The 57,671-nt window shown below is 72.1% G+C and carries 46 protein-coding genes, 3 pseudogenes and 1 riboswitch; of the genes and pseudogenes, 19 read left to right on the forward strand and 30 right to left on the reverse strand.

Features of this window, described 5'->3' with window-relative positions; genetic code table 11:
- Positions 1-219 precede the first annotated feature (219 nt).
- The 4 genes from ABZ117_RS09135 to ABZ117_RS09150 are packed head-to-tail and all read right to left on the reverse strand — an operon-like array spanning position 220 to position 6,443.
- A complete protein-coding gene (locus tag ABZ117_RS09135; RefSeq protein ID WP_356818850.1) occupies positions 220-615 on the reverse strand; it encodes an immunity 7 family protein in 396 nt (131 codons plus the stop codon).
- Positions 616-622: 7 nt separating this feature from the next.
- Positions 623-5,329 (reverse strand): putative T7SS-secreted protein, encoded by a 4,707-nt coding sequence (locus ABZ117_RS09140; protein ID WP_356818852.1) that lies wholly within the window; start codon positions 5,327-5,329, stop codon positions 623-625.
- Positions 5,330-5,331: 2 nt separating this feature from the next.
- On the reverse strand, positions 5,332-5,985 hold the full coding sequence (locus ABZ117_RS09145; RefSeq protein WP_356819363.1) for a hypothetical protein: 654 nt from the start codon (positions 5,983-5,985) through the stop codon (positions 5,332-5,334).
- Positions 5,982-6,443 carry a hypothetical protein gene (locus ABZ117_RS09150; RefSeq protein WP_356819364.1) on the reverse strand — a complete coding sequence of 154 codons (462 nt, stop codon included), beginning with the start codon at positions 6,441-6,443 and terminating at the stop codon, positions 5,982-5,984. Before ABZ117_RS09150 ends, ABZ117_RS09145 begins: the two co-directional genes overlap by 4 nt.
- Positions 6,444-7,815: 1,372 nt before the next feature.
- Between ABZ117_RS09150 and ABZ117_RS09155 the strand changes: the two genes are divergently transcribed.
- Positions 7,816-8,067, forward strand: a complete 252-nt coding sequence (locus ABZ117_RS09155) for a hypothetical protein (protein WP_356818854.1) — start codon at positions 7,816-7,818, stop codon at positions 8,065-8,067.
- Positions 8,068-8,475: 408 nt separating this feature from the next.
- Here the strand turns inward: ABZ117_RS09155 and ABZ117_RS09160 are convergent, their stop codons facing one another.
- The 3 genes from ABZ117_RS09160 to ABZ117_RS09170 form a co-directional block, all read right to left on the reverse strand.
- A complete protein-coding gene (locus ABZ117_RS09160) occupies positions 8,476-9,672 on the reverse strand; it encodes a serine hydrolase domain-containing protein (RefSeq protein WP_356818856.1) in 1,197 nt (398 codons plus the stop codon).
- A gap of 694 nt (positions 9,673-10,366) precedes the next feature.
- On the reverse strand, positions 10,367-11,107 hold the full coding sequence (locus tag ABZ117_RS09165; RefSeq protein ID WP_356818858.1) for a hypothetical protein: 741 nt from the start codon (positions 11,105-11,107) through the stop codon (positions 10,367-10,369).
- On the reverse strand, positions 11,097-11,633 hold the full coding sequence (locus ABZ117_RS09170) for a SigE family RNA polymerase sigma factor (RefSeq protein ID WP_356818861.1): 537 nt from the start codon (positions 11,631-11,633) through the stop codon (positions 11,097-11,099). The genes ABZ117_RS09165 and ABZ117_RS09170 overlap by 11 nt, the downstream gene beginning before the upstream one ends.
- A 258-nt stretch (positions 11,634-11,891) precedes the next feature.
- Here ABZ117_RS09170 and ABZ117_RS09175 point away from each other — a divergent pair, with 258 nt between their 5' ends.
- Together ABZ117_RS09175 and ABZ117_RS09180 are read left to right on the forward strand one after the other, a co-directional pair.
- Entirely contained in the window at positions 11,892-12,947 is a 1,056-nt protein-coding gene (locus ABZ117_RS09175) for a sigma factor-like helix-turn-helix DNA-binding protein (RefSeq protein ID WP_356818862.1), read from the forward strand.
- A 5-nt stretch (positions 12,948-12,952) separates the two neighbouring features.
- A complete protein-coding gene (locus ABZ117_RS09180) occupies positions 12,953-14,659 on the forward strand; it encodes a transglycosylase domain-containing protein (RefSeq protein ID WP_356818864.1) in 1,707 nt (568 codons plus the stop codon).
- A 599-nt stretch (positions 14,660-15,258) separates the two neighbouring features.
- Here the strand turns inward: ABZ117_RS09180 and ABZ117_RS09185 are convergent.
- The 4 genes and pseudogenes from ABZ117_RS09185 to ABZ117_RS09200 form a co-directional block, all read right to left on the reverse strand.
- On the reverse strand, positions 15,259-17,937 hold the full coding sequence (locus ABZ117_RS09185; RefSeq protein WP_356818866.1) for an ABC transporter substrate-binding protein: 2,679 nt from the start codon (positions 17,935-17,937) through the stop codon (positions 15,259-15,261).
- A 427-nt stretch (positions 17,938-18,364) separates the two neighbouring features.
- Positions 18,365-18,502 (reverse strand): annotated as a pseudogene (locus tag ABZ117_RS09190) (nuclear transport factor 2 family protein); the annotation flags it as partial.
- A gap of 159 nt (positions 18,503-18,661) precedes the next feature.
- A complete protein-coding gene (locus ABZ117_RS09195) occupies positions 18,662-19,423 on the reverse strand; it encodes an alpha/beta hydrolase (protein ID WP_356818868.1) in 762 nt (253 codons plus the stop codon).
- 108 nt (positions 19,424-19,531) lie between these two features.
- Positions 19,532-21,259, reverse strand: coding sequence for an MFS transporter (locus tag ABZ117_RS09200; protein WP_356818870.1), 1,728 nt, complete (start codon positions 21,257-21,259; stop codon positions 19,532-19,534).
- A gap of 182 nt (positions 21,260-21,441) precedes the next feature.
- On the opposite strand from ABZ117_RS09200, the gene ABZ117_RS09205 reads away from it, so the two are divergent.
- Entirely contained in the window at positions 21,442-22,461 is a 1,020-nt protein-coding gene (locus tag ABZ117_RS09205; protein ID WP_356818872.1) for an AsnC family transcriptional regulator, read from the forward strand.
- Positions 22,462-22,724: 263 nt separating this feature from the next.
- Here ABZ117_RS09205 and ABZ117_RS09210 read toward each other — a convergent pair whose 3' ends face one another.
- From ABZ117_RS09210 to ABZ117_RS09225, 4 genes and pseudogenes are all read right to left on the reverse strand, one after another.
- Positions 22,725-23,099, reverse strand: coding sequence for a hypothetical protein (locus ABZ117_RS09210; RefSeq protein ID WP_356818873.1), 375 nt, complete (start codon positions 23,097-23,099; stop codon positions 22,725-22,727).
- A gap of 260 nt (positions 23,100-23,359) precedes the next feature.
- Positions 23,360-24,141 (reverse strand): annotated as a pseudogene (locus ABZ117_RS09215) (IS5 family transposase).
- A gap of 92 nt (positions 24,142-24,233) precedes the next feature.
- Positions 24,234-25,694, reverse strand: a complete 1,461-nt coding sequence (locus ABZ117_RS09220) for an ornithine decarboxylase (protein WP_356818875.1) — start codon at positions 25,692-25,694, stop codon at positions 24,234-24,236.
- Positions 25,695-25,971: 277 nt separating this feature from the next.
- Positions 25,972-26,148 (reverse strand): hypothetical protein, encoded by a 177-nt coding sequence (locus tag ABZ117_RS09225; protein WP_356818877.1) that lies wholly within the window; start codon positions 26,146-26,148, stop codon positions 25,972-25,974.
- A 517-nt stretch (positions 26,149-26,665) separates the two neighbouring features.
- Here ABZ117_RS09225 and ABZ117_RS09230 point away from each other — a divergent pair.
- The 7 genes from ABZ117_RS09230 (at position 26,666) to ABZ117_RS09260 (ending at position 32,501) form a co-directional block, all read left to right on the forward strand.
- A complete protein-coding gene (locus ABZ117_RS09230) occupies positions 26,666-27,859 on the forward strand; it encodes a PP2C family protein-serine/threonine phosphatase (protein WP_356819366.1) in 1,194 nt (397 codons plus the stop codon).
- 541 nt (positions 27,860-28,400) lie between these two features.
- Positions 28,401-28,745: a MerR family transcriptional regulator gene (locus ABZ117_RS09235; protein WP_356818879.1), complete on the forward strand. Its 345-nt coding sequence runs from the start codon at positions 28,401-28,403 to the stop codon at positions 28,743-28,745.
- Between the two features lie 299 nt (positions 28,746-29,044).
- The gene (locus tag ABZ117_RS09240; protein WP_007383480.1) at positions 29,045-29,248 is read left to right on the forward strand and encodes a cold-shock protein; all 204 of its coding nucleotides are present in this window, start codon (positions 29,045-29,047) and stop codon (positions 29,246-29,248) included.
- A 184-nt stretch (positions 29,249-29,432) separates the two neighbouring features.
- On the forward strand, positions 29,433-30,866 hold the full coding sequence (locus tag ABZ117_RS09245) for a DEAD/DEAH box helicase (RefSeq protein WP_356818881.1): 1,434 nt from the start codon (positions 29,433-29,435) through the stop codon (positions 30,864-30,866).
- Between the two features lie 53 nt (positions 30,867-30,919).
- Positions 30,920-31,348 carry a CBS domain-containing protein gene (locus tag ABZ117_RS09250; protein ID WP_356818883.1) on the forward strand — a complete coding sequence of 143 codons (429 nt, stop codon included), beginning with the start codon at positions 30,920-30,922 and terminating at the stop codon, positions 31,346-31,348.
- Between the two features lie 22 nt (positions 31,349-31,370).
- Positions 31,371-31,670: an SCO5918 family protein gene (locus tag ABZ117_RS09255; RefSeq protein WP_356818884.1), complete on the forward strand. Its 300-nt coding sequence runs from the start codon at positions 31,371-31,373 to the stop codon at positions 31,668-31,670.
- 333 nt (positions 31,671-32,003) lie between these two features.
- Entirely contained in the window at positions 32,004-32,501 is a 498-nt protein-coding gene (locus ABZ117_RS09260) for a DUF5994 family protein (RefSeq protein ID WP_356818886.1), read from the forward strand.
- A 62-nt stretch (positions 32,502-32,563) separates the two neighbouring features.
- Here the strand turns inward: ABZ117_RS09260 and ABZ117_RS09265 are convergent, their stop codons facing one another.
- A complete protein-coding gene (locus ABZ117_RS09265) occupies positions 32,564-32,968 on the reverse strand; it encodes a hypothetical protein (RefSeq protein WP_356818888.1) in 405 nt (134 codons plus the stop codon).
- A gap of 240 nt (positions 32,969-33,208) precedes the next feature.
- On the opposite strand from ABZ117_RS09265, the pseudogene ctaD reads away from it, so the two are divergent.
- A pseudogene (gene ctaD, locus ABZ117_RS09270) lies at positions 33,209-34,873 on the forward strand (cytochrome c oxidase subunit I); the annotation flags it as partial.
- A gap of 56 nt (positions 34,874-34,929) precedes the next feature.
- Positions 34,930-35,280 (forward strand): cytochrome C oxidase subunit I, encoded by a 351-nt coding sequence (locus ABZ117_RS09275; protein WP_356818890.1) that lies wholly within the window; start codon positions 34,930-34,932, stop codon positions 35,278-35,280.
- 731 nt (positions 35,281-36,011) lie between these two features.
- Here the strand turns inward: ABZ117_RS09275 and ABZ117_RS09280 are convergent.
- The 3 genes from ABZ117_RS09280 to ABZ117_RS09290 form a co-directional block, all read right to left on the reverse strand.
- On the reverse strand, positions 36,012-36,758 hold the full coding sequence (locus tag ABZ117_RS09280; RefSeq protein WP_356818892.1) for a 4'-phosphopantetheinyl transferase superfamily protein: 747 nt from the start codon (positions 36,756-36,758) through the stop codon (positions 36,012-36,014).
- Positions 36,759-36,911: 153 nt separating this feature from the next.
- The gene (locus ABZ117_RS09285; RefSeq protein ID WP_356818894.1) at positions 36,912-37,106 is read right to left on the reverse strand and encodes a DUF3073 domain-containing protein; all 195 of its coding nucleotides are present in this window, start codon (positions 37,104-37,106) and stop codon (positions 36,912-36,914) included.
- 163 nt (positions 37,107-37,269) lie between these two features.
- Positions 37,270-37,650 (reverse strand): S-adenosylmethionine decarboxylase, encoded by a 381-nt coding sequence (locus ABZ117_RS09290; protein ID WP_121791121.1) that lies wholly within the window; start codon positions 37,648-37,650, stop codon positions 37,270-37,272.
- A 609-nt stretch (positions 37,651-38,259) separates the two neighbouring features.
- Here ABZ117_RS09290 and ABZ117_RS09295 point away from each other — a divergent pair.
- Genes ABZ117_RS09295 through ABZ117_RS09305 form a run of 3 tightly spaced genes read left to right on the forward strand, consistent with a single transcriptional unit; the run spans position 38,260 to position 41,541 of the window.
- Positions 38,260-40,191 (forward strand): GNAT family N-acetyltransferase, encoded by a 1,932-nt coding sequence (locus ABZ117_RS09295; RefSeq protein WP_356818896.1) that lies wholly within the window; start codon positions 38,260-38,262, stop codon positions 40,189-40,191.
- Positions 40,178-41,242 (forward strand): HAD-IIIC family phosphatase, encoded by a 1,065-nt coding sequence (locus ABZ117_RS09300; protein ID WP_356818898.1) that lies wholly within the window; start codon positions 40,178-40,180, stop codon positions 41,240-41,242. The genes ABZ117_RS09295 and ABZ117_RS09300 overlap by 14 nt, the downstream gene beginning before the upstream one ends.
- Entirely contained in the window at positions 41,239-41,541 is a 303-nt protein-coding gene (locus ABZ117_RS09305) for a phosphopantetheine-binding protein (RefSeq protein ID WP_356818900.1), read from the forward strand. The genes ABZ117_RS09300 and ABZ117_RS09305 overlap by 4 nt, the downstream gene beginning before the upstream one ends.
- A gap of 63 nt (positions 41,542-41,604) precedes the next feature.
- On the opposite strand, the gene ABZ117_RS09310 is transcribed toward ABZ117_RS09305, so the two are convergent.
- Positions 41,605-42,471 carry an alpha/beta hydrolase gene (locus ABZ117_RS09310; protein ID WP_356818901.1) on the reverse strand — a complete coding sequence of 289 codons (867 nt, stop codon included), beginning with the start codon at positions 42,469-42,471 and terminating at the stop codon, positions 41,605-41,607.
- 217 nt (positions 42,472-42,688) lie between these two features.
- Between ABZ117_RS09310 and ABZ117_RS09315 the strand changes: the two genes are divergently transcribed.
- Entirely contained in the window at positions 42,689-43,294 is a 606-nt protein-coding gene (locus ABZ117_RS09315; protein ID WP_356818903.1) for a hypothetical protein, read from the forward strand.
- Between the two features lie 24 nt (positions 43,295-43,318).
- Here the strand turns inward: ABZ117_RS09315 and ABZ117_RS09320 are convergent, their stop codons facing one another.
- From ABZ117_RS09320 to ABZ117_RS09350, 7 genes are all read right to left on the reverse strand, one after another.
- Positions 43,319-43,966 (reverse strand): hypothetical protein, encoded by a 648-nt coding sequence (locus tag ABZ117_RS09320; RefSeq protein ID WP_356818904.1) that lies wholly within the window; start codon positions 43,964-43,966, stop codon positions 43,319-43,321.
- A complete protein-coding gene (locus ABZ117_RS09325) occupies positions 43,963-44,280 on the reverse strand; it encodes a hypothetical protein (protein ID WP_356818906.1) in 318 nt (105 codons plus the stop codon). The genes ABZ117_RS09320 and ABZ117_RS09325 overlap by 4 nt, the downstream gene beginning before the upstream one ends.
- A gap of 1 nt (position 44,281) precedes the next feature.
- Positions 44,282-49,459 carry a caspase family protein gene (locus ABZ117_RS09330; protein ID WP_356818908.1) on the reverse strand — a complete coding sequence of 1,726 codons (5,178 nt, stop codon included), beginning with the start codon at positions 49,457-49,459 and terminating at the stop codon, positions 44,282-44,284.
- A gap of 171 nt (positions 49,460-49,630) precedes the next feature.
- Complete coding sequence (locus ABZ117_RS09335; protein ID WP_356818910.1) at positions 49,631-50,578, reverse strand: MIP/aquaporin family protein; 948 nt, start codon at positions 50,576-50,578, stop codon at positions 49,631-49,633.
- A gap of 180 nt (positions 50,579-50,758) precedes the next feature.
- The gene (locus ABZ117_RS09340) at positions 50,759-50,926 is read right to left on the reverse strand and encodes a hypothetical protein (protein WP_356818911.1); all 168 of its coding nucleotides are present in this window, start codon (positions 50,924-50,926) and stop codon (positions 50,759-50,761) included.
- 17 nt (positions 50,927-50,943) lie between these two features.
- The gene (locus ABZ117_RS09345) at positions 50,944-51,318 is read right to left on the reverse strand and encodes a DUF4328 domain-containing protein (protein ID WP_356818913.1); all 375 of its coding nucleotides are present in this window, start codon (positions 51,316-51,318) and stop codon (positions 50,944-50,946) included.
- 137 nt (positions 51,319-51,455) lie between these two features.
- Positions 51,456-52,139, reverse strand: a complete 684-nt coding sequence (locus tag ABZ117_RS09350; protein WP_356818914.1) for a DUF6445 family protein — start codon at positions 52,137-52,139, stop codon at positions 51,456-51,458.
- A 264-nt stretch (positions 52,140-52,403) separates the two neighbouring features.
- Between ABZ117_RS09350 and ABZ117_RS09355 the strand changes: the two genes are divergently transcribed.
- Positions 52,404-53,150 (forward strand): DUF4142 domain-containing protein, encoded by a 747-nt coding sequence (locus ABZ117_RS09355; RefSeq protein WP_356819368.1) that lies wholly within the window; start codon positions 52,404-52,406, stop codon positions 53,148-53,150.
- Here ABZ117_RS09355 and ABZ117_RS09360 read toward each other — a convergent pair.
- Both ABZ117_RS09360 and ABZ117_RS09365 read right to left on the reverse strand, forming a co-directional pair.
- The gene (locus ABZ117_RS09360; RefSeq protein ID WP_356818916.1) at positions 53,147-54,793 is read right to left on the reverse strand and encodes a glycoside hydrolase family 13 protein; all 1,647 of its coding nucleotides are present in this window, start codon (positions 54,791-54,793) and stop codon (positions 53,147-53,149) included. The genes ABZ117_RS09355 and ABZ117_RS09360 overlap by 4 nt on opposite strands.
- Positions 54,794-54,873: 80 nt before the next feature.
- A complete protein-coding gene (locus ABZ117_RS09365; RefSeq protein ID WP_356818918.1) occupies positions 54,874-55,224 on the reverse strand; it encodes a metalloregulator ArsR/SmtB family transcription factor in 351 nt (116 codons plus the stop codon).
- A 78-nt stretch (positions 55,225-55,302) separates the two neighbouring features.
- Positions 55,303-55,488: riboswitch (cobalamin riboswitch) on the forward strand.
- Positions 55,489-55,515: 27 nt separating this feature from the next.
- On the opposite strand from ABZ117_RS09365, the gene ABZ117_RS09370 reads away from it, so the two are divergent.
- A complete protein-coding gene (locus ABZ117_RS09370; RefSeq protein WP_356819370.1) occupies positions 55,516-56,601 on the forward strand; it encodes a HoxN/HupN/NixA family nickel/cobalt transporter in 1,086 nt (361 codons plus the stop codon).
- 23 nt (positions 56,602-56,624) lie between these two features.
- Here ABZ117_RS09370 and ABZ117_RS09375 read toward each other — a convergent pair whose 3' ends face one another.
- Positions 56,625-57,590, reverse strand: coding sequence for a nucleoside hydrolase (locus tag ABZ117_RS09375; protein WP_356818920.1), 966 nt, complete (start codon positions 57,588-57,590; stop codon positions 56,625-56,627).
- Positions 57,591-57,671: the final 81 nt, after the last annotated feature.

Consider the following 57,671-nt stretch of genomic DNA (forward strand, 5'->3'; position numbering starts at 1 on the left):
CAACGGGGAGCGACGGGGAACACCGGGGACTAATACGGCGAGCCGTCAGGAGCCTCTGCTCTATCGCCGCAGGTCAGCAAGGCAACGAGTCCTTGAGCACCCAAGCTTCCCAAGCTGAGAGCGCGAGTTCGATTCTCGTCACCCGCTCTTCCTGAAGTCCCAGGCCAGTGGCTTGGGGCTTCTTTGTGGACAGTGCCGACGCCACGCAGCGGCCGCCGATCAGTCCTCGATGATCGGACGGCACGGTGACAGGAACGGGTCCAGCCGGTCCTGTACCTCTCCCCTGGCCATGACGCGAACCCGGAAGGCTCCCGGGCCCGGCGGATGGTCCATGTCGGCGGAGCGCTCGTAAAGCAGCCCCCAGGAACCGGGGAAGCGGCGCGCAATGAAGCGGATAAGAGCGTCCAGTTCCTCAGCCTCGTCACGGCGCCGGTTAACCAGACCGTCGGTCCGTACGAAGTACTCCCCGTTGTGGACCTTCAGCGTCACCTCGCCGGTTGCCCAGTCAATGCGATCGATGGCCGCCCTCAGTTCGGCCACGCCCTCCTCGAGCGATCCCGCGTCCGCCTCTTCAGGGGACTCGGCAATGCCGAACCAACCATGGAACTCGTACATATGCCTCTCACAGCGGTTTCGTGTCGATCACCGGCTGGATACCGTACCGCCTGCCGTACTCCTGGAGCTTGGCGATCACTCCGGGGCCTGGTTCGCCGTCGAAGTGGAAGTAAGGAGTGCGGCCGGACTGGATCGCGTATTCGAATGTGGCTTTTGCCTGGTTTCTGAGAGCGCTCCCCATCTGCATTCCACCGGGCTTTGACTGCGCCACGTAGTCATCGCTGATCGCATCGATCTCCCTCCCCTTGGGATCGTGCTCGAACTTCACGCGGGACTCGCCACCGAGCCGCTCGGCGAGAGCATCGGCAGCGGGGTCGGGCTTGTTGACCTTGACGAGCCCGCCGAGGCCACCATTGTTCTCGTACGGCGCGAGGCCGAGCGGGTCGCTGGTCGTGTGCGGGTTGTGTACGTAACCGGCCGGGTCGGGGGCCGGCGCCAGCCCGAGGGGGTCGGGGGTGACGTAGCGGGCGGTGTGGGGGTCGTAGTAGCGGTGGTGGTTGTAGTGGAGGCCCGTCTCGGGGTCGAAGTACTGGCCTGGGAAGCGCAGGGGTGTGTACGCGGTCGCGGTCGCGTTCCACGTGGTGATGCCCCACAGCGTGGTGCGACTGTGCCAGGCGATGCGGCCCTGCTCGTCGATAAGTTCGGTGGGTGTGCCGATCAGGTCGGTGGCGACGGCGAAGAAGCGCGCGTCGATCTCTTCCTGCGTGACCGCGTCGACGAGCCGCTCGGTCTGAGCGACCGGCGCGAGCCCGTCGTAATCCCAGGTGAGGGTGGTGTGGTGGGGCACCTGCCCGGTCAGGGCCGTGGATTGCTCGGCGAGGACCGGGCCGTCCCAGACGAACTCCGTGCGCTCGACGACCCGGTCGCCCTCGACCGACAGCCGTTCCTTCGCGGTGCGGCGGCCCAGCGGATCGTAGCGGTACCGCCAGACGGTGCCGTCGGGCGTGGTGACGGACGTGAGCCGGTCCTCGGCGTCGTAGGTGTAGTGCCAGGTGTCGGGCTTGCGGGACAGCCTGGTCCGCGTGCGCCGGACCAGCCGCCCGGCTCCGTCGTAGACGTACCGGTTGGCACCGGCTCCCAGCACCCGGGTGCCCTCGTACTCCCGCTCCCCCTGGGCGTCGGCGCCCGCGTGCGCGTCGGGCCAGCGCGCCGCCGTCGTACCGCCGCCCGCGCGGTCGTAGGCGTACGTCTCGTTCCACCGGTCGGCGACGACGGCGGTGACCCGGCCGACCGGGTCGAGCGCGAAGCGACGTGGGCCGCGCAGGGTGTCGTCCATGCCGGCCAAGTGGCCGTTGCCGTCGTAGGTGTAACTGCGGCGGCTGACGGTCCGGTCACCGAATGCGAACTCCTGCCCGGTGATCCTTCCCGCCTCGTCCCAGCTCGAGGTGAGGGTGAGCGTCTCGCCGAAGTTCCTGGACATTTCGTGTCCGGTCACGTCGCGGATGTAGGCGATCTCGTGTCCGCCGGCCGTCAGCCGGACGGCTCGTCCGGCGGCGTCGTACGCGTACTCGGTCACCTGCCCACCGGGGGTTACCCGCCGGGTGCGGCGGCCTGCCGCGTCGTACGCGAACGTGAGGGGACGGCCGTCGGACAGCTCGGTCTTGACCCGACCTGAGCGGTCGTACTGGTATATGAGTTCGCCGTCGGGGCCGACGGCCTGCAGGAGACGTCCGGCCGGGTCGTAGGTGTAGGAGGTGACGGCGCCCGCCGCATCCTTGGCGACCACCCTGCCCATCACGTCCCGCTCGTAGCGGATGGTCGCCCCCAGCGGCGTGGTCCGCGAGGAGACGTTGCCGAGCGGGTCGACCCCGTAGCGGGTGGTACGTCCGTCGAAGTCGGTCTCCTCGACCAGGCGGCCCGCCACGTCGTAGCGGTATCCCCACTGCAGGCCCCGGGGGTTGATTACCGAGGTGAGACGCAGCTCGGTGTCGTGGACGAACTCGTGGCGGCTGCCGTCGGGGTCGGTGCGGGCGGCGATCAGGTCGAAGTGCGTGTACTCGAAGCGGGTCGTGGCGCCCAGAGCGTCGGTGTGGGAGAGACAGTTGCCCTCACCGTCGTACGTCCAGTGCTCGGCGCTGCCGTCGGGGTGGGTGACGCGGGTCGGGTGGCCCTCGGGCGTCCAGTCGTAGTACGTGGAGTCGCCGCCCGGGCCGACGCGTTCGACGATGCGGCCCAGGGCGTCACGGCGGTAGGCCGTCACGCCACCGACCGGATCCCTGCGCTCCACCAGGAGCCCCACCGCGTCGTGGCACAGTTGGGTGACCGCCCCCAGGGGATCGGTCACCGAGGTGAGGTGGCCTCGCTCGTCGTACGTGTACCGAGTGGTGCGGCCCGCCGGGTCGGTGACCGAGGTACGCCGGCCGAGCTCGTCGAACTCCTGCCGCCAGCGGGCGCCACCTGGCAGGGAGTGCTCGACGGACATGCCCAGTTCGTCGTAGGACGCCCGCTGCACGCTGCCGTCGGGGTGGGTGACGCCCACGAGCCGGCCGGCGTCGTCGTAGGCGAACTCCGTGCTCGACCCCAGGGGGTCGGTGCGCGACAGCACACGGTTGTAGCGGTCCTGAGTGGTGTGCGTCGTCGCGCCCGTGGGGTCGGTCTCGGCCACCACCTGGAAGCGGTGATTGACGGTGTACCGCCAGGTGTGGCCGAGTGAGTCGGTGACGGTGGTGGTGCGCAGGCCGCTGTCGGGATGCGGCTCGCTGTAGTGGAACTCGGAGGCCAGGTGCCCTTCGACGCCGGTCTGGCTGACGCACCGGTCCTGGTCGTCGTAGACGAACGTGTAGCGGGAGCCGTTGGTGTCGGTCCAGGCGAGGACCCGGCCCTCGGTGTCGTACTCGAACCGGGTGGGTACGCCGGAGGACTTGATCACCTCGGTGAGGTGGCCATCTTGGTAGCGATAGCGGACCAGGTCCGTGCCGGCGACGCGGAGGCCCGTGATCCGGTCGTTCTCCACCGTGAACTCGACGCGATGGCCTCCGGCCCGGGTGAGGGCGAGCGGGTTGCCGTGTTCGTCGTACTCGGCCGTGACGGTACGGCCGCAACGGTCGGTGATCTCGGCGAGCGGAGCCGTGCCGTCGCCGCCCGGTTCGGCGCCGGGCGGGGCGAGGAAGTGGCGGACCAGACCTGCTTCGGGGTCGGTGAGGGTGTAGCCGCCGTCCGCGTGACGCTCCAGCGGGAAGCGCGGGCCCGCCTCGGGCAGGACCGGAACGCCGGGTGCCGGATGCGGGTAGGACAGCAGCAGGTTGTCCTCACCGTGGAAGACGATGCCGATCGCGTCCACCGTCAGCCGCTGGTCGATCGTCGAGGACCAGGTGGGCCCAAACCAGTGGCCGGCCCGGTAGGAGGACTCGAAGTCACGTCGGAAGTCCAGGGGGAGTGAGCCGGGCAGGGAAACGTCCACCTGCGGCAGGAACATGCGGCCCGTGGCGAAGTCGACGGGCTCGCGGCCGGAGCACTTGGCCTTCGGCGGGCGGCTCGGATCGGCGACATCGTCCGCGCGGCGCGCCCCGGACCCGGCGTCCCCCAATTCCTCAGCGCGTCGAGCCGCGTTGGCCGCGTCGGCCAGCTCCTCGGCGGCCCGCGCGCCCTTTACACCGGCGCCCGCGCCTCCGGTGGCCACGGTGAGGGCCACGTCGGGCGCCAGTCGGCCGAATCCCTCGGCGGGGTCCTTCATGAAGTCGCTCAGCATCTGCTTGCCGGCACCCCAGGGGTCGTTGGCCACCTGGACGAAGCCGGCCGCCGTGCTGTTGAGTGACATCGCGTACTCGGCCGGGTGCGTGAGGTTGTACGGGTCCATGGGATTGAGGCCACGGACGAAGTTCACGAGACCTGCGGTGCCTTTGATGATGCCGCCACCGAAGTGGGTCTTCATGATCTCCAGCTCGTCCAGGCCGTCGCCTGCCTGTTCGGCGTACGACGGTTTGGGCGGAGCTGCGTCGCGGGCCTTCGTGATGGCGGAGCGGGCGGTCTCGGCGGCGGCGTTGCGTTGCCGGCGCGCCTCGGTGAGGATGTCCTGCGCTTCCTTGCGCAGGCTCTCACCGGGATCCGGGAACGTCTCGCCCGGTTTCGGAGGCAGCTGCGACCGGTCGCGCTTGTCAGCGGGCTGCGCGTTGAATCGGTCGACGGCCTGGTTGTAGTCCTCGACCTTCTTCTTGTGGGCGCCGGCGGCGTCCTCCGACGCCTTGTCGCCCTCCTTCCACTTGTCGATGGCGTGCTGCGCCTGTCCTTGCGCCCAGGTGACGGTGTCGGCGAACGCCTCCAGCGCCTTGGCGGCGTCCTCAAAAGCGTCGGCGCCCTTGTACCACTTGGGCGGCTGGACCTTCACCGCCCCTCGGAAGGCGTCCGCCGCCTGGCCCTTCAGCGAGTCCGAGTCCAGGCCCTCCAGCCCGAGGCCGACGTTGTTGAACGCCTGCTGGAAAGCCCGCAGATGCGTGGCGGTGGAGCGGAGTTTGCCCGGGCTGCCGTAGATCAGCTTTGTCTTGTCCTCGGTCTGCCCGAGGTCCATCTCGTCGACCTGGGCGCCCATGCGGTTGGCGACCGAGCGGGACTTCTCCCGCACCCAGTCCGAGCCGGACTCCCAGCCGACGTCGTCCAGTCGGTCGGCCGTCCAGTTGCCGGCATCCTCAACGCGGTTGCCGACCCATTCGGTGGCGCCCTCGACCGCGTCCTCCACGGAGTCGGGCGTGATGTCGCTGATGAAGTCGCCTATACCCACGGCTAGTTACCCCCGTCGTGCTCCTGCTGCTGTGCCGCGCGCTCCTCGGGCGAGGGCCCGAAGGTGTCGTCCACCGCCTGGTCGAAGTCCTTCTGGTCGACACCAAGCAAGCCGTTGAGCATCCGGGCCTGTTGCCCGCCGCGGCCCTCGGTCACCAGGGAGCGCCCGGTGTCCTTCCACGTCTGCTCGATGTCGTCACCGGCCCGCTGGAAGGACTCCGGGCTGTAGTCTGGGTGGATCCAGTCGGGGGTGAACACATCGCCCCAGCTCTGCTGTCCGATCTCCTCCTCGGAGGCGTGCGGATTGCCGCCGACCAGGGCGTTCACGCCGACCTTCAGGGTGGTCCCGACGTACTGGTCTTCCTCCCAGAGCACGCCCGCCGCCAGTCCGAGCCTCGCGGCGATGGCATTGGCGTCCTGGATGAGCGCCCGCACGCCCCACTCCCACCGCTCGCAGTAGTCCTCGAAGTCGACGGCCAGGCCGTGGTGGCCGGCCTCCATGCCGGTCATCGCCAAGTCGGAGAACCCCTTGCCGAGGACGGCGCCCGTGGCTGAGCCGACGTCCTTGAGTTCTTCGACGGCGTCCCGCAGCCCCTGAGTGAGCCGGCGCACGCTGAATTCGTCGACATGCAGGTCTTTGGCGCCGTCGCCCATCAGTGCACCGCTCCTCCTGAGTGCGCGGTCTCCGGGCCCGCCGACTGCGCAGCACCCGCCTCCGGCCATTCGGCCTCGGCGTCCACCGCGACGGCTTCGGGCACGATGCCCACGACGGGCGGGAAGAACATCGCTGCGCCCTCATCGGCGACATCGACCACGATGCCGGCCGGCTCCGCCATCGCCGGCACGATCTCGTCGAGCAACCTGGCCCCCAGCAGTCGGGCGTATTCCCGCTGCCGGTCGCCGGGGCCGTGGCGGCTCACGAACCGGGCGAGCGAATTCTCGTCGGTGAAGGCACAGATCCAGCGGACCCCACGGAACCGCGCCGTCCATAGGCCGCCACTGTCGAGCGGAACGAGTAGCAGCGCCCGCCGCAACTCGCCTATAAGTGCCCGAGGATCTCCCCTCCCCGCCCGCGTCTCGGCTATACGTTCCACAAGGGTGGCCCCGTGCCCCACCAGAATCTCCGCCCCGTCGATGCCGTGGTGCTCTGTAGCACCGTAGGACAACACGCGTTCAAGAGACAGGGGGTTCCCAGCCCACCGTCGCGCTACTGCGGCAGAAGAACGGCAAGAACGGGCTGATCGCAAGTGCCGCCAAGGGTGAAGTGCTGCTGCTTGGGCCCCGTCGTGGGCCGGGTTGGCAGTGAGAGCGACCTCGTCCTGACTCGGTGATGGGCGCGCCCGACGAGACCACGTCCCATGGAGGCTTCCAGGCGCACCGTCCGGTGGCCAGGCACCTGCGCGGCAGGAAACAACTGCACAGTGAACCGCATGTGTACACCTGCAACCAAGCCTCCCGCCACATGGTGAAGTGATGATCCACCGGGAATACCGCCGACGCGCTCGTCCGGCGCCACTCGCTGGCATTGCGTCGTGCCCACCGCGTGCCCTTAAGAGCGGCCAACCACGGTCGACAACCGCTCATACACACGCCCCCCAGGGCTTCGGACCCCCCGTGATCGCGCAGTCCAGAAAGCCTGGTCACCTGCAAGCGTCGTCGCTTCCCAAGCTGAGGGCGCCGCAGTGCAGTCCCACGCTGTGCTGTACAGCAGCCTCCGTGCACCCGAACCATGGCCGAGGGCAATCTGGAGCTCCCGGGGGGAGCCCATGGCGGGACAGCGAGGCGGCAATCCGCGCAGTGGCGCGCCGCGCCGACCACGTGTACTGGGTACGGGAGTGGCCCGACAAACCGATCTGGCGGGACCGGCTTCGCCGATGGACGGACCCCGCGTCGTACCACTTCGTCCAGACCGCCACCCCGCGGGAAACCTGGGTCGACCGGCCCGCCGGCTACTACGAGCGAACAGGTTGGCGCATCCGTGCGGCCTACGTTAGATCCGATTTGGCTTTCGAGGTCGAGTACGTGGTCTGCAATTCGTGCGAGATCGGCTGGGTGGAAGCGCCTCACTCCTACGAGGGCTATAGACGCTGCGGCCTCGCCTCGGCCGCTCTCCGGTCCCTACGCCATATCTACCCAGCAGTCCAGTGGCGCACGGGCGGCGGCCATCTCCGCGAGGCCGAGCCTTTCTGGAGACCGGTCAGCGTCGGCGTGCCCGGCGGCTACACCCAGCGGGGAAGATGCCGTCATGTGGAACCGCGGTGAGCCTGAAGACATCCCCAGGTCCGTGACCAGGGAACTCGTGATGGCCGCCCGTCTCAGTTTCCTTCTCATTCAGCCCCGTTCACGACCGTTCAGGCGAGACCAGAAGCCGGGTGCAGCCCATAGGCGGGCCGCCCATGAACCTAGGTGAACACCCCTGCGCAAATCCCGTCACGCCACCACCACAGTTGAAAAGCGTGCACTTGCGCCCGGGATACCGTGCTGGTGATGTCAGCCAAACGTGTCTGTCCGCGCTGTGAGCAGGACTGGGTCCAGCCGTACCGCTTCAAGGCCGATGGGCCGTACTTCCTGCTCTGCACCGAATGCGACTCTCTGTGGTGGCCTCACGAGACGGTCGGCGTCACCCAGGCGCACTTCCTCGACGATGTCGTCGCGGCACGCCTCGGTGTGGAGGGCAACCCATGGGCCGACCGTGTCTGGGCTGACGTCATCGAGCCGACATGCGGACCCCAGCGCTGAAATCCGCCGCACCACAAGCGCACCAGTTGGAGCGGGGAACAGCGGGGAATCACGGTGAAGGCGGCCGAGCCCAACAACGCCCTGCCTCGCCGTTCGCCGAGGTCAGCGGACGATCCAGCCTCAAACGATCGCAGCTTCCACAGCTCGGAGCGCGAGTTCGATTCTCGTCACCCGCTCTTCTTGAAGTCCCAGGTCGACAGCCTGGGGCTTCTTTTGTTGGCTGCACGTGCTTCTTCGCGGGCGGTGCACGAGTCCCGTATGGGAGCGAGCGCTTGACCGCCGCCGGGAACCCACGCGCGCCTGATCGGCCGGCGCTCCCGGCGTGGTGTGGGTCAGGGTGTAGCCACCGGCTTTGCCCGGTCACCCTCGGAACCCGCCATGGTCACCATCGTGGGAACTGCCGAGGGATCAGTTCGTGGCCGGGACCACGGTGCCGAAGGAGGCGGCGGCGATCTGCTGGATGTAGCGCATCTCGGTGCCGTTGAGATTGGTCGGGTTGACGGAGTAGACGACCTTGCGGGAGAGGTCGCGGGTGGCGAACACACCGCTCGTGTAACCGGGGCGGGAGCCGGTCTTGCCCCAGACCACCACACCGTCGGAGGCCTTCACCCTCATGATTCCCATGGTCATGCACGCACGGCCGGCGTCGGCCTCGGTGCGGCACTGGCTGCTGCGGAAGCTGGGGACGTCGGGGACGGTGAAGAGTTCGGCCTGCTGGGCCGGCGGGAGGAGACGGCCGCGGAAGAGCGCGGTCATGAAACGGTCGAGGTCGGCGGGAGTGGAGATCATGCCGCCCTCAGCCCAGGGCCAGGGGCTCTGTTCCGTGACGTCCACCGGGTGCGTGGTGCCGTCCGAGGACGCGACCGCCAGGTAGCCATGGGAGTGCGGGGCGGGCAGGCGGGGGTCGTCGGCTTCGGGGGCGTAGGTGTCGTGCAGTCCGAGGGGCCCGGTGATCCGAGACCGCACCTCGTGGGCGAAGGTGCTCCCTGTGATCTTCTCGATCAGGAGGCCGGCGACGTAGTAGTTCATCCCGTTGTACTGCTGTGCGGTGCCCGGCGCGAATTGCATCGGCTGGCCCGCCATCAGGTCGATCACCTGCTGCGGTGTGAAGCTCTTGAGGCGGTTGGCGGCGAACCATTCGGGGCTGCCGTCACCGAAATCAGCGCTGGTGGCGCCGCGCGGCAGGCCGCTGGTGTGGTTGAGCAACCGGCCCACGGTGACGGACGGGAGGCCGGCGGGCAGGACTCCTGGCAGGTACTGCTGGACCGGCTTGTCCAGGTCGATCCGGTGCTCGGCGGCGAGCTGGAGGACGATGGTGGCGGTGAAAACCTTGGAGATGCTGCCGATCCGGATGTGCGCGTCGGGCGGGACGCCCTGACCGGTATCCAGATCGCCCACGCCTGCGGTGCCCGACCAGTGGCCCGCGCGACCGGTGATCCGCAGCAGCGCGCCGGTGACGTCCGCGTTCGGCAGGCCACCGATGGCTGCCCGGAGCTCGGCCGGGTCGAGCCGGGGCAGTGACGCACCGGTGGCGGTGGCGGACGCTGGGACCGGGGTGGCGGCGGAGGCGGGAGCGGCCGTACCCGCGGCCAGAGTTGCCAGCACAGCACCGGACGCGACGGCGGCGAGGCAACGGGTGACGACGGCAGAGCAGTTCACAGTAAGGCTCTCCAAGCGATGGCGGTGAGACCGGCGGTCGTACGGCCTGGCCACGAGTCTCTTCCGACCCAACGGCCCGGCTCATCAGGGAACGTCCCTGAGCGATCCCTGACCGGACCCTCACAGTTGGTCGGGGGCCGGCCCCTGCTCCGGCACCGAGGAGTTCTTCTGCAGCGCGCCTTCCACCGCTGACCGTGCACCAGTCGTAGAAGACCTGCGCCCGCTCTTCGGCCGGGTGCCAGGCGCGATCACGGCCACGTCCGCGACCGCGCCTGGCAGGTGCGGGAGATCCTCACCCGGCTTGGACAGCGCCGCAGTACCGGAGCCGTCTACCTTGTGGTGGCCGCCACGGCCGGGACTCGGGAACTGACCCTCGCGCACCGCGAGCGGGCCTTCGAGTGCATCGCCGCCGTCACTCACCGGCCGGCCGCTCCAGCGGCACCGGGCGCTGAGGCCGCGGGCGCTGAGGCCGCGGGCGCTGAGGCCGCGGGCGCTGAGGCCGCGGGCGCTTCTCCCGTCGGAGTGCTGACAGATCAGCGCAGTCTTCTAGGAGAGCGGCCCGCCCGCACCATCGGGTCCACGAAGGGGGCGCCTGCGCCCGAGGACGCTCGCTCGGACCACACCGAACGCCGCCGGAGTACTACCGGGCCGCGGGCAGCGACGTGCGGCTGGACGGTGCTACGTGTGGCTCGTCGGGTCGGGACGCTGTGGCGGCGGGTGCCGGAGCGGAGGTGGAGGGCGTGGCTGTCGGTGTGGGAACGGTCGTCACCGAGAGGGTGTCGCCGGGGTGGATCCGGGCGTAGAACCACTTGATGTCCGCGGCGCCGAGGCCGATCCAGCCGCCGCTGGAATCGTCGTCGCTCAGGGTCTTGAGCTGTGGGGAGAAGAGGCCGACGTAGTGCCGCCGGCCCTGCTCGTCGCGCAGCTCGACCACGTACCGGACGGTCACCACGGTGGGGCCTATGGTCGGGTCCTTGGGTGACACGTGGTGGCTCAGCTGTCTCGGATCCTCTTTCGCGACCACCGTCATCGGGCTCTCGGCCCCGCGCAGGGCGTCGGATTCGGAGAGGACCGGCATCGTCCGACCGCCGAATGTGAGGGTGCGCCGGGAGAGGTCCAGCGTGTCGGAGAAGGCCGTCGGGGAGGCCACGGTCGCGGGCCGGCGCCCGGCCGGGTGGTGGTCCGGGGCCCCGCCGGCACGCAGGGTCAGGGCGAGGCCCAGCAACGCGAGGGCCGCGGTGCCCGTGCCGAGGCTCGCGGCGGCGCGGCGGCGGCGTCCGCGACGTATCGCCCGGGCGCGTGTCGCGGGGCCGCCGACGACCGGGGCGGTCTCCTGGCCCGCGGCCAACTCGCGCAGTGCGGCGGCAAGTTCATCGGCCACGGCGGCTCTCCCTCCTGACCGGCCCGTCGGCCTCGTCGGCCCGTCCGTCGGCCTCGTGGTCCGCGAGACGCTTCGCCAACTGCGCCCGCCCCCGGGACAGTCGCGCCTTGACCGTTCCCACGGGCGCGCGGGTCTCGGAGGCTACCTGCTCCACACTCAGGTCGCACAAGTGGTGCAGGACGATCGCCATCCGCTGAGCCTCGGGCAGTTCGCGCAGCGCGGCCACGAGTGCGGCGTACTCGGGGTTCGGCCCCGGGGTGGGGTCGGGCGGCGGAGTGCGCCGCACCAGTTCCAGCCAGCGCCTCGAGCGCCGCCAGCGGCTCACCGCCAGCCGCATGGCCACGGTGCGGATCCATGCCTCGGGAGCACCGTCGGCCAGGAACCGCCGGCGCCGGTCCCAGGCTCGTACGAAGGCTTCCTGCACGACGTCCTGGGCCTCGCCGTGGTCGCCGGTGAAGGCGTAGAGCTGTCCGGTGAGCCTGGGGAACGCGGCCGCGTAGAAGGCGTCGAACTCGTCCTCGGTCATGCCTCCACCGAAATCTCTGTCCTTTGCTTGCAACCCGGCCGCCACCGCCGTGCGTACAGGTCCCGTAGTCGCGTAGGTCGCATCCGGCGAAGCACGACCCATCGGGAAGACGGTGCGCGGGGGTTCCGGGCTCCCTCGTCCTCGACGGTGTCGGCTCGTCGGCTGATCAACCTACCGGCACACCGAACAGTTGCCCGACCCGGACGGACGCCCGCACGTCCGGCCACGACGGGGTTCCCGAGCCTAAGGACCACCCACGTGCCACCGACCCACGATGTGCCCCCCACCGGCCACGACTTCGCCACGTACGCCCGGACGCACCGGTCCGGGCTGATCGTGACCGCGCGGCTGCTCACCGGCGATCCCGGTGCGGCGGAGGAACTGGTGCGGAGAACACTGGTGCGGATGTGCGCGCGGTGGCGACGTGTCCCGAGCGACGACGCGGACTTCCACGTACGGCGCTGTCTGGTGCGGGGCCACCTGCGCCGGCTGCGCGGACGGCGGGCCGCGCGGCGGCGGGCGGTCCTCGTGCTGCGGATCTGGGAAGGGCTGACGGACGCGGAGATCGCCCAGTTGCTGGACTGCTCGGTGGGCGCGGTGCGTGCCCGTGCCCGGCACGGTCTGAAAGCGGCCGGCGGCGATCCCGGGCGGCTGCGCGAGGCGTACGCCCGTGCCGCCCGGGACATCGTCCCCTGCGAGGTGCCGCTGGCCGAGGTCCAGGCGGCGGGGGGCCGCCTGCGACGACGGCGCCTGGTCGTCGCCTCGGCCGCCTGCGCGGCGCTGCTCGTACCCGTCGTCCTGCTCGCGGCCGGCCGTGACGGGGGCGGTGGTGGGCAGGAGGGGAGGCGCGGAGCCCAGGCCGGGAGCGGCGCACCTTCGGTGACGAGCCCGGTCCGGATCGTGGCGCCGGGCGAGCGGGTGACCGTCGGGCCGGGGGTACGGGTGTGGCTGACGGCGGATGGTGCGCATTGGTCGGTGGACAAGCGTCCCCCCGGGGACGACGACGACCGCCCACTCGATCAACCCGGTGTCTCCGCGCGGGTGGACAGCGTGAGCGGTGGGTTCCTCCTGTCCGGCCTCTTCCACGGCCTCAGCGGCGAGCCGGACCGTGTCGAGGTGTCCACCGGCACCGGCAGGACCACCGCGAAGGTGCTCGTGCTCGCGGGAAGTCCGGGCTGGGGCCTGTGGTACACGAGCCCGCCGCTGACCGAGAGGAACGTGCGGATGCTCCTCGACTCGGGAGCGCACGAGCGGATCGTCACGGTGTACGACGCCTCGGGCGAGGTCGCCGCACGATCGGACAGCACGTGGTGACGGACGTGCACGAGAACGAGAACGACGGGACCGCCGGACCGCGACCGGGAGAGGGGACGAGGGCGGTCCCCCGGCGGGGGAGGCCGGCGCCGCTGCGGACCCGGTTCCGGCGCACCCGCGGCCGGCGGCTCCGCCGGCTGTTCCACGCCCTCCTCACGCTGATCGCGACGCTGTGCGCGGCGGGCGTCGTGGCGTACCACTTGACGACGATCCCGAAGCCGCACCCCGAGACGGTCACCCAGAGCACCGTGTTCCTCGACGCGGACGGGGCCTATCTGGGCCGGCGCGGTCCGGTCGACCGGCAGGACGTCCCGCTCTCCGCGGTCCCCGCGCACGTGCAGGAAGCGGTGATCGCCGCGGAGAACCGCTCCTTCCGCACGGACAGCGGGATCTCGCCGCGGGCCATCGCACGGGCCGCCCTGGCGACGCTGACGGGCGGTGACCCACAGGGCGGCTCCACCATCACCCAGCAGTACGTGAAGAACGCGCTGCTGACCCCGGAGCATTCGCTGTCCCGCAAGGCCCGCGAGGCCCTCATCTCGATCAAACTGGACCGCACCCGCACCAAGGACGAGATCCTCGGGGGCTATCTCAACACCGTGTACTTCGGGCGGGGCGCCGCCGGCATCCAGTCCGCCGCGCGCAACTACTTCGGCGTGGACGCGAAGAGCCTGACGGTCTCCCAAGGCGCTGCGCTGGCGTCCATCATCAACATCCCCTCGTACTACGAGAAGGCGGGCTCCGACCCGAAGGTGACGGCGAAGCTGGAGCACCGCTGGGAGTGGGTGCTCGACGCGATGGTGGCGAGCGGGAGCATCACGGACGAGCAGCGGGCCACGGCGCGGTTCCCGGCGTTCCGGTTCTATCCGCCGGGCGAGACCGAGGGGCAGCGGCAGTACCTGATCGACGTCGCGGCCAAGGAGGCCGCCGACCGGCTCGGCATCGCCGAGGACCAGCTCGCGAGCGGTGGTTACAGCGTGACGACCACCTTCGACCTGACCGCGCAGAACCGTGCCACGCAGCTGGCCGAGGGGAGTTCCGGGGGCGAGCGGGTGCGGGTGCACACCGCCGTCGTGGGGATCGTGCCCGGAGACGGTGCGGTACGGGTGCTGTACGGGGGCTCGGACTACGCGCGGCAGCCGTTCAACGACGCGGTGGACGGGGCGGTGGAGGCGGGGTCGGCCCTGGAGCCGTTCAACGGGGTGCGGCGGGCGGGCGAGCCGCTGCGCGGGCTGCTGAGGACGGCGGCGCCGACTCCGCTGAACCTGGCGTCGGCGTACGCGACGGTGGCGGCGCACGGCCGGTACGCCACCCCGTACACCGTCGCGCGCATCACGCGGGAGGGCCGCACCGTCTACCGGGCCCGTCCCGACGTGCGGCGTGTGCTGGACGCGAAGGAGGCGATGGCGGCGGGCGCACGATCGGGGGCCGGACCGGTGCCCGTCACCGCCGGCCCGGCGGAGGCGAAGGCGTTCGGCCTCGGCGGGGCGGGCGGCGGGACCACCCGGCGAACCGTGTGGAGCTCCGGGTACGACGGCCGGCTCGCCTTGACGGTGGCGCTGTTCGCCGACCGGGCGGGCAGCAGGAAGGGCACGACGGTGCCCGCGCGACTGCCGGACGAGCCGTCGCCGACCAAGTCCGCACAGCGGATGGCGGCGGGGGTCTGGGAGGCTGCCAGGGATGTGCCCCCACGGCGGAGCTTCGGGGACTGACCCTCCTGCGCCGCGGCCCGGAAACCGGCAAGTGAACCAAGGGGCCGAGCGTGGCTGTCCTGAGGAAGCCGCGGCTCTCGGCCCCGCGGCAGAGGATCCCCGTGCGGTGCTCGCAGCGAGTCGGGCCGTCCATGGGCCGTACGACTGCGCAGCGGCACAATGTGGGCATCATGAGGCATGGGGATCGATCTGGAGCTGCACTCGGCACGGCCGGCGCATGCCGACCGGCACAGCCGACCCTGTAGGGGACGCCGCGCCGGCCGGCCCCCGGGATCACGGCGAGGTGGGCCGCGTCCAGGTCCGTGGCGAACGACCTGGTCCCTGCCCATGGTGAGGTTCATGCCCAGCGTGATCCGGGGCCACGGGATCAGCTGTCCTTCGGAGCCGGACTCGTGCTGGTACAGGCCGTCCGTGCGGAACTCCAGCCAGTGGCCCTTGCCGGTGTCCCCCACCACCCAGCGGCCGTCACACAGTTCCAGCGGTCCCAGAGTCGTACTCGTATCCCCCGTCGGCTCATTGGATCGCGTGCCCCGGGGCCACGGCCGCTGTCTCCGTGACCTCGGGGGGCCGTGGTGGGCGCCGGTGCGGGGCGCGGGCGGTCAGCCCGAGCAGGGCGGTCCCTGGGCCTCGCTCGACTGGTGCTGGTCGTAGGCGCCGCAGGCGAGGACGGCCTTCGGCTCGTCGCCGGTCTGGCGCAGCAGTACCAGGGTCTTGTCGCTGGGCGGGGCGTTGGCGCCGTCGTAGGACACGTAACCGGTGGCCCCGTTGAAGGCGATGCCGGCTTGGAGCACCAGCAGGACGGACTTGCGCTCGATGTCCGGGTCGGCCAGTCCGGCCTGGCGGACCGCCTCGGAGAGGACGTGGAAGGCGTCGTAGGAGACCGCGGAGTGGCCGTCCTGCCGCCAGGGGTCCGTGCCCGGGGCGGTGGCCTTCACATAGGCGTCGTAGTCGGCGACGAACTGCCGGGTCCTGTCGCCGGCGCCCGGGTCGTCGGTCGGCAGCCGGTGTGCGGAGTAGTACAGGCGCAGCCAGTCCTTGTCGGCGAAGGCGCCGGTCTGCGCCACGTTGGTCAGCTCGTTGCCGCCGAGGACCGTCACGTCGCGCGAGGTGCATGTCCCTGCGGTGTCCATGGAGTTGATGAGGGCGGTGAAGTCCTTGGCCCGCGCCGACCAGTACACCACCGAGTCCGGCCGGTCCCCCAGCGCGTCGCACAGCGCCCGGGCCAGCGGGTCGGCGCCGTGCTCGCTGACCGCGCCACTCAGCGGAGCGGCGCCGAAGACGCCCTCCTGGTTGAAGTCGAACACCTGGTGGGTGCCGTGGAAGTCGCCGACGAACCGGCGGGCGAGGCTGTCGCTGTAGAGGTCCGCGGAGCTCTCGATCACGATCGCGTTGCGGGCCGGGGTGCAGCGGTCCTCGTGACCGGGCTGGGCCACGATGTTCTCGGTGGCCGCGAAGTCCGCCTCGATCCTGGCCTCGCGGGAGTTGAACGGCGTGGACGGCCAGTAGGTCAGCGCGGCGGAGCCGGTGAGCATCTCGTCGGCGGTCGCGGTGGTGCCGATCGTGGGGATGCGCGCGTCGCCCAGCACGCGTAGGGCCGCCTGGGTCTCGCGGCGGCTCTGCGCGAAGCCCAGCACCCCGACGACCCGGTCGGACGCCGGGACGCCGCCCTCGTCCGCCACCTCCGCGGCGAGCTTCCGTGCCGCGCTCTCGGCGTCACGGAAGGCGACTCCGGCCCCGCGAACGTCGACGCGCAGGGGTATCAGGGAGTCGTCGGCGGCGGCCTCGCGGTTCAGTTTCTCCTGCCATATCGCGATGCCGCGCAGCTCCGGGATCGTCCCGTCGAAGCGGGTCTCGTCGTCGGTCGTCGGCGGGTCGGACACGAAGGCGACGACCGTCCGCACGGTGCGGCCCTGGGCGGCGTACTGCCCGACGCGGGCGTTCTGGCGGTCGATGGTCCGCACGGCCGCCTTGTACCAGGCGGTGGCGTGCACCGGCACCGGTTGGGTCGGGGCGGCCTCCGCCACGGAGCCGGTACCGCCGAGGCAGTCGCGGGGCGGGGGGAAGAGGACCGGCCGGAGCAGCAGTCCCCCCGCGAGCAGGGCGAGTACGGTCACCCCGCCCACGACCGCGGTCGGGACGTACCGGCTGAACCTGAACGTCCGCGGCCCGACGGGCAGGACGGGTACGCCGCGTGCGGCCAGGTCGGCTGCGGAGACGGTGACCAGGACCGGGGGTTCGCCGTCGGCGGCGTCGGCGGCGAGCCGGACACTCGCCTCCGGCCACGTGCTCTCCGCCGGATCGCCCAGTTCCCGCAGCAGGTCCTCGGAGGGGACGCCCACGGCGACGACGAGCGGGCCCGGCGGTCCGGCGGTGGCCCGGGCCCGGCGCAGCGAACGCAGGAAGCGCTCGGCGGCGCGGGCACCCGGCTCTCCCGGCGGGGGCAGTTCCAGGAAGAGGACCGGGCGGCTGGTCCTGCGGCGCCGGCCGGGCAGGATGCGGCCGATCGCGGGCCGGCCCAGGTCCTCCAGCAGGGCGCGCAGGACGAGCCAGTCGAACTCCTGGAGCGCCTCCTCCTGGGACGCGCCGTCCGCGAGCTGGACGGAGCGCTCGGCGGCCACGTGGTCCATCACCCGGAAGAGGTTGTTGCTGCCCTGGGCCACCGGTTCCGCGCCGAGCCAGCCGCGCATCACCTTGCGGGAGGTGCGGTGGGCCCAGATCCGTCGTGGGAGCAGCTGGACGAACGACAGCCAGCTGAGACCGGCCAGGAAACCGGCGATCCCGTCGAGGGCCGGCCCCTCCATCCTGGTGAAGGCCAGCGCACCGCCGCGCTGGGCCCGCTGCTCACCGGCGTAGGTCCGCAGCTCCGCTTCCTGGTTCGCGTTCGTCACCCACTCCTCCGGGTGCCGCCTGATGTACTCCACCAGGTCGCACATGACGCGGAAGTGCGGGAAGCGGTCGGGAGTCATGTGCTGCGGGGCACTGCGGTACAGCTGCGTGCCGGCGCCGGCGGACAGCAGCCGGGCGTCGGCTCCGTCACCGGTCCCCGCCGGCAGGTGGGCGAACGGCACCCGCTGCCGCAGCGCTCCGGCCAGAGCGGCGACGACGCGGTCCACACCGGTCCGGTACGACTCGCGCGGTACGCGCAGGAGGAACAGCGGCGGACTGGTCTCCAGCCTCGCCCGGTTCTCGTACGTGGGGGCCACGGTCACCCGGAACTCACGGACGAACGCGGTGGCTTGGTCGTTGGGGAACCTGGGACTGTCGAGTGGTGCGGTCATGCGGAACTTCCCCCGTGTTCGACCTGCACGACGTGCGCCGGGAATCGGCGCCGGCTCCTGGCCATCTGCTGCGCCCACGCGTCCAGTCGGGGGACAGAAGGTGAGAGGAGGAGGCCGAGGAGCCGAAGTTGAAGGATACCGTCGGTGTGGCAGGCGTCACAATGGGTGGTCGGAAGCGTTCCGGCGGACCGCGCATGCGCCCTCTGCTCCCTACATGTGCGCCCCCTCTGTCCCGGGTTGCCCCACGGCGGTGACCGACGCTCCCGCGGGTCACCCGTCCAGGTCACACGGTGTACAGGGCGGCTGCGAACTGCGGAAGCGCGGCGAGCAGCATGAAGGTGCCCCGCCGCAGCCGGCGGTGAGCGCCCCGTCGCCGCCACGGCCGCGGGCAGCCGGCGTACGGGACGCTCGCACCGGCCCGGCGGCACGTCAGATACGAGACCGCCCGCGCAGTCGCCTCGGACTCCACCGTGACCAGGATGTTCGTCATCCGACGACGCGACAGCCTGTCCGCCGGGCGAGAGGCGAAATAGGCGCGCAGAGCCTCGCGCCCCTCAATGGATTTTCGCGAAGCCTCATCACCGGCCAGCAACCAGACGCAGGTCAGGGGCGGGTACTGAGGTGACGCACGTGCGGGCCCCACTGGTCAAGGACGGGTGCCGCGCACCAATGGCACAGCGGCATGCTGCCGTGCCCGAGCGCTGCCTCGGGGTTGTGGGGCCGTTCAGCCCTTGCGGGACGACATGGAGGTGACCGCCTTGGAGCCGATCCGGCCCAGGAGCGCAGCCAGTTCGGTGGGCGCGGACAGGAATGGGGAGTGGCCGGTGTTCAGGCGCTCGACCTGTGTGGCGCGGGTGGACATCCGCTCCTGCAATGCGGGCGGGAGTGCCCTGTCGTCCTCGCAGAGCACATAGGTGGAGGGCACCGTCCGCCAGGCCGCCCGGGTCACCCGTTGCTGGAAGGAGCGCAGGCTCTGCGTGACGAGCCGGCTGACGGCGTCCTCGGCCTGCCCGTCGGGCAGGTCCCCGAACAGCGCGGTGCGGGGGTCGTCGAAGACGACGGGGGCTGTGCCGCGCAGATCCTCGGCCGCGTCGCCGCCGTGACCGTGCACGCTGAGCAGGGACTCTCCCTCCTCGGGCAGATACGCCGCCAGGTAGACGAGGTGAGCGGCGGCAGGAAGGCCGGCGGCGGCCTGGGTAACCGGGAGGCCGCCGTAGGAATGGCCGACGACGATCACCGGACCGTCTGCCTGCCGCAGATGACCGGCTATCGCATCGGCGTCGTCGTACATCCCGGCGGCGGGTGTGCGCTGCGGTCCGGCACTGGGCAGGTCCACCGTCCGGGCCGTCCAGCCGTCGGCCGCAAGGGCCTTCCGTAGGAGGTCCCAGCACTCTGACCGGTGCCAGGCCCCGTGGACCAGGAGGAACGAGGGGCGCGGTGCGGTGGTGGGGAAGGCGTCGGCAGTGGCCGTTGCATCGGTGGACATGATCAGACTCCTGAAGTGTTCGGTGAAACGCATGCCGGCAGAGGTGGGCCGGATGTGGGGTGCAGCCGTCGGCGGTTCGGCCGCGTGGGCGGCTCGCGGAGACGGGCTCTAGCTTTGCTGCGCCGTGCCCGCCTCCAGCCGGGGACCGCCGCCGTGCTCCCTGCCGTCGCCAGCCGCCGCGCGTCGGCCGGTTTCCACGCCCTCGGGGTCATCCGGGCCTTGCCAGCCATCTTTCGCGCTCTGACCGGCATCGTCTTTCGGCGTGCCCTGCTCGCGGGCGGTGGCGTGCCCCGCGGCGGTCCCGTGCGACGGCCGTACGAAGAACAGGACGATCAGTCCGCCGAGCGCTGCCGCCAGTGCCGAGGTCAAGAACACCCGATCGAGGCCGGTGGCGAACGCCGTGTGCACCAACTGGTGAACCGCGCCCCGGTCGGCGGCGGGCGCCGCGTCCACCAGGCGTCGGGCCTGCCCGGCGGCCAGTGCCGAGGCACCCTTCTGCGGATCCCGCACCGTGCCGGTCCCGGCGAGCACAGCGGCCGCCCGGCTCGTGAAGACCGTGCCGAAGACCGCGATGGCCAGGGTCATGCCCAGCTGACGGAACGTGTTGACAGCCCCGCCGGCCATCCCTGCCTGCTGCGTCGGCACGGAGGAGGTGGCAGCCGAGACCAGCACCGGCGTGGCCAGGCCGACGCCGGTCCCGGTGACCGCGAGCCCTCCCATGAGTGCGGTCTGCCCCGCGTCGGCCGTCATACCCGCACGCAGGACCAGCATGCCTACCGCGACGGACAGGAGTCCGACGCCGATCGGCAGATGCGGTGCCAGCCGCTGGAGATGACGGCCGGCCACGGCGGCCACGAGGAACGAAGCACCGGCCAGCGGGGTGAGGGCGAGGCCCGCCCCGACCGGGCTGAGGCCCAGCATGGACTGCAGCCACAGGGAGACCAGCACCAGGCAGCCGAAGGCGCCGCCCTGCAGCAGCAGCGCACCGCTCATCAAGGCGGCGAACGAGGGGCGGCGCAGCAGCGCGAGGTCCAGTATCGGGACGCCCCCGCGTCGCGCTGTACGGTGCTCGATCACCACGAACGCCATGAGAGCCGAGGCGGTGACGGCGAAGGTCGTCAGGGTCTCGACCGAGGCCCAGCCCACCTCCCCGCCACGGATGAGCCCACAGGTGAGTGTGGCCGCGGCGATGGTGAAGGCCGTCGCACCGGGGATGTCGACACGGGCCCGGGTCCCGCCGAGCCGCACACCGTGGCCCGAGGTCCCGACGAGCTGGTAGGCGGGTCGGTCGGCACGCACCACCCGCAGCGTCGTGGTGATGGCGACAGCGGCGATCGGAAGGTTGACCCAGAAGATGGTCGGCCAGCTGAAATGCTCGGTGAGCAGCCCGCCGAGCAGAGGCCCCGCGGCTGCGGCGGCTCCGTTGGCCGCGCCCCACACGCCGAAGGCCGTACCCCGGTCCCTGCCCTGGTAGGAAGTCAGCAGCAGGGCGGGAGCGGTGGCGAACATCGCGGCGCCGCCGACGCCCTGCACCACGCGGGCTGCGATCAGCACCTCCGCGTCGGGGGCGAGGCCGCACGCCAGAGAGGCCAGGCCGAAGACACCCAGACCGCAGACGTAGGAACGCCGTTGGCCGAAGCGGTCCGCGAGGGAACCCGAGGCCAGCAGCAGGGCGGCGAGCGCCAGGGCATAGCCGTCGATCACCCATTGCAGGGAGGTGAAGGAAGCGCCGAGATCGGCAGCCATGCTGGGCAGTGCGACGTTCACGATCGTCACGTCCACCAGCAGGATGAAGGCGCCCAAGCAGATCGCCGTCAGGGGCCACCATTTGCGCATGTCGAATTCTCCGTTCGGATTGAGCAGGTGTTCCGGGACCGAGTCCCGACCGTGGTCCGGCCGGGCGAACTGCGGCGGGCCGAGCCGGCCGGCGGGTGATCCCGCGAAACAGCTTCGAGCCCTCACAGGCGATATCGTGAGTCAGAATGCTCGTCATGCGCGGATCCGACAGAATGGCCCCCATGGCGACCTATCTCGACACTCCGGGCCATGAGTACCGCAGTCTGTCGGAAGAAGACATGGAGCTCGTGCACGCGCTGCAGATCAACGGGCGGGCCTCGTTCCGGGAGATCGCCGACGTCCTCGGAATCTCCGACCAGACCGCCGCGCGCCGCTGGGCACGGCTGCGGTCCGCCGGGAAGCTCCGGGTCCTCGGCCTGACCGATCCGCTACGGCTGGGGGACTCTGTCTGGCTCGTGCGCGTACGGTGCACGCCGGATGCCGCGTCCTCCCTCGGGAAGGCGATGGCACGGCGCACGGACACCACCTGGGTCAACCTGGATTCGGGCGGCACCGAGATCTCCTGCTCGGTACGCACCCGCAGCCCCGGGCCGGAGGAGTCCCCGCTCCTGCAGAAGCTGCCGCGCACACCACAAGTGGTGGACCTGTCCGCGCACTGCTCACTGCACGTCTTCTTCGGCCGCGACCTCGGCCCGATCAACAAGCGCGGCCCGCTGACGGCCGCACAGGTCGCGGCGCTCACGCCCCCTGACACACCGGACCGGGCCACGGACGCCACTCCACCGGTGCCCCTGGACGACAGCGACCGGCAACTACTCGACCTGCTGGCCCGGGACGGGAGGGCCGCAACGGCAGACCTGGCCGCCGTGACCGGTCTGTCCCCCTCCACCGTGCGCCGGCGCATCACCGAACTCAGATCGGCCGGCGCCCTGTATTTCGACATCGAGTACCACCCCGACATCCTCCAGCAGGACTTCCGGGCCGCCCTCTGGCTGGAGATCGATCCGTCCCGCCTCGCCGAGGCGGGAGCGGCACTCGCCGCACACCCCGAAGTCGCCTACGCCACCGCCACGACGGGCACGGCGAACCTCTACGCCAGTATCGACGTGGCGACCGCCCAGCTCTTCTACCGCTACCTCACCGAGTCGGTCGCGACCCTCCCCGGCCTCCGTCACACAGCGACCGCCCCCATCCAACGCACTCTCAAAGGACCCGGTCCCTACCTCCCGACGACGGTGTGAACGACGACCGGCATTCGCCGCCCCGCGCCGCTTGGGGATGGGCCACGGCCGGCGCGGGGCGGCGAGCGGCGGTCATCGTCCGGCCATAGCTGGCGGAACGGCACCGCGTCGAACGGGTGGCGGGGCGGGCGCCCTCAGACCTGCGGCAGCGTGACCGGGGGCGGCATGACCCGGCTCTCGGCATAGCGCTGCCGGAAGCGCTCGTGGGCCGGCTGAGCGCGGTTCTCGTGAACATAGCCAGGCCCGCCGCCCGCAGATCGGCGTCAGGCAGTGAGGACGTGCCGTAGCTCGCGTACGGCGCGTTCGCGGTGGTGTCCGGCCTCGTACAGGTCGAGGGCGCGGCGGCGGACCAGGCCGGTGCGGTAGTCGGCGGGCAGTGCTGTCAGGGCGGCGGCCGTACGACGGCACGCCTGTTCGGTGTCGCCGTCGTGATGGGAGCATGCCGCGGCGTCGATGTTCAGCAGGGTGCGGGTCATGGTGCAGGTCGGCGCGGACAGCTCCAGGGCGCGCTCCTGGCTGACGTGGGCGAGGCGGGTGTCCCCGAGTGTGGTGAAGGCGTGGCTGAGGTGGACGAGGTGCTTTTGCTCGCCGTACGTGAGCCAGGTGTCCGACCGCTCGCTCTCGGGGAGCCGGTCCATGAGGGCGTCGGCGGCCTCGAGTGGAGCGCTGGGCGCGGTGCCACGGTGTGGACGCCCCGCAGCGCCTTGCTGAGGCGGAAGACCTGGCGGACGCGGTCACACGGGAGATCACCCCCGGAGACCCCCCCCCTCGCCGGGACCCGGGACAAGACACCGTGCCATCGATCGCAGGTTATTACCACTCGTGAACGCCCTGTGGGCGTGACGTCTGCTACAACCGTTCGTTGCACGAGACGGCACCTAGGAGTTGTCTTCGATTGTCACGCCCACATCAGGAGCGATGCGAGGGCGACGGTTGCCTGGTAGGACTCGGCGGTCTTGTCGTAGCGGGTCGCGATGCCGCGCCACTGCTTGAGGCGGTTGAAGCAACGTTCGACCACGTTGCGCCGTTTGTGGAGCTGCTTGTCGAAGGTCGGCGGGCGTCCGCCTCGGCTGCCGCGGCGGAGCCGGTTGCGTACCTGGTCGGCTCGCTCGGGGATGGTGTGGGGGATGCCGCGCCGTCGCAGCCAGGTGCGGATGGCCCGGGAGCTGTAGCCCTTGTCGCCCAGCACGTGGGCGGGCCGCGTGCGGGGCCGTCCCGGGCCGATGCGGGGCACTCGTATCGCTTCCATCACGGCGGTGAACTGGGTGCAGTCGTTGGCGTTGCCGCCCGTGAGCGTGAAGGCGAGTGGGCGGCCGATACTGTCGCAGACCAGGTGGAGTTTGCTGGTCAGGCCGCCTCTGGAGCGTCCGAGGCCGGGGCTGCGAAGCCCCCTTTTCTGGCCCCGGCGGCGTGCTGGTGGGCGCGGACGATGGTGGAGTCGACCGACACCAGCCAGTCGATGTCCCCAGCCGCGTCGGCGTGCGCCTGGGCGGCCCGGAGCATGCGCTCGAAGGTGCCGTCCAGCGCCCACCGGCGAAAGCGGGTGTGCAGCGTGGCCCACGGGCCGTACCGCTCCGGCACGTCCCGCCAGGCCGTCCCGGTGCGGAACTTCCACTCGATCCTGTTGAGCACCTTACGGTCGTCCAGCCGCTTCCGCTCCCGCAAGGATGCAGGCAGCAGCGGGCGGACGAACTCTCAATCGACATCAGACAGTTCATGGCGACGTATCACCCGACCATGATCCGCCACTCAAGATCTTTTGCAGACACGGCCTAGCGCGCCGTCACCCGAAAAGATGTTGCCGTGGGGTCGGCGGCGTCCGGGAGGAGCATGCCTGCTTCGGCGCCGCTTCGCAGGTAGTCGATGACGGCCGGTGTGATGACTTCTCCGGGGGTGATGACGGGGACGCCGGGCGGGTAGGGGCTGATGGTCTCGGCCGCGATGCGTCCGGCGGCCCGGTCGGCGGGGACGTGTTCCGCGGGGGCGAAGTAGGCGTCGCGGGGGCGCATGGCCTGCTCGAGCTGGAGCGCGCGTGGTTCGGGGAGACGGACCCGGGGCCGCTTCCCGATGGTGCCGGCGTGGTCGGCCAGGCGGTGCAGGGAGTCGATGAACAGGTTCTCGGTGCGTTCGTCGTCCGCGTGGGTGATCTGCCCGCTGATCCGGCAGGTGTCGGAGGATCCGACGTCGACGTGGCAGTGGGCGCGCAGCCACTCGGCGGCCTGCATGCCGCTGATGCCGAGGTCCCGGACGTCGATGGTGATCTTCAGCAGGTCCAGTTCCGCGGTCAGGCCCTGGTCGACCACCTCCTGGCCCATCAGGCGCAGGCCGGGCAGGGCGGTGACGGCCTTGCGGATGCGGCTCGCGCGGTCCAGCGCCGCGTCCAGCAGCCCGTGTCCGTGCTGGACCATCTGGCGACGCCATCCGTCGAGGGTGGCGTACACCAGGGAGGAGGAGCTGGTGGTGCCCAGCAGATCCTCACGCTGCTCGAGCACCTCGGGTGAGACCCGGTCGCCTTGCAGGTGGAAGACGGAGCTCTGCTCGATTGCGGCGCCCATCTTGTGGACGCTGGTGACGACGAGGTCCGCGTCGGCGTCCATGCCCCAGGCCGGCAGGCCGGGGTGGAACGGGAGGTGGGCTCCCCAGGCCTCGTCGACGATCAGCGGGACGTCGCGACCGTGGCAGACGTCGGCGACCCCGCGGATGTCGGCGCACGAGCCCCAGTCCGTCGGGGTGATCAGCAGCATGCCCTTGGCGTCCGGGTGTTCGGCCAGTGCCCGCCGTACGTCGTCCGGCTCCGGCGGGTGCGCGAGGTGCCGTTCGGTGTCGAACTTCGGGTGTACCCAGACCGGTTGCACACCGTTGACGATCACGGCGGCGATCACCGACTTGTGGGCGTTGCGGGAGATGAGGATCTTCTCGCCCGGCCCCGCCACCGCCAGCATCGCCGTCTTCACCGACAGGGAACTGCCGCACGTGGAGAAGAACGCCTGCTCGGCACCGACCGCGTCGGCCATCAGCTCCTGCGCCTGCGCGAGGACCCCTTGCGACTCGCGGCGGTCGTCGAGCCCGTTGAGGGAGAGCACGTCCGACGCGAAGACGCCCTCCCCGACGATGCCGACCACCCGGGGATCGGCTCCGAGACCCTGCTTGTGGCCGGGCGGTCCGTACACCACGTCACCGCGACGCCGGAACTCCTCCAGCGCCTCCAGCACAGGGACACGCGAGTGATCCATCACTGTCCTCCTCATGACGAGCTGAGTCTCTTCCCCGTACGACGGCGCGGTCCGCCCCGCGGCCGGGGCGCAGCGCGCCGTCGTACACCGTCACGCACGGGTTGCACGGGCGCCGGAGCCGAAACGCCGACCGCCGCCGGATCACACCCGGCGGCGATCGGCGTGGTGGCGGTCAGCGTGGGTGGCGGTCGCGGGGGAAGGAGACCGGCGGCGGACGGTGCGCCCGGCCGGCCGGCGCCGCGGGCGGTCCCGTCCCCCGCCGGCGTCCGTACGGACGTCAGCGGCCGGGCCCCGTGTCGCGCAGTTCGTCCGCCGCGGCCCGGTAAGCCTGGGTGGCACGGGTGAAGTAGTCGAAGAGGGTGGTCAGTTGCTCGGACGTGCAGTCGGCGAGGATCTCGCCGGTCTTCCGTCGCGCGGGCGCCATGGCGAGGTCCAGGCCGGCCGGTTCGCCCACCGGTCGCACGACGACCTTGCCCCGGTCTCCGGGGCCGGCCGCGCGGCGGGCGTAGCCGGACTGCTAAAGCCTGTCGATCAACCGGGTGGTCGGACCGGTCGTCAGGCCTGTGCGTTCGGCCACCGAACGGCGGCGCGACGGCAACCGCGTCTCCACGGGCCGCGCGGCCGGCCGGAGTGCTCGACGGCGACGGCCGCACAGCTCCCGTACAAGCCGCGTCCGTACGCTTCGCCGCGCGGCCGGCGCGAACGCGGCCCGCCTCCTCGCGTCGGCCCGCGAACGCTTCACGCTTGCGCCCTTCCGGTGCTGTGTCGCTCCCGTGACCAGGGGGTTCTCCCGGCGCTTGGGCCGTGTCCGCGATCTCGTCCCGCCTGATCCGGCCCCGGCCCGATGCGTCCGGAGCACCTCGCCGGGAGACGGCGGGCGGCTCCCGGACGGCATCCGCGTCCCCCGTCGGTGTGGCCCCCGGCGTGCCACGAGCGGGGTCGGGGCATCCGGGAGGAGGGAGGTGGACGTGGTGGGAGACGAGGGCTTGGGGCTGGGAGAAGTACTGCGGGCCGCCGAGGAGGCGGCGCCGACGGAATCGGTCGACGTCGTCGCCCGGAACCTGGAGAAGCGGTTCGGCGTGCGGGCGGTGTCGTTCTGGCTCGTCGACCTGATAGGGCGGGAGGCCGTGCGGCTGCCGCGCGCCGGTGAGTCCCTGCGCGACGGCGCACAGCGGACCGAGCTGCGGGGCAGCGTGTACGACCAGGTCCTGCGCAGGCAGCGTCTCCACCACGAGTACGACGCCGACGAGGGGTTCCGCGTCATCACGCCGGTGACGAACCGGGGCGACTGCATCGGGGTGCTGGAACTGTGGGTGCCCCGCCTGGACGACGAGGTACGGGAGGAGATCGAGAAGGCAGCGCACGCGCTGGCGTACATCGCGGTCACCGACCGGCGCTTCACCGACCTGTACCACTGGGGAAGACGTACCACCAGCATCAGCCTGGCCGCGGAGATCCAGCACCAGCTGCTGCCCTCGGCCTCCTGCTGCGAGGCCCCGCAGTTCACCCTCGCCGGCGGCCTGCTCCCGGCGGACGAGGTGGGCGGCGACACCTACGACTACACCCTCGACGCCGACGCGCTGCACCTGTCGATCACCGACGCCATGGGGCACGACACCGCGTCCGCCCTGCTGGCCACCCTCACCGTCAACGCCCTGCGCGGCGCCCGGCGCGCCGGGCTCGGCCTCACCGAGCAGGCCCACGCCGCCCATCAGGCGATCCGGACGCACGGCCACGGCATGACCACCGGGCAGCTGCTGCACGTCGAGCTGGACAGCGGGCGCTGCCGGCTGGTCAACGCCGGGCACCCCTGGCCCCTGCGCCTGCGCGACGGGCTGGTGGAGGAGGTCCCCCTGCGGATCAACCTGCCGTTCGGGGTGCCGCTCCCCGTCCGTTACGAGGCGCAGGACATCGACCTGCGCCCCGGTGACCGCCTGCTGCTGCTCACCGACGGCATGTGCGAGCGCGAGGCCGCCACCCTCGACATGGCGGCCCTGCTGCGGGACACCCTCGGCGAGCACCCCCGCGAGGTCGTGCGCGCGCTGGCCGACTCGGTGCACCACGTGTGCGGGGGCGTCCTGGCCGACGACGCCACCATCATGGTCCTGGACTGGCACGGCGCCCAGCTCGGGGAGCGGCACGCGGCCGACGTCGGGTTCTCCTGAGACCTGGCCGCCGGCCGGCTTCTCCTGAGACCTGCCGGCCGGCCGCTGCCCTGCCGGCTGCTGCGGGCCGGGCGCCAGGCGGCTCGTCGCCTACGTCGTCGGCCCGGCCGGACGGGACACCGCGGGCCCCGGTCCGGTCCGGGGCCGCCGGAACCCCGCGGTGGGCCTCGCGGCTGGGCCCGCGGAGCCCGGGTTCTCCGGGCGAACGCCCGGAGAACCCGGTGGGGGCTGCTTTCCCAACCCCTGGACGGCGAGTAACCAGGCTTTGGCCGACGCAACCGGCCGGGTGTCCGCGGGCCGGGCGGCGAGGCCGGTCACCGGCCCCCCGGCACCCCCGTCCGGACCGCTCGCCACGCCGGACGTGCGATGGGTCACTCCGGTGGCGTATCCCCGGCCGGCGCCCGATCGGGGCGGTTTCGGATCACGCGCGTCACGGAGGCCGGAAATCTGTCGGGGCAGCGCCACATATCCGGGCGCGTCGACGTTAGGGTTAGGTCCACCGGGGCGCCAGACGGACCCGCGCCCCCGAAACGAAGGTGCCATGCCCGCCGAGAACTCAACCGCCGGCAACCTCGACGACGACGACTACCCCGCCTACACGATGGGCCGTGCCGCCGACATCCTCGGCACCACGCCCGCGTTCCTGCGCGCCATCGGCGAGGCCAAACTGATCACCCCGCTGCGTTCGGAAGGCGGCCACCGCCGCTACTCCCGGTACCAGCTGCGCATCGCCGCCCGCGCCCGCGAGCTGGTCGACCAGGGCACGCCCGTCGAGGCCGCGTGCCGCATCATCATCCTGGAGGACCAGCTGGAGGAGGCCCTGCGGCTGAACGAGACGATGCGCCACGGGCTGGGCGGCGGCACCGGGGCCGGTGGCGGTCACTGAGCGCCACATTCCCGGTTCCGGACAAATATCTGTCGTCGCCGTTGCAGGATTACCTCCGGGGGGCCGGAAGTTTCTCCGGTCCCGTGGGGTCAGAATTGCCCGCCGACGGGACCCGAATGCAGGAAAGCCTGGGATGCCAGGGGCTGCCTGTGTTACCGTGATAACAGTTGCAGTTTTGATTGCCGGAGACCGCCTGTGAAACTTTCCAGGCATTTCCGGGTCCCCTTGAGGGGTGATCATCGCGGCGACTCGGGTTCTGCACAGTGTGGATCCCGGCACTGCCCCTAGGGAGATTCAATATGGCATCTGGCACCGTGAAGTGGTTCAACGCGGAAAAGGGCTTCGGCTTCATCGAGCAGGACGGCGGCGGCGCCGACGTGTTCGCGCACTACTCGAACATCGCCACCTCCGGCTTCCGCGAGCTTCAGGAGGGCCAGAAGGTGACCTTCGACGTGACGCAGGGCCAGAAGGGCCCGCAGGCCGAGAACATCGTTCCCGCCTGACGCTGACGATTTGCATGTGGTGGGGCCCGCGCTCTTGGGCGCGGGCCCCAGCCCGTTTTCCCCACTTTTTTCTGCCCTCGCCTTTTTGGCTTCCTTTCGGCTTGTTCTTGCGAATTCCGTCGCGGTTCCGCACCGCCGAAACGAATTCCTCGATACGTGCCGCACGCATCGAGGAGGGTTCCGCGTGAGCCGCGCCCAACAGACCCGTCGTACCGGCAACGATCCCGCCCGGTTCCGTTCGCGTAGGACGAGCCCGCAGGGGTCGAGCACCCAGCCACGGCGGGCGCCGCAGGGAGAGTTCGCGCTCCCCGTCAGTCTCACCGAGCCGCTGCCGGCCGTGGAGACGTTCGCCGATCTCGACCTGCCCGCGCCGCTCCGCGCCGCGCTGCTCGCCGAGGGCGTCATCGAGCCCTTCCCGATCCAGGCCGCGACCCTGCCGAACTCATTGGCCGGCCGCGACGTCCTGGGCCGCGGACGCACCGGCTCCGGCAAGACCCTCGCCTTCGGCCTGCCCCTGCTGGCCCGTCTGCACGGCCAGCGGGCCGAGCCCAGGCAGCCGCTCGGCCTCATCCTCGTACCCACCCGGGAACTGGCCCAGCAGGTCACGGACGCACTCACCCCCTACGCGCGGGCGCTGCGCCTGCGGCCGGCCACCGTCGTCGGCGGCATGTCGATCGGCCGGCAGGCCGCCGCGCTGCGCGCCGGTGCCGAGGTCGTCGTCGCCACCCCCGGGCGGCTCAAGGACCTCGTCGACCGGGGTGACTGCCGCCTGGACCGCGTGGGCGTGACCGTCCTGGACGAGGCCGACCAGATGACCGACATGGGCTTCATGCCCCAGGTCACCGGCCTGCTCGACCAGGTACGCCCCGACGGCCAGCGGCTGCTGTTCTCGGCCACGCTGGACCGCAACATCGACAAGCTGGTCCGCCGTTACCTGCACGACCCCGTGGTGCACTCCGTCGACCCGTCGGCGGGCACGGTCACCACCATGGAGCACCACCTGCTCCACGTGCACGACGACGACAAGCACAGCACCGCCACCGAGATCGCCGCCCGCGACGGCCGCGTGATCATGTTCCTGGACACCAAGCACGCGGCGGAACGCCTCGCCCGGCACCTGCTGTCGGTCGGCGTCCGGGCCTCGGCCCTGCACGGCGGCAAGTCCCAGCCCCAGCGGACCCGCACGCTCGACCAGTTCAAGGACGGGCACGTCACGGTCCTGGTCGCCACCAACGTCGCCGCCCGCGGCATCCACGTCGACAACGTCGACCTCGTCGTGAACTTCGACCCGCCCGGCGACCACAAGGACTACCTGCACCGTGGCGGCCGTACCGCCCGGGCCGGCGAGTCCGGCACCGTCGTCACGCTCGTCCTGCCGCACCAGCGGCGCACGATGAACCGCCTCATGGCCGACGCCGGCATCACCGCCCAGGCCACGCAGGTCCGCCCCGGCGAGCCCGAGCTGAGCCGCATCACCGGCGCCCGGACCCCCTCCGGCGTGCCCGTCGTCCTCGCCACGCCGGCGGCCGAGCGCCCCGAGCACGCGGGTTCCGCCGGACGTCCCCGCGGCGGGCGGGCGAGGCGCGCACGGCGTCCCGGTTCCGGCCGGACCCGTTGACCGTCCGCACCCCGGGCGGGTCCGCGAGGCGTCCCGCCGAGGAAGGGAAGCCCTTGAACCCACCCGAGCAGACACCCCGGTCCCCGGCCTCCGCACCCCTTGCGGTGCCGGTGGCCGGCGGCACCGGGCTGACCGCCCGTGACGCGATGGGCGCCCCCGGCCTCCAGATCGACGACCACATGAGCGTCGACGTGGCCCTGTCCGTGCTCATCGGCGCCCGCGCCACCCACCTGCTCCTCCGGGACGACGACGGCCGCTGTTCCGGGCTGGTCACCAGGGCCCAGCTCACCGCCCAACGCGCCGCCTCCTCCTACGGCGACCGGGCCCGGCTGCGGGACATAGCGCTCGACCGCGGACCGTTCACCGCGTCCGTCTCGGCCCTGGGCGACGCGGAGTCGGCCATGCGGACCCGCACACTGGACGTCTCCCCCGTGGTCGACGAGCAGGGCTATGCCCTGGGCGTCCTCACCGTCATCCCCTGACCGCTCTCCCCGTGGAGGCAGCATGCGCTGTGTCATCGCCCGTTTCCCCTTCGACCTGACCAAGAGTGAGGTCGAGCAGTCGATGGAGGGCATCCGGCCCGAACCCGCCGTCGGCAGCTGCGTGACCATCGACCGCCGGGTCTACCCGGTCAAGCAGGTCGGACAGGTCATCACCCGGCAGGACCGCCGTGACTTCACCGCCGCCGAGGTCAGCAGGGCACTGACCCGGCTCGGCTTCACCTGCCACGAGGCGGCGCCCGCCGCCCCCCAGGAGCACACCGACCCCTCGACCCTTCCCTGGGCCGACCACTCGCTGGGCTAGGTCATGTCGTCAAATTCCCGCCGTTCGCCCGGAGGGCGGGCTCTGCGGCGTCAGGTGCGTGCCTTCGGCGTGCCGGGTCCTGACTCTCGTACTGGACGTACTCGGGTCGGGGCCCGGTGCGGCGAGAGTGCGTGCATGGCGTCGTGGAGCAGGCGGGAGTTCGACGTCACGGCCTAGGCCGTCGCGGTCGCCGCCGCCCCTCTCGATCCGTGCCACGGGCGGACGTACGCTGGACGGCACCGGAAGCAAGTCGCGCGGCGACCGCGGTGGTGCCGTTCCCGGCGTACGACGGAAAACGGGCGGCCGGGAGCCGTCCGGGACGGGATCGCACGTATGGACACGCACGGTTGGCCCGCCACCAACGGTTTCCCGGGCGGGCCGCACACGTACCGGATGCCCCTCCCCCGGCTGGCCCTCACCCCCGACATCGGCCACGGCCCGCTGCACGGCGCCTGGTGGCCCCGCTGCGACGCGCTCGAACTCGAACTGCCATCGCTGCTCGGCGCGTTGGGCCCGGGACTGGGCACCGTCGTCGGCGTCACCGTGGACACCGCCGCCTGGCCCGACGTGCCGCGCACGGTGCCGGCGCCCGGCTATGTCCCCGGCTATGTCCCCGGCTATGTCATCGAGGTGTTCCTGTCCGCCGTCGACACCGAGGCGCACACCATCACGCTGGACCGCGGCCCCCTGGGACGCCGCGACCTGCTGGTCGTCCCGCCCGGTGAACCCGCGGGCGCGGCGCACTGGTTGCTGACCACCGCCGCCGACCCGGGCAACGCCCTGTCGGCCCCGCACATGCTGGCGCTCGCTCAGGCCAACTGGGAGCGCTGAGCGGCGGGTCGGGCGCGCGACGCACCACTGCCCAGCGGCTGTCGTCGTGGCAGCGGCGGGTGTCAGGCCGCCGGGTGGCCCTCGTCCCGCCACACGGCGCGGACCACGACGGCCACGACGGTGGTCGCCGCGAGGGTGCCCAGCATGACCAGGGCCACGCCGACGGCGAAGAGGCCGGTGGCGTCGTCCGACCAGTCCAGGTACGCGGCCGTGGTCAGCCCGGCCGTGGTGCCGGCCACCGCGCCCACGACATGCCCCCGGGCCACCGCCCGGCCCACCGGTACCAGCAGGGTCAGCACCAGCCCCGCCACCTGCCAGCCCTCGTACGGCCCGGTCGTCGTGCCGTCGTCGCGCACGTCGTAGCCCCGGTCCCGGCCCAGCCAGGCGGCCCACGCGGCCGACGCCGCAGCGGCCGGCAGGAGAACGGCGAGGAACCGGCGGACGCGTGTGTGCGGTATCCGTCGCATGACCGAAGCCTCGCGGCCCGTCCCCGGTGCCGGACAGAGCACGATCACTCAGACCGGTGTGAGTAGCCCCCGAAAAGCCGGGCGCGCGGTCGTCAGCGCTGCTCCATCCGTGTGTATCCGTCATCCGATCGGCCGAGAGCCGGGCGCTCAGGGCGTCCGGCCCGGGCTCGCACGGCGAGGATGGCGGGTGACTGCCGCCAAGGCGTGGGCGGACGGCGAGCATCGGGAGACAGACGACTTGTGAGCATCCTCAACGAACCCCAGGGCGGTGCCGCGGCAGCTGAGGACTCGTACGAGAACGAACTGCCCGTAAGGCCCAGGCAGCCCGGCAACGTCGTGGTGAAGTGGCTGACGACCACCGACCACAAGACGATCGGCACGCTGTATCTGGCGACGTCGTTCGTGTTCTTCCTGTTCGGCGGCGTGCTGGCGCTGCTCATGCGCGCCGAGCTGGCCCGGCCGGGCCTCCAGATCATCTCCAACGAGCAGTACAACCAGTTGTTCACGATGCACGGCACCGTGATGCTGCTGATGTTCGCCACCCCCCTGTTCGCCGGGTTCACGAACTGGATCATGCCGCTCCAGATCGGCGCGCCCGACGTGGCGTTCCCCCGGCTGAACATGTTCGCCTACTGGCTCTACCTGCTCGGCTCCTCCATCGCCGTCGGCGGCTTCCTCACCCCGCAGGGCTCGGCCGACTTCGGCTGGTTCGCCTACACCCCGCTGTCCGACGCGATCCGCACCCCCGGGCTCGGCGCCGACATGTGGATCATGGGCCTGGCCTTCTCCGGCTTCGGCACCATCCTCGGCGCCGTCAACTTCATCACCACGATCATCTGCATGCGCGCCCCGGGCATGACCATGTTCCGCATGCCGATCTTCACCTGGAACGTGCTGCTGACCGGTGTCCTGGTCCTGCTGGCCTTCCCGGTGCTGGCCGCCGCCCTGTTCGCCCTGGAGGCGGACCGCAAGTTCGGCGCCCACGTCTACGACGCGGCCAACGGCGGCCCGTTGCTGTGGCAGCACCTCTTCTGGTTCTTCGGCCATCCGGAGGTGTACATCATCGCCCTGCCGTTCTTCGGCATCGTCACCGAAGTCATCCCCGTGTTCAGCCGCAAGCCGATCTTCGGCTACATGGGGCTGGTGGCGGCCACCATCGCGATCGCGGGGCTGTCCGTGACGGTGTGGGCGCACCATATGTTCGTCACCGGCGCGGTGTTGCTGCCGTTCTTCTCGTTCATGACCTTCCTGATCGCCGTCCCGACCGGGGTGAAGTTCTTCAACTGGATCGGCACGATGTGGAAGGGCAGTGTCTCCTTCGAGACACCGATGCTGTGGGCGACGGGCTTCCTCGTCACCTTCCTCTTCGGCGGCCTGACCGGAATCATCCTGGCCTCACCGCCGATGGACTTCCACGTCTCCGACACCTACTTCGTGGTGGCGCATTTCCATTACGTGGTCTTCGGCACGGTCGTCTTCGCCATGTTCACCGGTTTCCACTTCTGGTGGCCCAAGTTCACCGGCAAGATGCTGGACGAATGCCTCGGCAAGATCTGCTTCTGGACGCTTTTCGTCGGTTTCCACGGCACGTTCCTGATCCAGCACTGGCTGGGCGCCGAGGGCATGCCGCGCCGCTACGCCGACTATCTGGCGGCCGACGGCTTCACCGCCCTGAACACGATCTCGACGATCAGCTCGTTCCTGCTGGGCCTGTCGATGCTGCCGTTCCTGTACAACGTGTGGAAGACGGCCAAGTACGGCAAGCCGGTCGGCGTGGACGACCCGTGGGGCTACGGCCGCTCGCTGGAGTGGGCGACGTCCTGCCCGCCGCCGCGGCACAACTTCGTCACCCTGCCCCGGATCCGCAGCGAGTCCCCGGCGTTCGACCTGCACCACCCCGACATCGCGGTGACGGAGCACGAGGGCGGCGGGTACCCAGCGACGACCGACCGGGGTCACGGGTGACCGGACTGCCGAAACAGGGGGCCGGCACCGGTGGTGACCTCGGCAACGAGGTGGAGGGGTACCTGTTGTGGCAGGCCAGGGTCGCCGAGGCCGAGCAGCGGGCGCGTGAGTTCACCGGGTCCCTGGACTGGCTGACGACGGCGCAGCGTGAGGAGATCGAGCGGCGGTACGCCGCCGACAGCCTGCGCCGGGCACGGGCGGACCTCGAACGCGTCGCGGCCCGGTGCATGTCGCTGCGGGCCGAGTACGAACAGCGCTACCGGGAGCTGCGGCGGCGCTGCCTGGCCATGACACTGGCCGTCTGCGCCGCGCTGACCACGGTGGCCGCGCTGCTGCTGGCCCTCTGACGCCGGACACCCGGCCGGCCGCATGCGGCGGGTGGCGGGACGGCGGCCCCGCGGACGGCGGGCGGCGACCTGCGGGCGGCGGACGGCGGCCTGCCGACGGCGGACGGCGGCCTGCGGACGGCGGGAGGCGGGTGGCAGCCCTGCGGACGGCGGGCGGCGGGCGGCGGGTGGCGGTCGGCGGGAGGCAGCCTGCGGACGGCAGCCGGCGGACGGCAGACGGCGGACGGCGACCTGCCGACGGCAGCCGGCGGACGGCAGACGGCGGACGGCGACCTGCCGACGGCGGACGGCGACCTGCGGGCGACGGGCGGCAGCCTGCGGACGGCAGGAGGCGGGTGGCGGGCGGCGGGCCGCGAGCGGCGGGCCACGAGCGACAGCCGACAGGCGGCAGCCGGCGGGCCGCGGGCGACAGCCGGCAGCCGGCAGCCGGCAGGCAGCAGGCAGCAGCCGGCGGGCCGCGGGCGACAGGCGACAGCCGACAGGCGGCAGCCGGCGGGCCGCGGGCGACAGGCGATAGGCGGCAGCCTGCGGGCGGCGGGCGGCGGACGACAGCCGACAGGCGGCAGCCTGCGGGCCGCGGGCGGCGGGCGGCGGGCGGCGGGCGGCGGGCCGCGAGCGACAGGCGGCGGGCCGCGAGCGACAGGCGGCAGCCTGCGGGCGGCGGGCCGCGAGCGACAGGCGGCAGCCTGCGGGCGGCGGGCCGCGAGCGGCGGGCGGCGGGTGGCGGCCCGCTACTTCGCCGCCGACAGCAGTGCGTCCGCGTCCTCTTGGGTGATCGCGGGCTGCGCGCCTCCGGTCACGCACACGGTCGCGGGATGCCCCTCCTCCACGACGAGGTCCGCCAGCCGCAGCTCCGCGACGCGTCCGGGCCGGTCCTGCCACCGCTCGATCCGGGCCGGCTCCCCGGGCGGCGACACCTCCAGGCGGCGCGGCGGCAGCCGCAGTCCGATGCCCAGGGCCTTGAGCACCGCTTCCTTGCGGGTCCAGTAGCGCAGCAGGGCGCCGGCCCGGTCGGCGGGCACCAGTGCGTGCAGTACGGCGAGTTCGGCCGCGGACAGGATGTGCCGCGCCACCAGGTCCACGTCGGGCGGGTCGTCGGCCCGCTCCACGTCGAGTCCGATGTCCGCGCCCCGGCACACGGCCAGGCCGACGGTGGGGCCACTGTGGCTGACCGAGAAGCGCAGGCCGCCCGGCGGGTCCACCGCCGGGTCCAGGGCGGGCTTTCCGTGCGGGCCGCCGCAGCGCGGGCACACCCGGCGCAGCGGCACCCGGGCGGCCGGCAGGCCGAGGAGCCGGCCGAGCACCAGCCGGCTCAGCGCGCAGCCGACCAGGAACCGCTGTCGGTCGACCGGGTCGACGGTCGCCTCGTAGCGGGCGGTCTCCACGGGGTCGAGCAGCCGGCGCAGCCGCGGTGGATCGCCGGGCAGCCGGGCCCACCACAGCTGGACGGGCCGCGTGGCGGCCCCGGCGCCGGTCATGTGCCGGCCCTCGCCGTGTCCGAAGCCTGTCCGGTGCGTCCGATGTGTCCGGTAGCCGTCACCCGCCGTACGGGATTCCTCCCGCCGGGCGTGCCGCGAGACGCCTGACGGGATGTCAGCGCGAGGTCCGGGCGGGAAGGAGGCGCGGGGAGGTCACTGCGGGTCGAGCGGGCGTTCCCGTTCGTCGGTGTCGTCCTCGTCGACCAGGATGTCCGCCGCGGCGGGGCGTGGCTCGTCGTCGGTGGACGCCAGTTCCTGCTGAAGTGCCCTGAGATCGGTGCTGGGAGCACGGTATTTGAGTTCGCGAGCGATTTTGGCCTGCTTCGCACGTGCGCGACCGCGTCCCATGATCCATCTCCTCACAGATGCCCGGGCGCAGGGGCCCGTACGTCATCCCCGCGACCGATACTCCCTAGACACCACACCATGCTAGCTCAGTCGGTCTGTTCTCAGCAGACAGGCCGGAGCCCCGGGCCGGTGGTCCGGGCCCGGTACGTACGACGAACGGTACTCAGTGCACGGCCCGGAGCATCCGGGTCACGTTGATCCTGGTCGGGGAGAGCCCGAGCTCGACACTCTGCATCATGCGCTCGCCGTTCAGCCGGCCGTACGCGAGCAGGTCGACGTTGGCAAGGCTGAATTCCGGCCACGTGTGAATGCTCAGGTGCGAGGCGGAAAGCAGCAGAATCGCGGTCACGGCGCCGTTGGGAAAGACATGCGACGCCTCCCCGAGAACCTTGGCGTTGCCCTTGTCGGCGGCGTCGCGCAGTACCTTCAGAAGGCGCTGCTCATCGGTCAGAATGCTGTGATCGCTCACCCATACGTCGACCGCGTAGGAGCACAGGTCGTCGACGTCTATACCTTCGGTGGCGAGTTCCGCGGGATTACTCATGGCGCTCCGGGAAGCGCGCGCCTGAGCCGCTTCCCGCATCTCCTCTCCAAGGGATTCACCACGCGGATTCACCCACGCGGATTCACAGTGATCACGGTGACCGGATCGGGGACTTGACATCCCGACTGCCGACACTTAGCCACATCAGGCTAGCACCCAGGGTAACCTACCGCAGCGCGCTGCGGTGGCCTGCGGGTCCGCCCACCGCGATGTCCGCCGAAGTCCTGTCGGCCGGCCGGCGGAGGGGTGCATTTTCCCGGTGACGCCGAGAGGCGGGCGACCCGGATTCCACGGCACCGGATCGCATTGCCGACACGTCGGCGGCCCGACGGCCGACGCGCCCGCCCGGCAGCGGCAGACCCCATTCGGCCCTTTCTTTCTCCGGATACGAAAAGGCATCCCGACCATGGCCCGCACCGCCGTGATTTTCGGTGATATCGCCGCTCAGAAAAAGCCTGAACAGCCGTTTCCTGGAATTACCGCAACGCCCTTGGACGCCTGGCGTCGCACTTTGCCCGGCCCGTATACTGGCACGAACATTCTCACCCCACGTGGAGCACGATTGTGACGAACGCCCGCCCACGACGCCGCAGAATCAGCGCCGACCGAGTGCTCAATGACGTCGCGGACGCCGTCAGGCTCCAGGAGGGGCCTCCGGGGGTGCGGTCGATCCTGCGTGCCATCCGCCGGCTGGCTCCGGCCTCGACCAAGGACATCAGCCGGGCCGTGGGTCTGCCGGTGCCGATCGTGGCGGCCGTGGGGAACGAACTGCGCACCCGCGGGCTGATCACCCACGAGCGGCCGTCGCAGCTCACCCCGGCCGGCCGGGCCGTCGTCACCGAACTGGGCATGGACCTCACCCTGGACGCCACCTGCCGCACCTGTGACGGGCGGGAACTGGTGATCCCGGAGGTGCTGGAGGAGGCCGTCGCGCGGCTCGGCGCCGTCATGGGGGACGGGCCGGCCGCCGACATGACGCTCGACCAGTCCAAGTGCACCCCCGAGACGAAGGTGCGGCGGGTCCTGGCGCTGCTGTCGGCGGGCACGCTGCCCGGCGGTTCACTGCTCCTGATCGGCGACGACGACCTGATCTCGCTGGCGGTCGCCGTCGTGGGGGACGTGCTCGGGGCACCGCTCGTGGACCAGGTCACGGTGGTCGACATCTCGCCCGACATCCTCGGTTACATCGAGCGGGTGTCGGCGGACCTCGGTACCCGCGTGAGGACCGTGCAGCACGATCTGCGGAATCCGCTGCCGGAAGAACTGCACCGTCAGTTCGATGTCGCGATGACCGATCCGCCGTACACCCCCGAGGGTGCCCGGCTGTTTCTTTCGCGTGCGGTGGAAGGACTTCGCCAGGGGCCGGCGCACAGCATTTTCCTGTCGTTCGGCGGGAAGAGCCCGGACGAAATGCTCCAGGTGCAGCGCGAAATCATGGAACTCGGTCTCGTCACCAATGGATACATCCGCAACTTCAACGAGTACGAGGGCAGCGGAATTCTCGGCGGGGTCGGGTTCTTCCAGCATCTGCTGACCACGAGCGCGACCTCGCCCTCGCAGGAGGGCGACTACCAGGGCCCCCTCTACACGGGTGACAAGCGCTCGCGGCAGCGGATGTACGAGTGCGTGGCCTGCGGTGAGATGGTCCGGGTCGGCGCGGGAGCGAAGTGGACGTCGGTCGGCGTGCTGCGCGCGGAGGGCTGCCCGAACTGCGGCAAGGGCCCCTTCCGCCCCGGCCCGCTGGTGCCCGTCGGAGCGGACAACCAGGCCGAGCAGCCGGCGGCGCCGGGCCCCGGCCCCGACGGCGGCCCGGGGCCCCAGGGCGCGCCGGAGGCCCCGGAGCGGTCCGCCGCCCCGGACCAGGCCGGGGCGACCGCCGTACCCGGCCTCGCCGCGGAGACCGCCGTACCGGATCCCGTCGAGGAGGCCGCCGTACCGGATACCGCCGGGGAGACGGATCCGTACATCCCCGGCGGCCGGACCTGGCAGCCCCTCACCGCCGGTGAGCGCCTCCTGCTGGAGGAACGGGCGGCGCCCTACGTCATCCGGCAGGCCGCCGAACAGGACCTGCCGGCGATCGGGGCCTTCGAGGTCGACATCGCGCGTGTCTCCTTCGGCGGTGACGCCGTGGACGATCCTCTGCGGCACCGCACACGCCTGGCGCGCGCGATGGAGAAGTCCAGAGAAGGGATGATCGTCGCCCACCGGCCGGGCGGTCCGGCGATCGGCTGGCTGTGGGTCAGCGTCAACCAGAACACGATGACCGGCGACCGCTACGCGAACTTCCGCTCGCTGGCCGTGGCCCCGGTGGAGCGCCGGGCCGAGGTCGCCGAGCTGCTGATCTCCTCGGGGCTGGAGTTCGCCGTGCGGAACGGGCTCACCGAGGTCGTCGGCCGGGTGCACGTCGCCAACGTCCCGATGCGCACCCTGTACCGGAAGTTCGGTTTCACCCCGACCAGCCTGGTGATGAAGCTGCGCCTGCCGGCGGGGGACGACAGCCGGCCGTCCGTACGGCGGGATCCGAGCCATGCCGAGCGCTGACGGCGTCAAGTGCGTGGTGTGGGACCTGGACGGCACCCTGTGGGACGGTGTGGCGCTGGAGCGCGCCGACGGCGGGCTGCCCGAGGTGCGGCCGGACATGCTGGCGGCGGTCGACACGCTCGCCGGGCACGGCGTGCTCAGCAGCATCGCCAGCCGCAGCGCTCCGGAGGTGCTGGAGCGCGTCACCCGTGACCCCCGGCTCGCCTCCCGTTTCCTGGCCCCGCAGATCTCCTGGCAGGACAAGAGCCAGGCGCTACGGGCCATCGCCGCGGAGCTGGGCGTGGCGGTCGGGTCCCTGCTCCTGGTCGACGACTCCCCGTACGAGCGGGCCGAGGTGGAGGCCCTGCTGCCCGGGGCGCGTACGGCGGCCCCGCAGGACGTGCCCGCGCTGCTGGACGCCCTCACCGGGCGGCCGGTCACCCCGGAGGCACGCGCGCGGGCGGCCCTGTACCGCACCGAGGAGGCCCGCCGCCGGGCGGGCGAGCGCTTCGAGGGCGGCAGGGAGGAGTTCCTGCGGTGGTGCGGGATGCGGATGGAGGCCGGTGCGGCGGGCGGTGCGGAACTGCCACGGGCACTGGAACTCGCCGAGCGCACCCACCGGCTGAACTCCTCGGGCCTGGACCGCGAGCGGGTCCGGGTCCTGGTCGAGCGGGGTGGCCACCGGCTGTTCACGGCCCGTATGACCGACCGGTTCGGGGACTACGGCATCATCGGCACGGCGCTGGTGCGGCCCGGTCCCGCCGAGTGGTCGGTGCCCCTGCTCGCGCTGTCCTGCCGGATCGCCGGCCGGGGGGCCTCCGTGGCCTTCCTGCGCTGGCTGATGGAACAGGCCCGGTCGGCCGGCGCGGACACGTTCGCGCTGGACCTCCGGCCGACCGAGGCCAACACCGAGCTGCGGCTGCTGTGCCGCCAGGCCGGCCTGCGGGCCGGCACCGACGGCGGCGGTCCGGCGCCGTCGACGGTGACGCTGTCCCGGACCCTTCATGGCGACCTGCCCCCCTGGCCCGCCTGGTTGCAGGTGCGTCCGCTGCCGATTGGAACGACCCCATGACCGATGACACCCTGCGCGGACGACGGATCCGGGTGGAGCGCGAGATCCGCGGGATGCTGGCCGACGCCACGCGCGCGGAACGGGCCCGCGTCGAGCGACTGCCCTCGGACACCAAGCTGTTCGGCCCGGAGATCTCCCTGTCGTCCCTCGGGGGCGTGACCCTGCTGGCCGCCATCACCGACCGCTACGGCGTCGACGTGGCGGCCCAGGACCTGAGCCTGGACTGCCTGGAGTCCATCTCCACCCTGGTCGACTTCGTGGTGTGGCACCTGGCCATATCGCCCGGGAGCAGCGGGTGACCCGTCGCGGCTCCGGCTGACGCGGACCGGAGCCCGGCCCGCTTCCCGGCCGGGCTCAGGCCGTCACCGCCCTGCGCAGGGCCGCGGTGAGTTCCGCGAACCCGCGCCGGGACACGTCGGCGGACAGGAGGGCCGGGGAACCGTGGAACGTGCCGGACCACTGGTGCAGTTCGACGCAACGCCCGCCCGCAGCAGGCCCCGGGCGTAGGCGATGTCCTCGTCGCGGTTCGGGTCGAGTTCCGCGGCGGCGATATAGGCGGGCGGCAGGCCGGAGAGGTCGGTGGCCCGGGCCGGGGCGGCGTACGGCGTCGCGGGCGTGGAGCCCAGGTAGTGGCGCCACGCCGCGGCGCCGGTGGCGCGGTCCGACCAGGGCGTGCCGGTGAGGTTCCGGGCCGACCAGGTCTCCTGCCGGTCGTCCAGCGCGGCCTCGTCGAGCAGCTGGCAGCAGACGGCCGGCCCCCGCCGGTCACGGGCCCGCAGCGCCACCGCCGCGGCCGGCCCCGCGCCGGAGCTGTGTCCGCCGACCGCGATCCGCGCGGGGTCGATGCCCGGCTCGGCCGCGTGCCCGGCGGTCCAGGCCAGTACGGCGTGGACGTCGTCCAGGGCGGCCGGGTAGGGGTGCCCGGGGGCCAGGCGGTAGCCGACCGAGATGACCGTCGCACCGGAGCCGGCGGCGATCCGGGCGGCCCAGTGGTGCTCGGTGTCCAGGTCCCCCAGTACCCATCCGCCGCCGTGCATCGAGACGACCGCGCCCCGGGCCCCGTACGGGCGGTGGATCCGCACCGGTACGTCCGGGCCGACGGGCACCGTGCGGTCCTCGACGGTCGGCGCCGAGGTGTCCGGGGCGGGCCGGGCGGCGGCCGGGTCGGTGAGGTCGAGCCGGACGAAGAACGGGACGAACGCTTCGAGTTCGGGGTCCGTGCCGGCCATCCTGACGCCCGGACGCCGCCAGGAACGTCCGCTCCGGCACGTCACCGCCGAGGGCGCGCACAAGTCCTGCGCCGAGCGGGTACCCGTACCCGGCGGAGGAGCGGACGCAGGTCACGCCGGTTCGGCACACCGGACCGCGGCGTGACGGCGGATGCCGCCGTGACCTGCCGGGATCGCCGGCGGCCAGGGACCGTGCCGTCCGGCCGGGAGGAAGCCGATGCTGCGTTTCGACGGCTGGATCGCCGGTCTGGGAACGGCGTCCGGTACCCGTGCGGTGCTGGGGCACTGGCCGCGGTCGCCGTTCGGGCCGTTCAGTGACGTCATGGTCGAGCGGGAGGACGGGCACCGGCTGCTGCTCGCGCCGTCCCGGCGGATCGCGGACTTCATCGCCACGACCTACAGCTTCGACGAGGTCCGGGTCACGCCCGTCTCCGTGCGGGTCGAGGCGGCGCGGTGGACGGTCGCGGCCGGGCCGCTGGACCTGCGCTTCACCACGGGCCGGCGCGGCCTGACGGGCCTGCTCCTGCGTGCCGTGCCCGCGCGGCTCGCCGCCCGGCCCGCCTGGACCGCGGTGACGTACCTCCCCGCCCGGCTGCTGGGCGTGCGCACCCGTGGCAGCGCGGGGGGCGGGCGGCGCGAGTGGTACGGCGCGCTCGACCTCCGTCCGGTCGTGTCGGCCACCGTGGTTCTGGCCGGCCGGGACCTCGGACCGCTCGCCCCGGTCGTACCGCCCGTGCGGTTCGGTTTCGGTTCGGCACCCCGGCGGCCCGGCCTCGTACGGGTGACCACGACCGTGGCGACGCGGGATCACGGTCGCCGGTGAGGGGACGCGGCCCCGGCGGGCGGGTCAGCACTTGCCGGTGGGGGCCACGCTCACCGCGTCGCGCTGCCAGGTCAGGTGGCGGACCGTCGTGGCGCCCTTGCCGTTAGCGCCGCCCTGCCCGGTCCTGACCGTGACACCGCTGCCGTCGGCCGCCAGCAGTTCGCCGCACACCGTCTGCCCCCGGGTGTGCACCAGCACCGTCCGCGCCGGCTCGTCCGGTGCCGGTGCCACCCAGGTGGCCAGGATGCCGAGCGCGGTGGCCGACACGCCGAGCACGGTCGCCCAGCGCGTGACCCGGATCCGCTTCGCGATCCGGTCCCGCTCCCCGCGCTCCCAGTCCAGCAGCGCCACGGCATGGGCGTACGGCAGCCGGTCACCGGGCCGGCCGTGCGCGGCCGACACAGCGGCGAAGGCGGCGGCGAGGAGCGCCACCAGCCCCATCGCCACCAGCACGACGACCGTCGTCCGGTAACCGGCGGGCAGTTCGGCGACGTTCTCGCGGCCCTTGAGGACCAGGACGGCGGCGAGCAGCCCGGTGGCGAGGGTGAGGAAGTTCCGCCAGCCCTCCGCCTGCGCCCGCGCGATCGCCACCTGGTTCTCCACCATCGCGTCCAGCCGCCGCTGGGCGCGCCGCAGTTCCAGGGGCGCGTACTTCCTCCCGGACGCCGTCACGAGCCGGTGCCCGCCGGGCGGACCGCCATCCACGCGGCGCCGCAGCCCCCGGTCTCCTGCTCGTCCCCGGCGTGCGCCCGCATGCACCGGCACTGCATGTACACCTCGTCCGGGACCGGCACCTCCACCTTGAGGCGCCGCCGGCCCAACGTCACCGCGCCGGGCATCACCTCCGGGACCGGGTGCACGGTCGGGCCGGCGCAGGCCGGGCAGCTGCCGGAGACGACGAGCCGCCCGCCGGAGGAGTCCCACACGAACCCGGCCTGCTGGTCCGGCCAGTACGTGGCCTCGTATGCCTTCTCGACGTGGGACACGTCAGCTCCTCTCGTACGGCGGCGGACGGAAGCCGAACAGCGGAGCGTAGTCCAGGAGCCGGGCGCGCACGTCATCGGCGGTCAGGTCCGTCTCCTCGGCGGCCAGCCGGATGTGGTCATCACAAACGTCACCGGACAGGACCGGTTCCCGGCCGGTGAGCCGGGCGGTGAGCAGGATCACGTCCCGCCAGTCGGGGACGCGGGTGCACGCGGGCTCGGGGAACGGGACGTCCAGCCCGATCACGACGAAGGGCCGCAGCCTGCGGTACGTGTCCCGCAGCCCGCTGCCGAGCCGGCCGGCGGCCACCACCAGGGCGAGCGGCGTCAGCGTCCAGGACCTCTCCAGGGCGGCCTGGAGCAGCGCGTTCTCGGCGGCCTCGTCCCGCTCCTCGTGTGCGCGGGACCGGACGGCGCCGGGGGGAACGGGCACGGTGGGGGCGCCCAGGGAGCGGTAGGCGTTGAGGAGGGCGGCGGCGGTGGGGAGGTCGGTACCCATACCGTGCGCGAATTCGACCAGGTCGTGCAGCCAGAGGCCCTTCCGCCACCTTCCGTCCCCGGAAGACAGGGCACCGACCACCGATCCGTCCGGTGTCAGTCCGGAGGCGTCGGGCGGGATCTCCGGCACGTCGAAGCCGTAGGGGGCCAGCTTGTCCCGCACTCTCTTCCCGGTGGTCCCGAGGTCGTCACCGGTCTCCGCCGCGAGAGCCATGAGCCAAGCGGGGCCGATCCGGGCGTCGCGCCCGGCGCCCACCGGGCTGGCGGGGTGTCCCGAACTCCGTCGACCCAGCGACAACGAGCCGCGCCACAGACTCCGGGGGCGCGCGGACCGGGACCGCGACAGCCAGGCACGGGCCGCCTCGACCGCTCCGCGCTCGACCAGGCCCGCCTCCACGAGCGCCTCCACCGCGGCGATGTGCCGTGGCCGCGCCGCGGGGTCGTCCAGATCGGCGATCCGCCCCAGCAGCTGCCAGGTGGTGATCGGCGGTGTCCCGGGCGCGTCACCGGCACCGCGGGTGGCAGCCCGCTCCGCCGGGAGCTGCCGGCACCAGCCGGGCGGCACGAACGAGGCGAGCGGGCCCGGCACCGCGACCTCGATGCCCAACGGGACCGCCCAGCCGGCCAGCCAGTCCGCTGTGGCCCCGACGGTCTCCTCCCGCTTCGCCGCCAGCCGGACCAGGTGCCGCGGACCGATCGGGCCCGGGGTGAGGAACGGGGGTTCCGCGTCCAGATCCCGGCTGAGCGCGACGAGCTGCGCCTCGTCCAGGAGGTGGGGCAGACCGGGCCCGGTGAGCCGGTAACCGAGCGGTTCGAAACGACGCACGACCGCCTCGATCTCGGCCGACGGGATACCCGTCTGGTGTGCCCGGTAGGCGACGTCCACCGGACGCACCGCCCCGGAGAAATGGAGGGTGATGACCAGCGCGTGCGTAGCGGAGGCCTGGTCGTTCAGCAGGATGCGCCGTTCGCGGGCGTCCACCCGATGGGTTTCGAGGGGCCCCAGGTCGGGGGGTGCGGGTATCGACGGATCGACGGCCGACAACTGCCCGAACAGCTGCGCGAGAGTCCCCAGGCTCACCTTCTCGGCGGCCGACACGCGCACCATCGCCTGCCGCACGGCATGGTGCCGGCCCTCCTCGTCCTCCCGGCCGGACCGGCCTTTCGCGTCCCGGAACGACTCGTACAAGGTGGTTGCCAGACGACTCGGGACGATGTCGTCCAGGGCACGGATGTCCGCGGCCTCCGGTACGGGCACTCCCGTGACGGCGTACCGGCGCAGTCTGCGGGTGACCTCCCGCAGCGAGCGGCCGGTGTCCCCGGCGGCGCGCAGCGGTTCCCTCCACGAGCTGCCCGGTGCGGTGCGGAACAGCAGCGCGTCGAGGGGCTCCGGCCGGGGGAAGCCCTCCGGCGTGGTGACCGGCTCGGGCGCCTGCTGCACGCCCAGCACGCCGGCGCGCCAGGCCGCGAAGAAACGCATACCGAGGTCGGCCTCCGGAAGGCTCGTCAGGTAGACGGCCTGGTCGACGGGCACACACCCGACGTCCGCCAGCGTGAGGTCCCGCCGGAACGGGGTCCAGTGGTCGCGCCGCGGCTGCGCCGGGAGCGACACGGGCACGTCGGCCTCCATCAGCCGGCCGACGACCTGTTCCGCGATCCTCGGGTGGGTGTCGGCCAGGTTCCACAGCCACTCCAGAGGGAACGGCCGCCACGCCTTGCCCACCAGTGCGGGGACGGCCGCCTCCAGGTCCTCCTCGACGCGGTGCTCGTCGTAGCCGAGGAAGCGGTTGCGGTCGACGCTCAGCTCCAGCCGGTGCCGGCCGCGCAGGTTCACCACGTAGCCGTCCGGCGCGTCCTCCTCCGAGACGAGCAGTCCGTCGGCCAGCAGCATGCCCGCGCCCTGCACCCACCACACGCCCTCGGTCGCCTTGATGCGCGTGCCCGGCAGGGAGGAGTCGCCGTACAGCTCGCCCGGCCACCAGGTCACCGGGTCACGGCCGTGCTCCCGGGCGGTCACCTCCAGCGGGGTGGAGATCAGGAACTCGCGCAACGCCTGGACGAGGGAGGGGCGTAGGTCCTCCGTCGCGTCGGGCTCGTCGTGCAGGTAGAGCCGGACCCTGGTGCCGCCGTTCTCCAGTCCCGTCCGCTCCCTGCTCAGATGCATCAGGCCCGAGCCCGCGGTGACACTGGCCCGGTGGCCGTCCTCGATGGGCACGCTCCCGGACAGGCTGACCGGCCGGGTGACCACCTCGACCTCCTCGGCCAGCATGAAGTAGCTGAAGACGCCGATGCCGAACCGGCTGTTCAGCTCGGTGGTGATGCCGCGCCGGCGCCACCGGCGCATCTCGCGCATCCGGGACGATGACTGTTCGGAGCGGCGGCCGGCCTGGGCGAAGAGGTCCCTCAGCTCCTCGGCCGTCATCCCGACGCCGTTGTCCTCGCACTCGATGTACGCCCGGCCCGTGGCCGGGTCGACGTCCTGGGTGAAGACGATGCGGCATCCGGCGAGCTGTTCCGGCTCGGTCTCGTCGCCGGTCCGCCGGGCGGGGGCCGAGTAGCGGCGCCGTGCCTGGCGCACCCGGCACGCGTCGAGGGCGTTCTGGTACAGCTCACGCACCGCCAGCATCCGGTCGCCGTACAGCTGGGTGCCCATGATGAGCGGCTTGACCTCGTCCTCGGCCAGCCGGAACCGGGGCGGTGGCTTGTCGAACCCGCGGTTCCTGGGCATCAGGCCCTCGGTCTTGATCACCTCGGGCAGGCCGGAGAGGAGGTCGCCGGCCCGCATGGCGGCCTGGCCGCGCCGGGTCGCCCCCGACACCGTGACGATCCGGGTCGTGAGCCGTTCCAGCGCCGTGTACAGGGCCGCGTTGCCGCACTTGAACACCAGCAGCCAGCGGGTGGACGGCCCCTGGCCGGGCGCGGCGGGGTTCCCCGGCCATCCGTCGGTGCCGGGCCGGAAGCCGTCGTTCGTGGTGATCTCGCCGATGATGCTCTCGGGCCGGACCTGCGTGGGCTCGCGCGGCCCCAGGTGGTCGATGAGCACGCCGTCCAGCATGCGCGGGTCGATGGCGAGGAGGCCGGCGAGGTGCAGCAGTGCCGCCAGGTCGTGCGGGCGCCAGCTCCACCGCTTCTCCCCGCACAGGTACGTGCACAGGTCGGTCTCCCAGTCGCTGCCGTCGGGTGCCACGGTGTCCGCCGGGGTGCCGGTGCCGAGCTGGGAGACGACCTGGATCACGGCGTGCCGCAGCTTGTCCCGGCCCTCGGTGCCCAGTGTGAGGTCGGCGGCGCTCTCCGCCGCCCGCACCAGCAGGTCGATCGCCCGGCGCAGGCTCTCCAGGTCCGCGTCGCCGCGCTTCTCCCACAGCAGGTCCCAGTCGGCGAGGAAGCGGTGGCGCAGCCAGTACTCCGCACTGCGGGCGTCGTCCTTCCGCCCGCGCCGCAGCAGCGTCCGGCGGGTCGCCTCGATCTGCCGGTGGGCGCGCCGTACGTCGCCCATGTCGCGGTCCAGGTGCCACGCGAAGCCGCCCTCGGGCAGGGCCCGGGTGGTGGCGTCGGTGTGGTCCGGGCCGTCCCCGTGGAGGTTGCTCAGCGCCAGCAGTCCGCAGGCCAGGGCGGCCTCGCGCAGGAACGGGGCGCCCAGGAGGACCACGGTCTCGATCAGGCTCAGCCGCGCGTCGGCGGCCTGAAGGAGCCGGCCGAGCCGCTTGATCAGCCGCTCCTGGACGAGGGGGTCGTCCCACGGGTCGGCCCCGGCCCGTTTGGCGTCGCGGATCTCGCCGACCTTGGTCACGACCTCCGCGAGGTGTGCCTTCGCCCTGGTCTTCTGGGCGTCCGTGCCCTCGGTCCGCTCCCACAGGTCCGACTGGACGACCGCGTCCATCCAGGGACCGGAGGACGTCCTCGCCTCGCACAGCGGTACGTCGGCGTGGGAGCCGGCCGTCCCGTCGAAGCTCAGCCACCGGGTGTCGATGTCGGGCGGCCTGCGGGCGGTGTAGTTCGCCGCGATCTGCGGGGCGCGCCGCCGCACGCGCCGGATCACCTCGCCGAACGTACGGGCCGAGGACTCCGGCGCCAGGGACTCGCTCAGGGCCCTGGCCAGGACACTCCCGCTGTCGGGGTGCGCCAGGGCGTCCTCGCCGGGGGAGCAGGCGCTCAGCATGACGACGTTGTCCCGGTCGCGGCTGACCTTCACTCCCTCGAAGGTCGCCGGAGGGGTGCCGCCGCTGCTCCGGCAGGCGTCGAAGCAGAGCATCACCGTGGCGGTCGAGGTCAGGGGCGCCAGCAGTTCGTCGGGCACCACCTCGATGAGCCCCTGCGGGCCCAGGGTCCGCTGCCCGTCGGGCCCCCACCGTGCGCGCGTGTCGCTCGGCAGGAGGTAGTCAGTCTCGCCGAACCGGACGCCGTGGCCGGCGAAGTAGACGAGGCCGGCGTCGCCGTCCTCCAAGGAGTTCAGGAAGCGGCCCAGCTCGTCACGGACGGTGCCGCCGTCGGTCGTGTCCTCCTCGTCCAGGACTCTCACGTGTTCCGGCGGGTAGTTGCTGCGCAGCAGCGTGTTGCGCAAGGTCACCGCGTCCCTGGCGGTGAAGGGCAGGGCCGGGAAGTCGTCCTTCAGCTCCGGCACCTGTTCCAGCTGCGGATAGGCGGGCACCGCGATCAGCAGAGCCCGCCGACGCCCGGTGCTCATTGTGCTCGAACCCCCCCTGGACACCGGCGAGTTCGCACCCGCCCCGGCGTGGAGGGCGATTATCGCAGACGGGCGCCGCCGGCCGGGGCGGAACCGCTGGCCCCGGCCGGCGGTGCGCGTGCGGACGGGCCGCCGTGCCCGGGCCGGGGCGCGGCGGCCGTCCGTCGTCGGCTACTCGTCGTCGCTGGTGAGGACCGGGGTCGAGCGTCCCGGTTCGGGCAGCTCGGCCATCTCCGACCGCACGACCAGGACGTCCCCGATGAACAGGTCGTAGATCAGGATGCCGATGGCGCCGCCGACCAGCGGCCCGAGGATCGGGATCCACCAGTAGGCGCTGAACGCGCCGGGCACGGTCCCCGGGAACGCCAGCCCGTCCCAGCCGGCCGCGTAGGTGAACAGGCGGGGGCCGAAGTCGCGGGCCGGGTTGATGGCGTACCCGGCGTTCGCGCCGTACGACATGCCGATGGCGGCGACGACGAAGCCCACGATCAGCGGTCCGAGGTTGGCCTTCACGGCCTGGTTGCGCAGATCGATGACGGCGGCGATCAGCATCAGCAGGAAGGCCGTGCCGACGATCTGGTCGATCAGCGGCCCCCAGACGCCGCCGTGGAAGTACGGCGCCGGGAACGTCGCGAAGATCGAGAACGTGGCGAGGGTGTGCCCGCCCGTCTTGGGCCCCTTCGACGCGCTGTCGAAGGCGTTGATCGCGCTGTGGTAGACGAGGTAGACCAGGGCCGCGCCGGTGAGGGCGCCGACGACCTGGGCGAACCAGTACGGCACGACCTTGGCCCAGGAGAACCCGCGGCGCAGCGCCATCGCCAGGGTCACCGCCGGGTTGAGGTGGGCGCCGCTGACGCCGCCGGCGACGTAGACGCCGAGCATGACCGCCATCGCCCAGCCCCAGGTGATCAGCAGCCAGTCGCCGGCCGCGAGGAAGATCGTGGTGGTGGTGGCCGCCCGGCCCGAGCCGGGCAGTGCGGCGACCGCCATCGCGACGACACCGCAGCCGAAGGAGATGAGGACGAAGGTTCCGAGGAACTCCGCCAGACACTCGCCCAGCAGCCCGCCGCGGCTCCTGAGCCGTGACGGCTTGACGAGCGGAGGGATTTCCACAGCCATGGAGGCCCCCTTTGAAAGAGCGATGCGCCCAATATCACCATATTGGCCCACAAAGCCACTCCCCGCAGGGTGACGGTCACGGAGGCCGGCTCAGCCCCCGGAAACCCCCCGGCGCCCCGCCGCCCGGCTGCCCGTCGGCCACGCGGTGTGCGGTGCCCCGGCCGGCGCGGTGGCCGCCCGCTACGCCGCCCGCATCCGCTCCGTCTGTACGGCCGTGACACTCCGCACGGCGAGCGCTCCGGCGACGGCGGCCCCGATGACGGCCGCGTCACTCGCGAGCAGCGGCCACACACCGGTGTAGGCGCGGGCGATGATCTCGTCCGTGGAGTCCTCGCAGAGAAGCCCCACGCCGCTGAGCATCCCGATCAGCCACAGCACCCACCACACGTCGACGCTGACGGGCAGCCTCCGCCCCGGCGCCGTACGCCGGAACGCGTCCGCGACGATCCCGTCGGGGCCCACAGGTCGACGAACGGCACGACCCACCCGAGGTACAGCCGGATCCCCGCGTACTCGGGCTCCTGCCCGGACAGCGCACGCGCGTCGTCCCGCAGCCGCACCAGCCAGGACAGGAAGAGCAGCGCGCAGAGGACCACCGCGCCGCCCCCTAGGGAGGTCACGAGGTGGTAGGAGTTCTCCAGCGAGTTCAGTGGGCGATGCTCCCCGCCGCCCTGGTCCGGCGGGCCCGACGCCGGTTCCCCGGCCAGCGCGAGCCGCACCTCCCACACGGCCCGCGCCACCCAGGCGGCCCCGGCGAGAAGCAGCCCCCCGCTGCCAGCCGGCCCGTCCTCCCCACGAACCGGCAGCCGGGAGGACGGCCGCCGGTCTGGTACATCTGTTCGGTCATCACCTCATCCTGACACCCGCGTCAGGCGGCTCACGCCATCCAGAAGAACACCGCCGTCATCCGCTTCTCCTCCAGCGTGCGCCCGGTGTAAGCGGTCGCGCTGTGCACGAGGTTGGCGTGGTAGAGGAGCAGGCGGTTGTACCGGTGCGGGACCCGGACGTCCTCCTCGAAGGCGTCCGGCGCGACGAACCGCGTGCCGAGGGCCTCGACGAGATTGGTGTGCGGGGCCTGGACGACGTTCCCGCCGAGCCGGCCGCCGGACAGGTGCTGGCGGTAGAAGCTGGTGCCGCAGTCCTTGGGCACGCCGGGGTTGAGGTAGAGGACGGCGGCGTACCGGCACAGGGCGCGGGAGTCGGTGTGCGGGCGGGGCTCGCTCTCCCCCTCGCCGACCACCTGGACGCAGTTGTGGTTGAGGGTGCCGCCGCCCGGCGCCCGCTGCACCCACAGGTCCTTCGCGCCGGTCGCCTTCTTCACCAGCCGTTCGATCCGGGCCAGTTCACCCGGCTCCAGGCCGGGCATGGCACGCAGCCCGGGCCAGCTCTCGGAGGTGTACGGATACCCCTCGGTCCAGTCGTCCTTCGCCAGACACCGCTCCCGTACGGCGTCGATGCCGGGCAGGACGTCGTCCAGCACCCAGTAGTCACGGCCCCGGGTCGGCCGGCGGTAGGGCAGGACGGGCAGCGCGGCGGGCCGGGGCGGCGGTTGCGGAGGCATGCGGCGAATCTAGGGCCGCGTCCGCCGGGCTTCACCCGGGGAAGGGTCAACCTTTCGGCAACCGTTCGCCATGGTCACCAACACCTGGCAATCCCGCACGGCGATACGGGCATGCGCAGTTTTTACCCGCGCCGCAGAGACGAATCGCTCTCCCGTCCGTACTGCTGTGCGTCCCCACCGCCCGCCGCTCCCGCCGCGGGCCGGATCCACGACCGGACAGGAGGCACGGTGCGCTTTTCGCGGAACGCGACGGGAACTCTCTTCGTGGGCGGTGCGATGGCCCTGACCCTCGCGGCACTCGCCTACCCGGGCATGCTCGGGCTGAGCACCGTCTCCAGCTCCCCCACCCGGGTCATCGCCAACACCCAGTGGGGCCCGCTCACCGAGTCCGACCGTGACTTCGTGGTCAAGGTGCGGGCGGCCGGGCTGTGGGAGTACCCGGTGGGACAGATCGGGCTGCAGAAGGGCAGCTCCAAGGGGGTGCTCACGGCCAGCCGGCACCTGATCGACGGGCACGCGGCACTGGACACCACCTGCCGGAAGATCGCGCCCATGCTGAACATCACCCTGCCCAACATCGCGAGCCCCCAGCAGGAGGGGTTCGTCAACACGCTGAAGTCGGACAGCGGCAAGCAGTTCGACACCGACTTCGCCAACATCCTGCGCATGACCCACGGCGCGATCTTCAACACCATCGCCAAGATCCGGTCCACCACCAAGAACTCGCTGGTGCGGGCCCTGGCCGACCAGGCCAACGACACCGTGCTCGACCACATGACGGTGATGGAGAAGACGGGCCTGGTCGACTTCGACCAGACCCTGTTCCAGCAGACGACCCCGCCGAAGCTCCCCGACACCGACCTGACCCCGCCGCCCCCGGCCGCGGGCCAGCCGGAGGTGGTGCTCACCCCGCCGCCGACCGCCACCTCCACCCCGGTGGACATCGACGCCATCGCCGGCGGCGGCAACGCCCCGGCACCCGGCGTGAGTCCGGCCCCGACGGTGCGTTAGGCCAGCCACACGGTGGTGTCCGGTGGCAGGCCGCCGCCGCCCGGGAGCGGGGCGCTGCTCAGCAGGACCTCGCCCGGCGGCAGCGGTACCGGCCCGGCGCCGAGGTTGGTGACGCACCGCCAGGCGTCGCCGCGGGTGAAGTCCAGCACCCCGGCGGGCGCCTCGGGCGTCCAGGTCAGCGTCTCGCCCTCCAGCAGCTTGCGGCGCAGCCGCAGCGCGGTGCGGTACAGCTCCAGCGTGGAGCCCTCGGTGCCGGCCTGCGCCTCGACGGCGTACGCCGCGAAGGACTCCGGCTGCGGCAGCCAGGCGGCGCCGGGCCCGAAGCCGTACGACGGCCCGGTCGTCGTCCACGGCAGGGGCACCCGGCAGCCGTCGCGGCCCTTGCGGACGTGGCCGGTCTGCTCCCAGATCGGGTCCTGGAGCACCTCGGTGGGCAGGTCGGCGACCTCGGGCAGGCCGAGTTCCTCACCCTGGTAGAGGTACGCCGAGCCGGGCAGCGCCAGCATCAGCAGGGTCGCGGCCCGGGCCCGGACGAGGCCCGCCGCCGGGTCGACCGCGGGCGCGGAGCCGCCGGACAGCAGCCAGGCGGCCGGGTCGGTGCCGGGCGGCAGCACGAGGCGGGAGGCGTGCCGGACGACGTCGTGGTTGGACAGCACCCAGGTGGCGGAGGCACCGACGGCCCGGGCCGTGGCCAGCGAGGCGGTGATGACGTCCCGCAGCTCCTCCGCGTCCCACGGCGCGCCCAGGTACTCGAAGTTGAACGCCTGGCCGAGTTCGTCGGGGCGGGCGTACAGGGCGCGGCGGGTGCCCGGCACCCAGGCCTCGGCGACGGCGGTGCGCGGCGGGCTGTAGGCGTCGAAGACCTTGCGCCAGTCGCGGTAGATGTCGTGGACCTCGTCGCGGTCCCAGTACGGGTGGCTGCCGGGCGGGACCATCAGCAGGGCCTCCTCACCGGACGCGCCGACGTGACCGACGTCCCGCAGCGGCTCGGTGAGGTCCTTGGCCAGGCCGTGTGCGACGTCGACCCGGAACCCGTCGACCCCCCGGTCGGACCAGAACCGCAGGGTGGTACGGAAGTCGGCGCGGACCTCGTCGTTGTCCCAGTTGAGGTCGGGCTGTTCGGGGGCGAAGAGATGCAGGTACCACTCGCCGTCGGGCACCCGCCGCCAGGCGCTGCCGCCGAACAGCGACTGCCAGTCCGTGGGCGGGAGTTCGCCGTGCGCACCGCGGCCGGCGCGGAAGACGTAGCGGTCGCGGGCGGCGGAGCCGGGGGCCGCGCGCAGCGCCTCCTGGAACCAGGGGTGCCGGTCGGAGGTGTGGTTGGGGACGATGTCGACGACGACCTTCAGGCCGAGCCGGTGCGCCTCGGTGACCAGGGCGCCGAAGTCGTCCAGGGTGCCCAGGCGCGGGTCGACGTCCCGGTGGTCGGCGACGTCGTAGCCGCCGTCGGCGAGTTCGGAGGGGTAGAAGGGGCTCAGCCACAGGGCGTCCACCCCGAGCGTCGCCAGGTGGTTCAGGCGCTCGGTGACGCCCCTCAGGTCGCCCAGGCCGTCGCCGTCGGCGTCCGCGAAGCTGCGCGGATAGACCTGGTAGATGACGGCCTGCCGCCACCAGTCGGGGTTCCTGGACGAGAGGTCTGCCATGCGGGCTCCCATGGACGGACGACGGTACGGACTCTGTATCTGTCCACCTTGCCCGGAAAGGGAACCTTTTTCGCGGCCGGTCAGGGGGCGCAGTGCTCCAGCAGGCCGCACACCTGCGCGTCCACCACCCGGTAGCGCACCACCCGTCCCTCCTTCTCCCCCGCCACGACCCCGGCCGCCCGCAGCAGCCGCAGCGCCTGGGAGACGGCGGGGTCGTTCATGCCGGTGGCGATCGCGAGGTCGGAGACGGCGAGCGGGCCGGTGCGGTGCAGGGCGAGCAGCAGCGCGAGCCTGTTGGCGTCGGCCAGGAGGGAGAAGCGGCCGGCCCAGGTGCGCAGGTGATCCGCGTCGCCGATGGCGGCGATCGCCTCGCACACCCGGTGACCGTCGATGGTGCGACGGTCGGCTCGGTCGGCAGGCACGAGATGCATGACGCCATCCTCGCAGGCACCGATGTGATCTTGAATACCTGCGCAGGTACGCAGCTATGCAGGCGACCGCCCGCCCCTCTACGGTGGGCGGGCCGTGGTGCTCGGGAAGTCGATGCGACGTCGACGCGGCCCTCGCCACTGTGATCAGGGAGTTCCCGTTCCGTCCGGCAGCCGCCGGGCCACTGGTCGTACACGACCGGGAAGGCAGGAACGGCGGACGCGGACCTGTAAGCCAGGAGACCGGCCACGGCACTCACGAAGTGATCCACGAGGTGCTGGAGCGTGAACCTGATGACCGACGCCGCGTCTTTCCGCTGGCGACGTGAGGACACCGTCAAGACGGCGGGGCTGATGGCGGTGATAGTCGCCCTGCACGTCGTCGCCTTCGGGATCCTCTTCCTCCTCGTCGCCCCCGAGCACTACCGGGTGGGCACCGACGTCTTCGGCGTCGGACTGGGCGTCACCGCCTACACCCTCGGCATGCGGCACGCCTTCGACGCCGACCACATCGCCGCCATCGACAACACCACCCGCAAGCTGATGGCCGACGGCAAGCGGCCCGTGTCGGTGGGCTTCTGGTTCGCGCTCGGCCACTCCAGCGTCGTCGTCATACTGGCGCTGCTCATCGCGGGCGGCACCTCCCTCGCCGGGAAGGTCATGAACGAGGGATCCAGCACCCACCAGGTGCTCGGCGTCCTCGGGACCACGATCTCGGGCACCTTCCTCTACCTCATCGCGGCCCTGAACCTGGTCGCGCTGGTGGGCATCCTCCGGGTGTTCCGCGCCCTGCGCGCCGGCGCCTACGACGAGAAGCAGCTGGAACAGCACCTGGACTCGCGCGGCTTCATGAACCGGCTGCTGGGCCGCCTCACCAAGTCCGTGAACCGGCCGGGCCAGATGTACCCGCTCGGCTTCCTCTTCGGCCTGGGCTTCGACACGGCCACCGAGGTCACGCTGATGGTGATGGCCGGCTCGGGCGCGGCGGCCGGCCTGCCCTGGTACGCGGTCCTGTGCCTGCCGCTGCTCTTCGCCGCCGGGATGAGCCTGTTCGACACCCTCGACGGCACGTTCATGAACTTCGCCTACCAGTGGGCGTTCTCCAACCCCGTCCGCAAGGTGTTCTACAACCTCGCGATCACCGGACTGTCCATCGCCGTCGCCTTCTTCATCGGCACGATCGAACTGGTCGGCGTCCTGCACGAGAAGTTCGGCCTGCACGACGACCTCACCGGCTGGGTCGCCGGCCTCGACCTGGACAACGTCGGCTACCTCATCGTCGGCCTGTTCGTCGTCGTCTGGGCGGCGGCGCTGACGTACTGGCGCTTGGCGAGGGTGGAGGAGCGCTGGTCGGAACGGGTACCGGCCACCGCCGACTAGACATGGCAGTCCGACGACACGGCCTAGCGGCCGACGGTCTCCAGGTACAGCCGCACGTACCGGTCCACGTCCACCTCCAGCGCCACGTCCACGAGGGCCTGTTCGCGGCGGCCCCCGTGGATCTCGGACTCGCCGGGGCGGGGCCGGCGGTCCACGACCGTCTGGCCCCGGGACGGGCCGGGGGCCAGGGTGACCTCCACCGGCAGCAGCCGGGTCGTGATGCCCCGCGGGTCGGCGACCGCGCACACCGCGCCCGCGTCACCGAGGCCGCCCGCCTCCTCCGCCTCGGGCGGCCCGCCCTGCGAGGTCGGCCGGTGGGCGAGGAGGTCGCCGGCCAGGCGGGTGCCGGGCTCGTCGCTCGCGCGCAGCCGGTGCACCTCCGGGCCGGGCACGACCACCTGCTGGAAGACGTCCAGGCCGTACATCGTGATCGGCACCCCGGCCGTCAGCAGGATCGCCGCCGCATCCGGATCGTGCCAGACGTTGAACTCGGCGACCGGGGTGGCGTTGCCCACGGCCACGGCCCCGCCCATGAACACGATCCGCTCGATGTTCCGCGTCACCTCCGGATGGGTGCGCAGCAGCAGGGCGATGTTGGTCAGCGGGGCGGTCGGGACCAGGGTCACCGGGCGCGGGGAGGCGAGGATCTCCCGGTGCAGCAGGGTGACGGCGTCGACGGCCGCCGGGGCCCTGGTGGGCGCGGGCAGGCCCAGGTCGCCCATGCCGTCGGTGCCGTGCACGTGCCGGGCCGAGCGGGCCGGCTCGATCAGCGGACGTGCGGCGCCCCGCGCCACCGGGATGTCGGGCGCGCCCGCCCGCTCCAGCACGGTCAGCGTGTTGCGGACCACCCCGTCGACGTCGGTGTTCCCGGCCACACAGGTCACCGCCCGCAGGTCGAGACCCGGGTGCCGCACGGCGAACAGCAGGGCCAGGGCGTCGTCGACGCCGGTGTCACAGTCGATGATCACGGGGATCGGCTCACCTGTCACAGCGCACTCCTTCCGTCGTGCCGACCTTAGATCAGCCCCGGGATCCGGACCGCCTGTGGCGGTTGCGCGACCCGCACAGCG

Source organism: Streptomyces sp. NPDC006309, from assembly GCF_040613095.1.
Taxonomy (GTDB): domain Bacteria; phylum Actinomycetota; class Actinomycetes; order Streptomycetales; family Streptomycetaceae; genus Streptomyces.

Coding starts and splice junctions, on each gene's coding strand:
- ABZ117_RS09135 (WP_356818850.1), bottom strand. CDS start 615: ATGTACGAGTTCCATGGTTGGTTCGGCATTGCCGAGTCCCCTGAAGAG.
- ABZ117_RS09155 (WP_356818854.1), top strand. CDS start 7,816: ATGTCAGCCAAACGTGTCTGTCCGCGCTGTGAGCAGGACTGGGTCCAG.
- ABZ117_RS09170 (WP_356818861.1), bottom strand. CDS start 11,633: ATGACCGAGGACGAGTTCGACGCCTTCTACGCGGCCGCGTTCCCCAGG.
- ABZ117_RS09185 (WP_356818866.1), bottom strand. CDS start 17,937: ATGACCGCACCACTCGACAGTCCCAGGTTCCCCAACGACCAAGCCACC.
- ABZ117_RS09195 (WP_356818868.1), bottom strand. CDS start 19,423: ATGTCCACCGATGCAACGGCCACTGCCGACGCCTTCCCCACCACCGCA.
- ABZ117_RS09200 (WP_356818870.1), bottom strand. CDS start 21,259: ATGCGCAAATGGTGGCCCCTGACGGCGATCTGCTTGGGCGCCTTCATC.
- ABZ117_RS09205 (WP_356818872.1), top strand. CDS start 21,442: ATGGCGACCTATCTCGACACTCCGGGCCATGAGTACCGCAGTCTGTCG.
- ABZ117_RS09210 (WP_356818873.1), bottom strand. CDS start 23,099: ATGGACCGGCTCCCCGAGAGCGAGCGGTCGGACACCTGGCTCACGTAC.
- ABZ117_RS09220 (WP_356818875.1), bottom strand. CDS start 25,694: ATGGATCACTCGCGTGTCCCTGTGCTGGAGGCGCTGGAGGAGTTCCGG.
- ABZ117_RS09235 (WP_356818879.1), top strand. CDS start 28,401: ATGCCCGCCGAGAACTCAACCGCCGGCAACCTCGACGACGACGACTAC.
- ABZ117_RS09240 (WP_007383480.1), top strand. CDS start 29,045: ATGGCATCTGGCACCGTGAAGTGGTTCAACGCGGAAAAGGGCTTCGGC.
- ABZ117_RS09255 (WP_356818884.1), top strand. CDS start 31,371: ATGCGCTGTGTCATCGCCCGTTTCCCCTTCGACCTGACCAAGAGTGAG.
- ABZ117_RS09260 (WP_356818886.1), top strand. CDS start 32,004: ATGGACACGCACGGTTGGCCCGCCACCAACGGTTTCCCGGGCGGGCCG.
- ABZ117_RS09265 (WP_356818888.1), bottom strand. CDS start 32,968: ATGCGACGGATACCGCACACACGCGTCCGCCGGTTCCTCGCCGTTCTC.
- ABZ117_RS09280 (WP_356818892.1), bottom strand. CDS start 36,758: ATGACCGGCGCCGGGGCCGCCACGCGGCCCGTCCAGCTGTGGTGGGCC.
- ABZ117_RS09285 (WP_356818894.1), bottom strand. CDS start 37,106: ATGGGACGCGGTCGCGCACGTGCGAAGCAGGCCAAAATCGCTCGCGAA.
- ABZ117_RS09290 (WP_121791121.1), bottom strand. CDS start 37,650: ATGAGTAATCCCGCGGAACTCGCCACCGAAGGTATAGACGTCGACGAC.
- ABZ117_RS09300 (WP_356818898.1), top strand. CDS start 40,178: ATGCCGAGCGCTGACGGCGTCAAGTGCGTGGTGTGGGACCTGGACGGC.
- ABZ117_RS09305 (WP_356818900.1), top strand. CDS start 41,239: ATGACCGATGACACCCTGCGCGGACGACGGATCCGGGTGGAGCGCGAG.
- ABZ117_RS09310 (WP_356818901.1), bottom strand. CDS start 42,471: ATGGCCGGCACGGACCCCGAACTCGAAGCGTTCGTCCCGTTCTTCGTC.
- ABZ117_RS09315 (WP_356818903.1), top strand. CDS start 42,689: ATGCTGCGTTTCGACGGCTGGATCGCCGGTCTGGGAACGGCGTCCGGT.
- ABZ117_RS09330 (WP_356818908.1), bottom strand. CDS start 49,459: ATGAGCACCGGGCGTCGGCGGGCTCTGCTGATCGCGGTGCCCGCCTAT.
- ABZ117_RS09335 (WP_356818910.1), bottom strand. CDS start 50,578: ATGGCTGTGGAAATCCCTCCGCTCGTCAAGCCGTCACGGCTCAGGAGC.
- ABZ117_RS09350 (WP_356818914.1), bottom strand. CDS start 52,139: ATGCCTCCGCAACCGCCGCCCCGGCCCGCCGCGCTGCCCGTCCTGCCC.
- ABZ117_RS09360 (WP_356818916.1), bottom strand. CDS start 54,793: ATGGCAGACCTCTCGTCCAGGAACCCCGACTGGTGGCGGCAGGCCGTC.
- ABZ117_RS09365 (WP_356818918.1), bottom strand. CDS start 55,224: ATGCATCTCGTGCCTGCCGACCGAGCCGACCGTCGCACCATCGACGGT.
- ABZ117_RS09370 (WP_356819370.1), top strand. CDS start 55,516: ATGACCGACGCCGCGTCTTTCCGCTGGCGACGTGAGGACACCGTCAAG.